The following is a 53600-nucleotide window of genomic DNA, read 5'->3' as shown; positions in this document are numbered from 1 at the left end:
GGCAATCTCGACTACCGCTATACCGCACGCAACTTCAATCCTGTCGTCGCGGCGGCCGGCCGGGTTACGGTCGCCGAAGCCGAGACGATCGTCGAACTCGGCGACCTCGCTCCCGATAGGGTGACCACCCCCGGTGTGTACGTCCAACGGGTCGTACGCGCCGCCGAGCGCGTCAAGGACATCGAACAGCGCACCGTGCAGCCCCAGCCGGCCGCCGCATCCGCGTGATCGCACTTCCTGCAGAAAGGAGCGGCATCATGCCGTGGACCCGAGACGAGATGGCCGCGCTGGCAGCCTCCGAACTCAATGACGGCGCCTACGTCAACCTGGGGATCGGGATCCCCACCTTGGTGGCCAACAATCTCCCCGAGGGACGCCGAGTGATCCTGCAGAGTGAGAACGGCCTGCTCGGCATGGGACCGTTCCCGTACGAGGGTGAGGAAGACGCCGATCTCATCAATGCCGGAAAGCAAACCGTGACGATCACGCCGGGTGGCAGCATCTTCGACTCGGCAGAGTCCTTCGGCATGATCCGCGGCGGTCACGTCGCGGTCGCCATCCTCGGCGCGATGCAGGTCTCCGCGTCCGGGGACCTCGCGAATTGGAGCATCCCCGGCAAGCTCGTCAAAGGCATGGGCAGTGCCATGGATCTCGTGGCCGGCACCCCACGAGTCATCGCCCTGACCGAGCACGTCGCCAAGGATTCCAGCCCCAAGATCGTCGAGACGTGCACGTTGCCGTTGACCGGCGTGGGCGTGGTCGATCGCATCATCAGCGACCGCTGCGTATTCGACATCGAGAACGGCGGCTTGGTGCTTCGCCGGATCGCTCCCGGCGCCACCGTCGACGAACTTCGCGAGCTCACCGGCGCGTGCTTCAGCATGGACCTCGACGAGGAGCGGGCCGCATGAGCCTGCACAACCGTTTCGGCACCGATGTGCTCATCACCGGCTGGGGGCATTCGCAGTTCGGCAAGCTCAACGACGAGACCGTGGAATCACTCATCGTCTCCGTCGCGCGGGAAGCGCTCGACAGTGCAGGTATCGAGCCCCGTCAGGTCGATGAGGTCTATCTCGGTCAATTCAATTCCGGGATGCACCCGTTGGGTTTCGCGTCCTCGCTTGCACTGCAGCTGTCCGACGATCTCGCGGGTGTTCCGGCCACGCGGGTCGAGAACGCCTGTGGATCCGGCAGCGCCGCTGTGCACCAGGGAATCCGGGCGCTGCTGGCGGGAACCGCCCGCACGGTGCTGGTGATCGGTGCGGAGAAGATGACCCATGCCGGCTCCGACGTCGTAGGGGCAGCGCTTCTCGGCGCCGACTACGAATCGGCCGGCAAGGAATCGACGACGGGTTTCGCCGGGCTGTTCGCCCGCGTCGCAGACGCGTATGCGGATCGATACGGCCCGGTCGGCGACACGCTCGCCCATATCGCTGCGAAGAATCACCGCAACGGTGTGCTCAATCCGTACGCGCAGCTGCGCAAGGATCTCGGATTCGACTTCTGCGCAACAGTGTCGGACCGGAATCCGATCGTCGCAGGACAGCTCCGCCGTACCGACTGCTCCCCCATTTCCGATGGTGCGGCAGCCCTCGTACTGACCACGGCGCCGACGACGTCCGCGCATACACGGGTCCGCATCACCGGATTCGGTCAGGCCAACGACTTCCTGCCCGCTTCCAAACGTGATCCCATCGAATTCGCCGGTAGCGTCACAGCCTGGCAACGCGCACTCGACATGGCCGGCGCCGGACTCGACGACCTCGACTTCGCCGAAGTCCACGATTGCTTCACCGTCGCCGAACTGGTCATGTACGAAGTCATGGGCCTGACCGAACGCGGCAAAGGCCGGCAGGTACTCGACGACGGAACAGTGCTCCCGGGTGGCCGATTGCCGGTCAACCTGTCGGGCGGGCTGAAGTCCAAAGGGCATCCTGTCGGCGCCACCGGGGTCTCCCAGCACGTTCTCGCCGCCATGCAACTGAGCGGCACGGCAGGACACATGCAGCTGAACTCACCGCGGCGCGGCGTGGTGCACAACATGGGCGGACTGGCGATCGCGAACTACGTCAGTGTCCTGGAATCACTCTGACTACCGTCACGAGCAATGGATCCGACCGACTTCGCAGCCCACCCACGGCCGGGCAACGAGAAGCTCTCGCACATCGAATGGCAGACGGCGAAACCACTCCGATCCGTGTGCTCGACGGGTACCACTCGATGTGACTACCCCCAAGTCAGTTCCACCAATCTGCCTGCAACCCGGAACAGTACGGCATAGGTGAACACCTCCCCGCCGCGATTGTCGGCACCCGCACACCGGATATCAGGTCATCCCCCTGAAAGAGCGGGGCCCCGTCAACCCCTGTCCGACCTGCTGTTCTGCTCGTATCCGGCCTCCGTGCGGGCAACGCTGGGTGAGGGCCCCTTCGGTCAGGACGGAGCGCCCGCAGCCCCAGTGAGGACGAACGGTCTTGACCGTGGCCCGGCCCGGCGCAGACTGGTCACGGCCCCCCGAAAACGAAGAATTCAGTTGTGGGAGTACACGGTCTCCAATGTGATGCGGGTGGTTTGGGACAGCCCGGGTTTCCTCGGCTGTCGGTCATCCCTTCGCCCGGCGGTGCGGGCATGGAGCGGTGCGCTGGCAATACGCGGGGTCATTCAGATCGGCGACCACGCCGTTGACACGGGGGTCAGACCTGATTGCGGCCGCGCGCGTGTTGCCTCCGGGGTGCTCACGCCGCCGCCGTGTGGTGGGCCAGCGCGCGGATCTGTCCGTCACGCAGCCCGTAGTAGACGAGGGTGAGCAGTTTGCGGGCCGCGGCGACCTTGGCGATATTCCTGCCACGGCGGGCCTCGATGCGTTTGCGGTCGACCGAGATCTTCGTGCCGGCCGGTTGCCGCTGGATGGCCTCCACCGCCGCCCAGCGCAGCAGTTTGGAGCCCTGCTTGGTGATGTGCCCGCGGCGCACGACGGTGTCGGACTCGCGGTGCTTGGGCGTCAGGCCCGCCCACGAACACAGGTGACTGGGGGCGGTGAACCGGTGCACGTCACCGATCTCCGCGACGAACACCGCCGCCAGGGTGGGGCCGACCCGGGCAGCTCCTGAATCGCCCGATAACCAGGATGGCCACGCAACTCGGCGGCGATCCGGTCGAAGAATCGTCCCTCGTGCGCGTCGAGGACGTCGATCAGCTCGAGCAGCGACATCACCCGCTGCGCGTACGCGACACCGAGCGGCACCTGCGTCAGACGCTCACGCCCCTCGACGCCGAACAGGTCCGACACCGGGATCAACACCCCGGCCTTGGCGAGCACCGAGTGCACCTGGGCCTTCAGTCCCGACCGCAACGCGACGAGCTTGGCTCTGTAGCGCACCAGTTCCCGCAGTTCCCGTGTCGCCGGCGGGGCAATCCACGCTTCGGGCAACCGGTTCATCCGCAACAGATCCCGGGCGTCGCGTACATCGTTCTTCACCCGCCGGTACCGGAATCCCCTGACACCCAATAGATGCGCAAGGTGCACCGTGGCACCGGCCGCCTGCAGCGTGTCGGCCGCCGAGTACCAGCCATAGGTTGCCTCGAGCACCACCTCCGGATGCTCTCCGGCCTTCTCGAGCTGCAGGGCCAGTGAAGCGGGGTCGTTGACGATTCGCGCCACCGCGAGTTGCTCACCGGAATCGGTTTGCCGGACGATCACCGAGCGTTTCCGGTGCAGATCGATCCCGACGAACTGTTTTCCGTCATACTCACTCATAGGGGCCTCCTCCGACGCGTGTGGATATGACACCCCCAGCATTCGCCGGGAATTACGAGGAGCGGGAGGCCCGCCCCTTTCATCGCATCAGACCGGTCCCATGCTCATGGCAGGCGACAGGCACTCGAGCACCTACTGCGGCGTTTCTCCCACCCACGCCGGCACACTCGACAAACGCAATCCCTGGCTGCCGCCGGGTTCGTACTTCCCGATTGACTGCCGCAGAGCGGCCCCGACGTCGACCTCGGCGGTCGCCGCGTGCGACCGACTCACGATCGCAGACCTCGTGTGCGGCGAAGCGAGTCGCTGCCGGGACGCCCACCCGCCTCGATCGGCGCCTTCAGCCCCACCCTGCAGAGATGAAGAATAGTTCTGTTTCTCGCCAAATAACTTGGTGTGCTTGCACTTCCGATCGATCTCACACCTGCGTCGTCGATGCCGGAGCTGATACCTCCCCCACATCGCCGAATGCGGCCTTTCGATATCGGCGACCACCTCCACCACAGCCTCGGGCGCCGCGGTTTCCACTCCCACCTCGGCCCACGCTAAGGAGACAACACTCGAAGCATCATCCGCCGACACCTGCATCGATCGAATCACATGCTAGCTACGCTAGCTAGCGTAGCTACTTTTTCTACCTCCGCTACCAGTTCCGGGTACTTCACCGAAGACATTCCGTCGCAGCGATATTCACCCGCTGCGGGACAACCCAGGCAGCCTTTCGTCACCGTGATGAAAAATCACGACCGAGGTAGCGGCTTTGCGCCGGCGCCAGCCATCAGTCGATGTCGACTATGGGGGCGTCCCAGTGACCCCGTACTCCTTGATGTACTCCTCACCGTCAGCAATGACGCCCACCGCAACCCCGGGGACCGCGTAGTCCCCCATCGTCTTGTCGATCTTGGCGTCGAGGTCGCTGAACGCTTCCTTCGCGTTCGCCGCGACGCTCGTCGCTGTGGTGGTCGACTCCTTCGACGAACATGCCGGCGATACGAGCACCGCCAACCCGGCGACCGCCCCGCCAAGCACCGCCCGGCGCGACAACTCAGGGCCACCGACGGCGAACACTTTCGGTGGTCATCAGCGTGGCGGGAGAATGTCGTATGCCGGCAGTGGCGTCGTGTCCGTGCAGGATGTGTCCGGCTTCTCCGGATTGTCGAAAAACGACGCGATGATCTCGGCTCCGCACGGTGGCTCCGCATACACACCGTGTGCAGCTCCGGGCACTACCGCGACGATGGATTGTGAGAGATCCTTCGCGATGTAGTCGCCCCACACCGCTCCGGTCTGCCCGTCGTAGGTACCCGACAGCACAAGCGAAGGGATGTCACTGACGGTGATGTCCCGGATCGAGTCAGGGGCCTTCGGCACGTCCCACACCTTGCAGGCGTCGCGCAGGAACGGCAGCTGTGGCGCTTGGGCCCGAACGGACTCCGGGAGTTCAGGGAATTCCTTTTCCGCCTGTTGCATGGTCTGCTCGACGGTCTCGAACGGGATCCATTCACGGCACCAAATGCTCAGGGTGAGGCCCCAATGGAGGACGCCCCTGTCCGGATGCCCCCACACCTCGGCCCACCGCGAGGCAATGGGCTGCGCGTTCCCGTGTGCGAGCTCATCGACGGTTGACGGGAACTCTGTCGGTAGATGGGTAGCCACGGGGACAAACCAGTTCAGCAGCATTCCGCCGTCGACGACAACCTTCGTCTCTCCTACACCCTCGACGTTGACCGTGGTGGTGATGGGCTTCGCTTCAAGCTCGTTGACCAGCCGGATGAACGTTGCCCCCAGGTCGGGATAGCGCTCGTTGCATGCTGGCTGGTCCTCGCACGCCTTGACCATGTTGTCGAATGCTTGACGAGCACTGGCCCAGGTCCACCCCAGGGCACCAGCCGATGGAGGCGTCACTCCGTCGAACACGATCGACTCGATAGCGTCGGCGTCGTGCCGCATGTAGATCAGCGCAAGGTCGGTACCGTACGAGTGGGAGAACACATTCCACTTCTCGAGGCCGAGTGCCTTGCGTAAATCGATCAGGTCATAGGTGCTCTCGGTCGAATTGAATGCCGAGAGGTCAACGGTGGGAGCCAGGCGGTCGTGGCAGTCCTGCACCGCGTCTACGTACGCATCCCGTGTGGACTCGGCGTTCCACGCCATGCCGATTCTGTGGGCGAAGAACTCGAAAATCTCCGGGCAGGGCAACGGCGAGCTGGACGTGATGTTGCCGCGCTGTCCCATCAGGATCAGATCGCGATCACGGTTCAGCGGCACGTCCGGGTTGACCGGGGGATCGGTGACCGCATCCTGACCGGGCCCGCCCATGAGGAAGACGATCGGAGCCTTGGCCGGCGGCTGCGTTTCCGACGGAACGATCGCCACTGCCAAGCGCAAGGATCCGCTGTCTTCTCTGGTGCGGTTCACCGGTACCACCAATTCCCCGCAGCGAGCATTCTCCAGCAGTGGGACCGGATTTGGCGTCTTCGCGCACGGACCCTCGACAAACTCCGCCGGCGGACGAGCCACAGTCGTCGGTGGCGAGCCGGGCGGCTCGGAATTGCTGCTACACGCTGAGGTGACGAGAATCGAGACAAACGCAATCGCCGTTATTTGGTTCACACACCGCATGTCAACCACCCTGAATGGCGACCGCCCGAACCTTGTGTTCGAGCTCGGCCCGAGTATCTACTCGGATAAATCCTGGCACACCCATAGCAGTGGGAGCGCCGTTACCGGCGAAGCGGCCACACAGGCCGCTGAAATCGTCCTCGATACCTCGGTGAGGACCGCCGTCGCCTTGGTGAGGGCCTCGAGTTTGCTGTCGGCGTCGGTGTCGCCGTTGTCGAACGCGCGGACCATGTACGGAAGGATGTAGACCTCCGCCCGGTCCCCGTGCGGCCGCGGTCATGGCCTCGGCGACCGGTGCGAGGATCCCGACGGGATGACGGGGACGGCGGTCTCATCGGTTTCCCCGGTCCCCGGGATCAACAGGCTGAACGTCGGCGGACAGCCGGTCACCGCGACACCACCACCAGCGACGGTTGCGCACGCACCGAGAGCCACCACGCTGCGGGCTCCCCAACATCTAGATCTAGCAGCGGCGGCGGCGGACTCGTATTCGCAGACCCCGCGGTCCGATATCCATTGGCTCACCCACTGCATCGACCAATCGGAAAGCTCTGCCTGTCATTCCTTTCAACGATGCGCCCCCGCGGGCGTGCTCTCGGCGTCACGAATGCGCCTGAGAACATGTGGAACTGAGCGTACCGACTGCCTGGGCGGGCTACTTGATGCGTGATCCGCGGACGCGGTCGGCGTTGCGCGGCGGGAAGGGGGTCCGCCATCGTTGTCTTCGCGTTCGAGAACGGCAAGGTAGCGGGCGAGGGCTTCGTCGACGAGGTCGGACCAACTGTCGGGGGCGCCGGCGATGTGGCCGATCGCGGCGACAGCATTCTTGCCGTCTTCGACCTTGGCGCGGCTGCCCATGCCCAACCGAGACATGGTCCACTTCTCGGGGAGCATCGACCTGGCCGATACCCGGTTCGGAGCCACCAAGTGGTTCCCGGAGGGAATGAGCCCGCACCTGTGGTGGCCCGACGACCACACCTGGTGCGAGGCGACCGACATCGACCTCACGACCACCTACCTGAAAACCTCCATGGAATGCGCCGACGCCGCGCTCGAAGCGCTCCCCGCGACCCCGGATCAGAAGGTCACCTGCACCAGCGACACAGCCGTAAGCCCGGGCCACGTCGAAACTCAGGGACGAGGTCAACACACAGACCCGGCTCGACCGATGCCGATCACGACCGATGCCGACATCGGCCCCGATGCTCAGAAGCACATACGAACGAGCGGCGAGGCACGATCGGAAGTATCCGAGTGTGAATAATATTCACGCGGCCGGATGTGCGGCGCCGGGCCGGTAAGGCCAATTCCGCGCCGACGCCGGAGTGGCCCGGAAACCGGCCATTTCCGAATGAACGTTCGGTTCCGGGTGGTCCCCCACCGCCCGGCTGAGACTCTCCCTTTCGTCACTGTGGCGAATTAGGGTGTCACGCTCTGCCCCGGATCGCCGCCCGGCGGTGACCATTGGCCCTAACCTCGCGCCGACGGACGGCGAACACTGGGATACAGGCACCGGCGTTCCGCGCCGGCCGGGGCGGAACGCGATTCACCGAGGAGGCGATCGTGAACAGCACAATTCCCGACGAGAACGTTGTTCGCATTGCCGTGGACCTTGCCTGCCGGGCGCCGTCGGTGCACAACAGCCAGCCGTGGCAGTGGACATACGCCGACGGTCAACTCGACCTCTACACCGAACGCGGCCGCGTGCTGGCGTCGACCGACCCGTCGGGCCGGCAGTTGGTCGTCAGTTGCGGTGCGGCGCTGAATCACCTTCAGACGGCACTGATCGCTCTCAAATGGGCCGCGGACGTCCAGCGTGTCCCGGAGGGGCCACGCTCGGGTCACCTGGCAACGATTCGGTTCCGGCACGACGCCCGGCCGCAGTCACACGACTTCGATCTGCTCGCGGCGATCCGGCACCGGCACTCCGACCGCAGGCCCTTCGGTCCGGTCAGCGCCAAGACTCCGCTGCCCGCCGCGTTGGACGACGTGGTGCGCCGCCAGGACGTCCACCTGACCGTGCTGAGGCAGGAGGCGCGCCCGGCGCTCGCGAGGGCAACCGAAACAACCGCGGCCGCACGGAAATACGACTCCGCCTATCAGGCCGAGCTGCACTGGTGGGCCGGTCATTCGACCGCGCAGGGCGGAATACCCCCCGAGGCGCTCGCCACCGCGGACAACCGGGACCGTGTCGACATCGGACGCCACTTCCCGGCCGGCCGGGACGCCGGCGCGACCACGGAGACGGACCACTCGACAGTACTGGTGCTGAGCACCGCCACCGACGGTCGCGGTGAGTGGCTCCGCGCCGGTGAGGCCCTGTCCGCGGTGCTGCTGGAGGCCACCGTCGGCGGTTTGTCGACGTGTCCGCTGACCCACATGACCGAACTCCGTCAGGGCCGGGAGATCATCCGCGAACTGCTCCCCGACCGCGGGTTCCCGCAGGCGCTGATCAGGGTGGGCACCACCGAGAAGAAGTCGGCGCCGCGGCAGACGCCGAGACGGCCGGTCGAATCGGTCTTGTCGGTCGGCCGGCGTCGTGTCCCCCGCTGACGGGTGCGCGGCGGTGAGGGCAGTTATCCCGTGAGATGCACGCGGCTGTGCGTGGCCGTTTCCACGTCGGCCGCGGTGGCCTCGATCAGTTGGTGTGCGAGGTCGGACAACGCGCGTGCGGTGGCCAATTCCTCTCCGATCTCGGGAATTTCGGTGTCGTCCGGGTTTCGGCGGGCGAGTCCGGACCCGACGAACGTGCGAGTGTCGCGGGTGCGGAGCCGGGCCTGCGCGCGGGTTCTGGAGCCGCCTTCGTCCGAGTCGTGTTCGTCGATGACGATCTCCACCAACCATGTCGTCTCGTTCATGTCCGGTGGCCTCCGTTCGGTGTGAGTGCGGGACCGAGGTGGTCCTATACCCAGTGTTCTACGGCGCCGGAGGTCAAGGAACCGTGAGAATCACGGGACGACATAGGAAAGGGCAGGGAGTCGTCCACTCCGTGCCCCTTTCAACGTATAGCGCACCGGGGGCCTTGCGGCAAGACCCGGGTCGTGCCGCAGAATCTTCCGTCGAAGCCAGAACCTGCGGAAAACGCGGAGCAGCCGGCCGAAATGCAAGCGTGTCTGAATGGGGGTTTCAATGATCGACGTGATCGTTGCCGGCGGCGGACCGACCGGCTTGATGCTGGCCGCCGAGTTGCGGCTGCACGGAGTGGACGTCCTCGTGCTGGACAAGGAACCGGAGCCGACGAAAGTGGTCCGCTCGCTCGGCCTGCACGTGCGCAGCATCGAACTGATGGATCAGCGCGGCCTGCTGGACCGCTTCCTCGCGGAGGGCACACGGTACGAGGTCGGCGGCTTCTTCGCCGGCATCGACAAACCGTGGCCCGATCGGATGAACACCGCGCACGGGTACGTCCTCGGCATCCCGCAGACCGTCACCGAGCGCCTGCTGGCCGAGCACGCCACCGAACTCGGTGTCGAGATCCGGCGCGGCTGCGAACTGGTCGGGCTGAGTCAGGACGAGGACGGGGTGAGCGTCGAGCTGGCCGAGTCCCGCAGCACCCGGCTGCGCGCCCGGTATCTCGTCGGCTGCGACGGCGGCCGCAGCACGGTCCGCAAGCTGCTCGGCGTCGGTTTCCCCGGCGAGCCGTCGAGGGCCGAAACGCTGCTGGCCGAGGTGGAGTTGACGACGCCGCCGGCGGAACTGGCCGCCGTGGTGGCCGAGGTCCGCAAGACGCAGAAGCGGTTCGGCGCCATGTCCCTCGGAGGCGGGGTGTACCGCCTCGTCGCGCCCGCCGACGCCGTCACCGAGGATCGCGCAGTCCCGCCGACCCTGGACGAGCTCAAGCGACAGGTGCGGGCTCTCGCCGGCACCGACTTCGGAGCGCACTCCGCGCGCTGGTTGTCCCGCTTCGGCGACGCCACCCGGCTGGCGGAGCGCTACCGGACCGTCCGTGCGCTACTGGCCGGCGATGCGGCGCACATCCACCCGCCGACCGGCGGTCAGGGCCTCAACCTCGGCCTCCAGGACGCGTTCAACCTCGGCTGGAAGCTGGCCGCGGAGATCGGCGGCTGGGCCCCGGACGGGCTGCTGGACAGCTATGAGACCGAACGGCGCCCGGTGGCCGCCGACGTGCTGGACAACACCCGCGCGCAGATGGAGTTGATGTCCACCGAGCCGGGTCCACAGGCGGTGCGCAGGCTGCTGTCGGAACTGATGGACTTCGAGGAGGTCAACCGGTATCTGATCGAGAAGATCACCGCGGTCGGCGTCCGCTACGACTTCGGCGCGGGGCACGAACTGCTCGGCAAGCGTCTGCGGGACGTCGCGCTGAAGCGCGGTCGCCTGTACGGGCTGATGCACGGCGGACGCGGACTGCTGCTCGACCAGACGGGCCGGCTGTCGGTGGCGGGCTGGGCGGATCGGATCGACCACGTCGTCGACGTCAGCGAGGAACTGGACGTGCCCGCGGCCTTGCTGCGCCCGGACGGCCACGTTGCGTGGGTCGGTGACGATCAGCGGGATCTGCTCGATGCTCTGCCGACGTGGTTCGGTGCCGCCGACGGCTGAGGACGGACGAGTGACCTTCGGCCCTGTCATTGTGCTCGCCGTTATCGCACCGTTGTACGAGGGCCGGCGCACGACATCGGAGCCGGTGAAGGAACGAGGACATCATGTTCGAACACTCCACCGCATCGCCGCGCGAGGATCGTCATCGGTGGGAGGACGAGCCCGGCGAATTCCTGTACGTGCATCCCGCGGGGTTCGCGCTCGCGGTGGTGGCGGGAGCGGTGACCGCGGGACTGGTGGTCCTGCTCGGCGCGTGGCTCGCAACTCCCCTCGTCGGAGTCGGCGCCGCGGCGACGCTCGTCGCCACGGTGGGGTTGGCGGCGGCGATGTTGATGCCGCACCGGCCGCGCCGGCGCGGATCCGGGCCGTTTCGTCCGGCCGCGCGCTGACCGGACCGACGCTCACCGGCGTAATCTGAATTCTCCGATGGTGACGCGGCCAGGCCTGGAGGGTGCCCATGATCAGGGTTTTCCTGGTGGACGACCACGAGGTCGTCCGACGAGGGATCGCGGATCTCCTCACCTCCGATCCCGAACTGACGGTGATCGGTGAGGCCGCGTCCTATGCGCAGGCGATGGCGCGGGTGCCTGCCCTGAAACCGGATGTCGCCGTCCTGGACGTGCGTTTGCCCGACGGCAACGGAATCGAGCTGTGCCGGGAGCTGCACTCGCTGATGCCGGAGTTGCATTGCCTCATCCTGACGTCGTTCACGGACGAGCAGGCCATGCTCGACGCGATTCTGGCCGGGGCCAGCGGATACGTCGTGAAGGACATCCGGGGCATGGAGCTTGCTCAGGCGGTCCACGATGTGGGGGCGGGCAAATCGCTGCTCGACAGTCGTGCCGCCGGCGTCCTGATGGACAAGGTTCGCGCGGACGCGGATGGGAAGGACGGAATCTTCGCGCACCTGACCAATCAGGAGCGGACCTTGCTCGCCCTGCTCGGTGAAGGGCTCACCAACCGGCAGATTGCCGCACGCATGTTCCTCGCGGAGAAGACCGTCAAGAACTACGTGTCCCGGCTGCTGACCAAACTGGGTGTGGAGCGCAGGACGCAGGCGGCGGTGCTGGCCACGAAGTTACCGTCGAAACCGTCCGGCACCTGACGGGATCTATGGTTGTTCCGGCTCGCGGTGGGGTCACCGGGTGGGACAATGCGTCGTGTGACCCGTCAACCGGACGAGCGCGACCGAGGGCCCCTGCTCGGTAGCCTGTCCGAACTGAGGCTGCGTGAGCTCCTGACCGAGGTGCAGGACCGCATCGCGCAGATCGTCGATGTGCGCGATCACGTCGACGGCCTCCTCGAGGCGATGCTGGCCGTCACGTCGGGACTCGACCTCGACAACACGCTCCGCACCATCGTGCACGCGGCGATCGACCTCGTCGACGCCCGGTACGGTGCGCTCGGGGTGCTCGCCCCGACCGAGGGGCTGAGCGAGTTCGTCTACGAAGGCATCGACGAGGAGACGCGGGAGCGGATCGGCGACCTGCCTCGTGGTCGCGGCGTCCTCGGTTTCCTCATCACGGATCCGAAGCCGGTCCGGCTGGTGGACCTGTCCCGGCACCCCGTGTCGGTGGGATTCCCTCCCGACCATCCGCCGATGAAAACCTTTCTGGGAGTTCCTATTCAGGTCCGGAACGAGGTGTTCGGGAATCTGTATCTCACCGAGAAGGCCAACGGTGCGCAGTTCACCGAGGACGACGAAGTGCTTCTCCGCGCGCTCGCGGCCGCCGCCGGTATCGCGATCGAGAACGCCCGCCTGTACGAGGAGTCCCGGACGCGGCAGGCGTGGCTGGAGGCGACACGGGAGATAGCGACCGAGTTGCTCGCCGGCAGCGAGACCGCGGAGGTGCTGCAGGTGATCGCCGACGACGCGCTTTCCCTGACCGCCGCCGACAGCGCCTTTCTCGCGGTGCCCGACGATCCGGACATCCCGTCGGACGAGGTCACCGAGCTCGTGGTCACGGCGTCGGCGGGGACGGTGTCGGATCGCATCATCGGCCGGGCGATCCCGGTCGAGAGGTCGACGTCCGGTGAGGCATTCCGGGAGAGGACCCCGCTCCGGGTCTCCGCGCTGGCATTCGATCCCGGGTTCGAGACCGGAGCCCGGTTCGGTCCGGCGCTGGCGCTCCCCCTGCGCGCCGCGCAATCGGTGTCCGGCGTGCTGGTGACGCTCCGTCATGTCGATGCGGCGCCGTTCACGGACGATCAGCTGGCATTGATGTCAGGTTTCGCGGATCAGGCGGCCGTCGCACTGCAACTGGCCAACAGCCAACGCCGGATGCGTGAGCTCGACGTCCTGTCCGATCGCGACCGGATCGCGCGTGATCTGCACGACCACGTCATCCAGCGGCTGTTCGCGGTCGGCCTGTCGTTGCAGAGCACCCTGCAGCGGGCGAAGGCTCCTGTCGTCAAGGACCGGCTCGAACAGTCGATCGACGACCTGCACGACATCGTGCGCGACATTCGCACCGCCATCTTCGACCTGCACGGCGGTTCGGGCGGGATGACTCAGTTCCGGCGGCGGCTGCACGAGATCGTCGCCGAGACGACCGCGGATTCCGGGTTGCGCACGACCGTGCACATGTCCGGTCCGCTGTCCGTCATCGACGCTTCGCTCGCCGAGCATGCCGAGGCGGTTCTGCGTGAGGCGTTGAGCAACGCGGTCCGGCACGCGGGAGCCGACACGGTGACGGTCAGTATCTCCGTGTACGACGATCTCGCGATCGAGGTAGCGGACGACGGCAAGGGGTTCGAGGAGACCGTCGTCACCAGCGGGTTGGACAATCTGGCCTCCCGGGCACGGGAAGTGAACGGGCACTGCGTCATCGACTCGACACTGGGCGGTGGAACGACGCTCCGGTGGTCCGCTCCCCTTCCGTGAGTCGGGGTGCGCGTCAACTGAGCGCTGCCCGCACCACCAGGTTGAAGGTCGGCCGCGGATCGGTGGTGTCTCCGCGGGCGATGCGATGCAGGATCAGCCCCTCCGCGCAGGCCATGAGTGCGGTGGCGGCGGTCTGCGGGTCCCGCGCCCCCAGGTGGGCGAATGCCGAGACGACCGACGCCTCCATGGCGGTGCGTCCGCGTGCCAGCGCTTCCCGGAGAACGGGGTCGCGGCCGGCCTCGAGGAACAGGACCAGTCGTGCCGCGGTGACGGTGCGGTTGGCGACGGTCGTGTAGTCGATCAGACCGCAGACCGCGTCGACGAGGTCTTCTGCGGATGCCGGTGCCAGCATGGTGACTTCGGACATTTCACGTTCCGCGATCGCGTCGACGGTCCCGGTGAGAAGCGCGGCCCGGGTGCGGAAGTAGTTGGACGTCGACCCTTTCGGGAGGCCGGCGCGGTCGTCGATCCGCGCGTGGGTGAGCGATCGCAGACCCTCGGTTCCGAGCAGGTCGATCGCGGCGTCGAGCGCTTTCGTTCTCGTGGTCGTCACCCGGCTACTATAAACATAGTGACTTCCTACTATGATCGTAGTAGCGTGAGGTCATGAGGCACGAGACCCGCGACAACGGCAGAGTGTCCGGACCGAACGGTGTGCCGGACAACACCTTTCCCCGATTGGACGGGGTTCGGCACCGTTACGTCCGGCTCCCCGGCCTGCGGATGCACGTGGCCGAGGCCGGTCACGGCGAACCGGTGGTGCTGCTCCACGGCTTCCCCCAGCACTGGTGGGAGTGGCGCGGGGTCGTCCCGGGACTGGCCGCGCACTACCGGGTGATCTGCCCGGATCTGCGCGGTGCCGGCTGGACCGACGCTCCGCCCACGGGATACACCCGCCCGCAGTTGATCGCCGACATCGAGGCGCTGCTGGACGCGCTCGAACTCCACCGGGTCTGCCTCATCGCGCACGACTGGGGCGCACTGCTCGGGTACGAGCTGTGCCTGAACGCACCCCACCGGGTCCGGAAGCAGATCAGCCTCGGTGTCCCACACCCCTTCATCCGTTTCGACCCACGGTTGCTGACGACGATCGCACGGCACGGCTGGTTCCAACCCGTCATCGCCGCGCCGTTCCTCGGTCCACAATTGCTGAGCCGCGGACGTCAACGCCTGACATACCACTTGCTGCGGGGTTTCACGACGGACCGGAACACGTGGTCGGACCGCGACGTCGAACTGTTCGCCGGACGGTTGCGCGAACCGGCGCGCGCCCACGCGGCGTCCGCTCTGTACCGCTGCTTCATCGTGCGTCAGGCGGCGCGGATCATGGCGGGCACATACCGGCACACCCGGCTCGTCACTCCCACCCGGGTGCTCGTCGGCGCCGAGGACCCCATCGTGCGCCCGGAATTCCTCGGCGGCTTCGAGGGTCACACCGACGACTTGGGTATCGAGTTCGTCGACGGTGCCTCGCATTTCCTCGTCGACGAGCGGCCGGATGTGGTGCTCGAACGCGCGCTCGCATTCTTCGCCTCGACCTGAGCGGACCGCGAATCATAGAGTCACCCAGTCAGGCAGTGCGACCATTCCCGCAGGCCGGTGTCACGACGCGGCGACGGACACCTGACGGGCAGGGTCGTTGGTCTCCGTGCGTACGTCCTCGCCGAGAGCGAAACCCACGCCCCTCACGGTGTGGACGACATACGGCGATCCGACGGCCACCAGCTTCCGCCGGAGGGAGCAGATGTAGGCGTTGAGGACGTTCGTCTTCGATTCGACGGTCACACCCCACACCATCAGCATGAGGTCGCGGCGGGTGACAACCCTGCCGATGTTCTGCGCGAGCACGGTGAAGAGGATGAATTCCGTCCTGGTCAGCGTGGTACGCAATCCGTCGTAGTCGGTGTCGTGCTGTTCCTCGCACAGGCAGAGGTCCTGGCTGTCGGCGGGCACCGGCGCGGGCACCTCGGGTTTCACACGCCGGAGGATCGCGCGGAGCCGGGCGACGAGTTCGTCCGCACCGACCGGGATCTCGAGCACGTCGTCGGCGCCGGCCTCGAGGAGATCGCTGCGACGGTTCCCGGAGCGGAAGGTGCCGATCACCACGATGGCGAGCGCGAATCGCATCGCCTTCAACCCCCGAACCGTGGTGTCGGCGTCGAGATGCGGTGATCGTGCGTCGACGATCACCACGTCGGGGGGTTCGATCCGCGAGCGCACCGGCTCCGCGTAGGTTCGCGTGACGAAGAATCCGCCGTCTCGGAGGCGTTCGACGAGGGAGCTTTCCACGTCGGCGTCGATGAGCAGGACACGCGGCCGGGCGACTGCCGGGCTCGACACAGAGTTCATGCGGATTCCTCCTGTTTTCGAGCCTCACGTCGGTGTGCCGATAGATCAACCCGGCGCCGAAGATCAAGTTCCCACGCCGCAGTTGATGACGATATCGAGCGGAACTCCCCTATCGTTACGGTGAGACCGCTGCATCACCCGATCGGGAGGTCGCTGTATGCCGGAAATGCGACACATCGCACTGCACGGGGACGACGTGGCCTACCGGCTGAGCGGTGAGGGCGAGACGCTGCTGCTCGTACACGGGATGGCCGGAAGTTCGGCGACGTGGCGTGCGGTTCTCCCCCAGTTGGCGCAGCGCTACCGGGTGCTGGCACCGGATCTGCCCGGTCACGGTGATTCCGCCAAACCGCGCGGCGATTATTCGCTCGGCGCGTTCGCCGCGTGGCTGCGCGACCTGTTGCACGAGTTGGAGATCGAACGGGTGACCGTCGTCGGGCAGTCGCTCGGCGGCGGGGTGGCGATGCAGTTCAGCTATCAGCATCCCGAACTGTGCGAGCGCCTGGTCCTCATCGGCAGCGGCGGACTGGGACCGGACGTGAACTGGACTCTGCGGTTGCTGGCGGCGCCCGGGTCCGAGTTCCTGCTTCCCCTGATGGCGCCTGCCGCGATTCGCGACGCCGGCAACAAGGTTCGCAGCTGGCTGGCGGCGATCGGGGTTCAGTCGGTTCGCGGCGACGAGATGTGGCACGCCTATTCGTCGCTGTCCGATCCGGACACCCGGCAGGCGTTCCTGCGGACGCTCCGAGCGGTCGTCGACCATCGGGGACAGGCGGTGAGCGCGCTGAGCCGGCTGTATCTGAACGCGGGTCTCCCCACCCAGCTGATCTGGGGCGATTCGGACGGCATCATCCCGGTCTCGCACGGTTACGCGGCGCACGAGGCGATGCCCGGGAGCCGGCTCGCCGTCCTCGCCGGTATCGGCCACTACCCGCACCTCGAGGATCCGGCCGCGGTGGTCGGCATCATCGACGACTTCGTGTCCACCACGCCCGCACGCATGTGAACCTGTCCGCCCACAGGAAGGTCGGGAATCATGGCTCCCACTTCGATCGACGCCACCGACGACGTCGTCACCCTGGTCAACGTGTTCACTGTGACACCGGAGACTCAGCAGCGGCTGGTGGAACTGCTCGGCCGGGCCACCGAGGAGGTGATGCGGCATCGCCCAGGTTTCGTGTCCGCCAATATTCACGCAGGTCTGGACGGCACCCGGGTCGCGAACTACGCGCAGTGGCGCAGCGTCGAGGACTTCCGGGCGGCACTGGAGGATCCGGTGGTGCGCGAGCACATAGACGAGATCACGACGTTCGCGACGGCCGACCCTCAGCTGTACCGGGTGGTGTCGACGCATCACGCCTGACGCGGGTCCCGTCTACGGTGACTCGGATCGGGCGGCGCGCAGGCGTCGTCCGGTGACGAGGATGTAGATGCTGACCAGCAGCACCCAGGCGGGGAACGCCAGCGTCGTCCACAGGCTGAAGCTGACGACCAGCAGCAGGGCCAGGGCGAGCAGGTACGTGGTCACGACGAGGAATCGCGGCATCAGTCCGGTCCGGAGCCAGATCGTTCCCAGCGAGATCATGAACACCGCCGCCATGCGCAGCGCGTAGACGTGATTGATCTGCAGCATGATCTCGCGGCCGAAGTAGACGATCTCGTCCGCGGAGCTGCCCGAGTGCCGGGCGATCGCGAGGACGCCGCCCGCCACGCCCATCGACACGAAGCCCATCGCGAGGAACAGCAGGCCACTGCCCAGGAATACCGTCGCGAAGAAACGGTCCTCGAGGTCGCCGAGACGGTCGCGGATGACGCCGATGAACCAGAGGAACGCGATGCCCGCAAAGGGGGCGAGCACGAGGGCCGTCTTGATGCGCGTCTCACCGCTTCCCACCCAGGGTGTTTCGTCGAACGGGTCGGCGGGCAGCGCTGTGTGCAGGAGGACGAGACTGGCGGAGAAGAACGCGGCGAACACGATTCCCGCGACGGCCGCCGAGCGTGGCGTTCTCAGCCGACGGATCTGTTTCTCGCGCTGCATCTCGGCCATGGGTCAATACTCGCTCGAGCGGTGACCGGGAATCACCGATTCGCGTCAACCGACCCCTTGCCCAAACGAAGAAACCGACCGCAGCGTCTGCTACGCCCGATTCGGCGGCCCGAACTGGCCTTTCCCCGGGCGCGAGTGCAGACCGGGCATGTCGGCCTCCCGCTGGGCGGAACGCCGCATGGCGTGCCGCATCCCCGAGAACTGTGATGTCAATTACACATTCGCGAGACTTCGACCACCGAATGTGACCACCCACCCCTACCGCCCGGCTAGGGCGCGCCGCACTGCCGCGGCGCCGCCACGAATTCCCGGGCAGGTATTCGAAAGGACCCGATGATGGTCACCCATGCGCCAGACGGCGGATCGGCTCGGACGCGACAGCAGGACGTCGCCGACGAGCGATGGACTCCCAGACTGATCTTCTCGCTCGCCTCGATCGTGTTGCTGCTGGAGATGCTCGCGGTCAGCTACATGATGATCTCGATCGCGTTGCCGCAGATCGTCACCCACTACCGGACGACGCAGGGTGCGTGGTTGCTCACGTCGTTCCTGCTGGTGGGGGCAGTCACCTGTCCGCTGATCGGCAAGCTCGCTGACACCCACGGCAAGCGCAAGCTGCTGCTGACGGCCGTCGGCCTGTCTGCGGTCGGGTCGCTGATCTCGGCGATCGCACCGACGTACGCGGTGCTGATCGCCGGCCGCTCCCTGACCGGGCTACTCGTGCCGTGCCTGTTCCTGAGCTATTCGCTGATCCGCGACGTCTTCCCCGCCCGGACGGTGGCGCTGGCGGTCAGCATCGCCACGAGCGGCATGGGGCTCATCGCGATCCCCGCACCGTTCTTCACCGGCTGGCTGATCGACAATTTCGGCTTCCGGAGCATTTTCTGGTTCTTCCTGGCCGGTCTCGTGGTCCTCAGCGTCCTGATCCGGGTGACGACCGACGAATCGACCGTCCGCCTGCGTTCGCGCATCGACCTGATCGGCGCCGCGCTCCTCGGCGCGGGACTCGCCGGAATCCTCGTCGGCGTGAGCTTCGGGCCGTCGTGGGGCTGGACGTCGGGGTCGACCGTCGGGTTCATCGCCGGCGGTGTCGCCCTGTTGGTGGCGTGGATCGTGTCCGCGCTCCTGCTTCCTGACCCGCTGATCGATGTCCGGTTCTTCGGTAAGCGGCCCGTGTTCCTGACGGCACTCGGCGCCGGATTCTGCTACGGCACGTCGTCAGTGTTCACGATCATGCTCCCGATGATGTGCATGACCCCGGCGATCCTGGGACTCGGCTACGGATTCGGCATCAGCGCAGAGGGATTCGCAATCTTCCAGGCGCCGCTGGGTGGTGCGGTGGTGATCGGCGGACTGATCGTCGGGACCCTGGTACCGCGGAACGTGCGGCCGCGGATCCTGATGGTCGTGGGCATGCTCGTGATGGCGGCGGCTTGCCTGCTCACGGCGACGATCCACGACGACAAGGCGCTGCTGATCGGTTTCGCCGCCCTGCTGGGGCTGGGAATGGGCATGGGGTACGCCTCCATCCCGAACCTCCTCATCGCCGCGGTGCCCCCGCAATTGCAGGCGACGACGGCGAGCATGGTGGCGGTGTTCCAGAGCATTCTGCCCGCCATCCTTCCGGTCATCGCCTTCACCGTGTTGAACTCGCACATCGCGACCGTTGTGCAGGGCGCCGTCTTCTACACGGACACCGGCATCACCATCGCGTTCGTGATCGGCGCGATCTCGGCGCTGCTGGGCGCGGTGGTGGCCGTCGCGCTGCCCCGCAGGATTTCGCAGTTGAGCGCACCCCGTGCCGAGTCCACGTCGGCGACCGACGTGGTTCTCGCCCACTGAGCGGCTGGTCATGACGTCGTCGCCGCGTCCCTACACGGGGCGCGGCGACGACCACCGGGCGGCCCGCTACGTCGAAACCGCTCCCGGCCGTCGGCCGAGTGGGAGGCTGAAGTGGGAAACAGTTCTCTGGTTCGACTCGGACGACAGGAGACCACCATGCGACTGACCACACTCGGCGACCTTCCCGGACGCATCGCGACCGGGGGCTTCATCCTCCATACGGGATTGCAGAAATGGTCGGCGGACGAGCAGACCGCCCAGGGCGTTCACGGTATGGCGGCGGGCGCGTTCCCGTTCCTGAATTCGATTCCGCCGGAACGATTCATAAAGCTGCTGTCGATCGCCGAGATAGGCACGGGCGCAGCGTTACTCGCACCGTTCGTGCCCACCGTTGTGGCGGGGGCCGCGCTCACCGGGTTCTCCGGCGGTCTCGTGGCCATGTACGCGAGGACCCCCGCTTTGCGGAACCCCGGCAGCATCTGGCCGAACGAGAACGGCACCGCCGTCGCGAAGGACACGTGGATGCTCGGGATGGGGCTCGGTTACGTGCTCACCGGGTGGTCGCGGCTCCGCAACCGCTGACCGTCCGGCGGTGACGTCGACGCTCGCGTCACTGTTCGGGGACGGCGCAGAAGTCGCTGTCGGAGAAGCCCGACGGCCGCACGCCGAGCGCCTGGTTGAGGCGTCCGCGGTGGTTCTCCCAGGCGATGGCCGCGGCGAGTTCGGTCAGCTGGGCCTCGGAGAAGGCGGCGAGGAGCGAACGCCGCAGTTCGTCGCCGATGTGGGCGGGGGTGCGTGTCATCGCGTCGGCGAACTCGAGGACCAGTTTCTCGGTGTCGTCGAACGCGGAACTCTCGCGGAATGCCGGCAGTGCGCGCAACTGGGCGTCGCTCACTCCGAGCGCACGACTGAACGCCGAGCCGATGTCGAGGCAGTACTCGCAGTTGGTCAGCGCGGCCGCCTTGATCTCGGCGAGCGCCTTCAACCGAGGGTCGACCCGGGCGCTCGCCGCCAGCGCGACCTCGTGGAATCCGACGGCCGCGAGCAGTTGCGGTCTGCGTCGCATCCAGCGGAACAGGTCTGCCCGGTTACGGCGGGCGGTGGGAAAGACGCGGCGAAACGAGTCCATCTGACCGAGGACGCTCATGCTGTCGGTCTACACCCGCGGCCGGGTCGAGACAACCCCTGGACCATTCGGCAATCGTCGTGTCCCGGCGGCGGGAGTGTTCTACGTTCGGAACTGAGGCCGACCCCGCCGCACCCCGAGGAGTCACCATGAAGGCAGTCGTCTGCACCGAGACTCGCCTGGAGTTGGGTGACGTCCCGGCTCCCGTCCCGGCCAGGGGTCAGGTGTTGATCGACGTGTCCCGGTGCGGGATCTGCGGCTCGGACCTGCACGCCCGCGTGCACGCCGACCAGATGGCGGAACTGGCGGCCGCGACCGGCTACCGCGACTTCATGCGTTCCCGCCAGCGGGTCGTGCTGGGTCACGAGTTCAGCGGCAGCGTCGCCGGCTACGGGCCCGGCTGCCGGAAGCGGTGGCCGGTGGGTACCGCGGTGGTGGCGTTGCCGATCATCCGCACCGGAGCCGGGATTCACCTGACCGGCCTGTCGGCGTCGGCACCCGGCGGCTACGCCGAACAGGTGGTGGTGCAGGAGTCGATGACGCTGCCGGTTCCGAACGGCCTGACGGCGGAGAAGGCGGCCCTGACCGAGCCGATGGCGGTGGCGTGGCACGCGGTGCGCAAGGGGGACGTCGGCAAGCGCCGGAACGCGATCGTCATCGGGTGCGGCCCGATCGGTCTGGCGGTGATCACCATGCTGAAGGCGACCGGTGTCCGGACCGTGGTGGCCGCCGACTTCTCCACCCGCCGCCGCGAACTCGCCCGGCAGTGCGGTTCCGACTTTGTCGTCGACCCGGCCGCGGCCTCGCCCTGGACGTCGTATCCGCGACGTCGGGAGACGACGTCGATCACGGACGTCCTCGGTCTCGGACTGGACACCATGGAGAAACTGCGCCGAATCCCGAGGCTGCCGTGGTGGCACGCGTTCGCCCTCGCCGACGCGGTGGGTGCGACACCGTCCGGGCCGGTCGTCTTCGAATGCGTCGGCATGCCCGGCGTCATCGACGGCATTCTGGCCGGGGCCCCGCTGCGGTCCCGCGTCGTCGTGGTCGGGGTGTGCATGGAGAACGACACGTTCCGGCCGGCGCTCGCGGTCAACAAGGAGATCGAACTGCGCTTCGCCGTCGCTTACGACCCCCGCGAATTCCGCGACACCCTGCACATGCTCGCCGACGGAAAGGTCGATCCGACACCGCTGATCACCGGCACGGTCGGCCTGCCCGGGGTCGAATCCGCGTTCGCCGCGCTCGGTAACCCCGAGGTGCACGCGAAGATCCTGATCGACCCCGAGATCAGCACCGCTTCCCTGTGATTCGCCGCCGCCCATGAATGCCCACCATCCCCGCCTCCGATGGGTCGCCCCGGCGCTTCTCCTCGCGCTGATCTACGCTGCGTCGCTCACGGTGTACGGGTTGAGCAGCCGGACCGCGGAGGACGAGGGACCGTTCGAGGGCAGCACCGACGAGGTCGTGGTTCTGGTGACGGCGAAGTCGTTGCAGCCGACGACCGACCGGGTGCAGGCCGAGGTGACGATCGCCGTCGGCGAGGAGTACCTGCACGCCAACGGCGACACGCTGAATCGGGACATCACCCTGTTGCTCTTCCCGAGCACCAGTCATGAGGAGATCGTGTTCCGTGCGGGCGCCGCACCGACGACGTTCGACACCGAGTTCATCGCCACCGGCAACGCGGCGTACTGGCCGTTCGACCGGTTCGAGGTGAACCCGATGGTGGTGGAGGCGTACGAGGGCGCGGGCGCCGACCGCGAATTGCTGCCCACGGGTCTCCTGGTGGACGGCCGAGTCGACGGGTGGAAGGCGCGGGCCGAGGCGGTGGCCGTCGACACGGACCTCTCGCGGAACGGCACCGGCGCCGCGCTGTTGTTCGCACGCACGGGCGGGAACCTGATCTACGCCGGCATCCTCCTGCTGATGATGACGATCCTCGCAGGGCTCGCCGCGTTCGTCGCGCTGCAGACATTCCGGCGCAAGCGGGCCGTCAACACCGACATGCTCGGCTGGATGGCGGCGATGCTGTTCGCGGTCGTGCCGTTGCGCGGAATCCTGCCGGGAAGCCCGCCGATCGGGTCGTGGGTGGACATCGCGCTCACGGTGTGGGTGGTTTCCACCCTCGTCGCGTCACTGGCGTTGTTCGTCTTCTGCTGGTGGCGGGACAGCGATCAGCCCGCTCGGCCCGACGTGGTTGCCACGAGCGCGACGGATTCGGAATAGTCGATGCCATGGTGCGCCGAACGGGGAGAGTGATGCCGCCGTGGTATCTCGGCCCCGTCAACAAGGTGATCGTCGGCCTGCATCGGCTGGGGGTTCCGATGCCGATGCCGGCGCTCACCGTCCCGGGCCGGAAGACGGGGGTGCTGCGGTCGACGCCGGTCTCGCCGTACGAGGTGGACGGCCGAACCTACGTCGTCGCCGGGTACGCGGAGTCGGATTGGGCGAAGAACGCCCGCGCAGGCGTTCGCGGCCGCGGCCGACCGGTGCGAGGTGTTCCGCATCGAGCCGCTGGACTGACGGGGGTCACCGAACTTCGAGCGTGCCCACCATGTTCGGGTGGTAGGTGCAGTGGAAGGCGAACGTGCCCGGCTGGCCGGGCACCGTGAGCGTCGCGGTCGCGCCCGGTTCGACCTCCACGTCGAACAGGTCGCCGGTGTCTGCGGTCACGGTGTGCTCGGCGGTGTCGTCGTTGCGGACGGTGACCTGCTCTCCCGGCGCAAATGTGCCGGGCAGCGTGTACTTGAAGTCGCTGATCACGATCTCCCGTGCACCCGCAGGCATGGACATCGGCATCGAAATCGACGGCATGTCGGTCATCATGTGGTCCCCGCCGTGCTCCGATTCGGAGGAAGCGGACGAGTCGTCGCTGTCGTTACCGCACGCAACCAGCGCGAAGGCGGCCAGCAGGATCGGCAGGACAAGTGTCAGTACGCGTTTCATGATGGTCGCCTCCGGGGTGCCGGTGGTAGCGGATGCCCGACGCCCCGCTCCTCGCGGGAGTAGTACCCGTTTTCCCGGAAGACACCCCTCGGTGTGCGTGGCGACGCGTCAGCCGCCGTTCAACGCCTCCTGCGTCTCGAGGTTCGCGACCGGGGTGCGCAGCGAGGCGACGGCGTCGGCGTAGAGGGAGGACTTGATCTCGCCGAGCGTGCGGCCACGCGTCGCGACGAGTCCTTGCGCGTGTGCGACGGCGTCGGCGAGCACCTGCTGCTCGGGGGCGACCTCGTCGACTAATCCGAGTTCCTTCGCCGCGGTGCCGCCGTACCGCCGGCCGGTCACCAGGGCGGTGTGCACCGCCCTCGCCGGCAGGCGGGCCGCGAGCAGCGCGATGCTGCCGGGCGCGTAGCTCGCCCCGATGGTGATGCCCGGCAGGCAGAAGTAGCCGCGGTCCTCCCGCATCACCCGGTGGTCGTGGGCGGCCGCGAGGATGGCGCCGCCACCGAAGGTGTGCCCGGTCAGCGCGGCCACGGTGGGCAGCGGGAAGGTGAGAATACGCGCGAACAGGGCCTGCACACGGTCGATGTAGGAATTCAGCTTGTCGGTGTTGGCGAGGACCCAGGCGGTGTCGAGACCGGTGGAGTAGAACTTCCCGACCGCGGTGGTCACCAGCGCGGCGGGGCCGTCGTGCTGCTCGACCCGATCGAGGAGACCGTCGACACTCGCGATCCAGTCCGGGTGGAAGGCGTTCTCGCTGTCCCGTTCCCCCTCCTCACCGAAATACAGGACGAACACATCACCCGAGCGTTCCAAGTACGGCATGCGGCGAGGCTACCCGCAGACCGGCGCGTTGCGCCCCTCGAGCACGCCCGGTGGGTGAAGTTTCAACTGTCGCGGGGCCGGGTATGTCGATCGACAAACAGCTGAGGGGTGGACCATGAAGAGCGGAACAGGCATTGCCGACACCCGCACCGTTCGGGACTACATCCACACGGTGGCCAGGAGCGTTCACGCCGATTCCATCGACTGGTGGGACTGCGACGGATTCGACGCCGTCCTCGTGCTGCCGTTCCGGTTGCACTACCTGCCCGGTCGCAACGCGGTGCTGGCCTGGAACCGGACCTTCGGCTGGTCGCTCGGCGTCGAAGGACTGGGCCGCCGCAGCGTCGTCGTGATCGACGGCCTCGGCCTCGGCCGGACGCCGTCGCCCGCCGTGTGCGCGGAACGTGCGGTGGAGTTGATCGACGACTACTGCCGGTCCACACCGGCAATGCCTGCCGCGCACGGTCCCGGCCCCGCCGCGCCGGCCGCCGCGGATCGCTGTCCCCGCATCGGCAACGCCGCCGCGGGTGGGGGACGGCGGGACAGAGTCGTCAAACGACCGTGACCGGTGGCGCCGGAGGCCACGACGACAATGTGGCCCAACCGCATTCCTCCGCGCAGGAGCAGCCGATCCTCGCCGCGGAGCAGGGCGCGGCGCGCATCAGCACGGCGGCGCATCCGCTCGGCAAGCCGGGTCCGCGGTTCGACCGCCGGTCCCCGTTCTTCATCGGCATGGCCGGGGCCGCCGGCGTCGCCGTCACGTACGCGCTGATCGAGGTCGTTCTCGCCGCCCGCGGGGTGCTGGTCCTCATCGCCGTCGCCGCCTTCCTCGCGATCGGTCTCGAACCGGCCGTGTCCTGGCTGGTGCGGCACGGGTTTCCCCGATGGGCGGCCGTCACAACGGTTTTCGTCATCGCGTTCGCGATACTGGCCGGATTCCTCGCCGCGGCGATCCCGCCGATGGTGACGCAGGGCAGCGCTCTCGTCCACAACGCCCCCGATTACCTGGGCCACCTCGAGCAGCGCTACCCCGTGCTGCAGGAACTGAGCACCCGCTTCCATCTGCAGGACGAACTGCGCCGGGCGCTCGATGCGGGCAATGTGCCGGTGGTGCTCGGCGGGATCGTCGGCGCGGGCAAGTTCGTGTTCAGCGCCATCAGCGGCACGGTGATCGTGGTCGTGCTCACCGCGTACTTCCTGGCCGACTTCGGGCACATCCGATCCTCCCTGTACCGCCTGGCCCCGAACTCGCGCCGACCGCGAACCATTCTGATCGGCGACGAGATCTTCGCGAAGGTCGGCGGCTACGTGCTCGGGAATCTCCTGATCTCGCTGATCACCGCCGTCCTCACGTTCGTGTGGCTCGTCGCATTCGACGTCCCCTACCCGCTGCTGCTGGCCGTCCTCGTCGCCGTCCTGGATCTGATTCCGGTGGTCGGTTCCACCCTCGCCGGTGTCGTGGTGGCCCTCGTAGCCCTGACCGTGTCGCTGCCGGTGTCCCTGGCGACCATCGTCTTCTTCATCGCCCTCCGCCTGTTCGAGGACTATCTCCTCGTTCCCCGGATCATCGGCCGCACCGTCAAGGTGCCCCCGATGGTCACCGTCGTCGCCGTCCTCATCGGCGGAGCGCTGCTGGGGATCGTCGGGGCGCTGCTCGCGATTCCGGTCGCCGCCGCCGTCCTGCTCCTCGCCCGCGAGACGGTGTTTCCGCAGCTCGACCGGCGCTGAGGAGGCGCGCCGCGAAAACGGCCCTGTGGAAGAAGTTTCCATGTTCTGCTTACCCTGGAGACGTGGGATGCGCCGGGGCATGCTCGGGGTCGTGTCCCGAGCATGAGAAAGAGGCGCTGCATGTCGGTGATGAGTCCCACCGAGGCGATGTTCGTGCTGTTCGAAACACCCTCGCATCCCATGCACATGGGTGCGCTCGAACTGTTCGAACCGCCGCGCGAATCGGGACCCGATCACGCCCGGGTCATGTATGAGGCGCTGATCTCGCAGGAAGGTGCGTCCGACACGTTCCGCCGGCGCGCCGTCCGCCCGCTGCGCGGCGCCAGTTACCCGTGGTGGTCGTTCGACGACCGCATCGACCTCGGCTACCACGTGCGGCACACGGCGGTGCCGGGGCGGGGTCGCATGGAGGACCTGCTGTCGCTGGTGTCCCAGATGCACGGCATGCCGCTCGATCCGCAACACCCGATGTGGGAGATCCATGTCATCGAGGGCCTCGCCGACGGGCGGACGGCCGTGTTCTCGAAGATCCACCTGTCGCTGATGGACGGGCCGGCAGGGCTGCGGCTCCTCCACCACGCACTGTCGACCGACCCCGACGCCCGCGACTGCCCCGCACCGTGGATGCCCGGGGTGACCGGGACGTCGCGGCGCGAATCCGCGCTGCTCGTCGCCGCGGTCCGGGCCGGGGTGCGGGCGGCCACCAGCATCGTCGGGGTGCTGCCCGCGCTTGCGAAAGTCGCGTACGACGGTGTCCGCGACCAGCATCTGACGCTGCCCTTGCAGTCACCGCCCACGATGCTCAACGTTCCCGTCGGCCGGGCCCGGAAACTGGCGGCGCGATCGTGGCCGATCCGGCGTCTGGTGTCGGTGGCCGCCGCCGCCCGCACCACCATCAACGCGGTGGTGCTCGCCATGTGCTCGGGGGCGCTGCGCCACTATCTCCTCGAGCAGTACGCGCTGCCGGAAGCGCCGTTGACGGCGATGCTGCCGGTCCCGCTCGACCTCGGCGGCACCATGATCGGGCCGCGCGGCCGCGACCACGGGGTCGGCGCGATGGTCGTCGGGCTCGCCACGGACGAATCGGATCCGGCCGCCCGCCTCGCCCGCATCAGCGAATCGGTCGAGCACACCAACCGGGTGTTCGGGGCGCTGAGCCACACCCAGTTCCAGGTGATGAGCGCGCTGGCGATCAGCCCGATCCTGCTCGAGCCTGTCCGCCGGTTCGTCGACGACACTCCCCCACCGTTCAACGTCATGATCTCGTACATGCCGGGCCCGTCGCGGCCGCGGTACTGGAACGGCGCCCGCCTGGACGCGGTGTACCCGGCGCCGACGGTCCTCGGCGGTCAGGCGCTGAGCATCACCCTCACCAGCCGGTCCGGTCAGCTCGACGTCGGGGTTGTCGGCGATCGGAACGCCGTTCCGCACCTCCAGCGGATCATCACGCATCTGGAGACGTCGCTGACCGATCTCGAGAACGCGGTCGCCGCGTCCGGCACCTGACCGCTACCCGGCCGGTTGCCGCAGGGACGTGCGATCGAGGTCCCAGCACCGGGTGACGTGGTCGCCGACCAGGTCGTCGAACGCCAGACATGCCGCGGCGCCCAGCAGCACGTCGTCGCCGACCGCGGGCCGTGCGGTGACCAGTCCGCCGGCGAGGTCCCGGCACACGATCTGCTCGTGCACGGAATCGGCCTCCACGTGCTCGTCGAAGAACAGAGTGGCCGCCTTCCCGAATCCGAGCCGACGTAGACCGGCGGCGTACTTCTTACTCGGCAACGCGGACGTGGTCTCCACCGCGCACAGGTGCCCCACCAGAGCGCCGAGACGACTGCGATGGAGGCCGAACAGGGACAGCGCGTTCAGGGATGCCAGCGTCACGGCGGGCACCGCATCGACGTAGTGCGCGTACGCGTCGGAGAGTCCGAGTTCACGCATCGTCGTCGCGAACAAGGCCGAGTGCATGCGCTCGGGTCGCCCGCCACCGTATTCGTCGGACTGCACCTCCACCAACGCCGCCTTCGGTGCGCCCGCGAGCCGCGGAATGCCGAGTGTGTGCACGTCCGCCTCGCGCAACTGGTTGAGGGAGCGGTGGATCAGCAGTTCCCGGAACTGGGTGAGATCCGCGTCGTGGGCCATGTGCCCGGACAGTCCCGGCGCCGTGCTGGGGGCGGTCATCTCCCACAGCGTCGCGACCACGTCGTCGGCGCCCGTCGGCGGGTTCGCGAGCACGCGGATCGCGGCATCGAACGGCACCTCCAGCGCCGCCCGGGCCGCGATGAGGTCGCTGTTCCACTCCCACCGGTCATCGACGCCGGCGATCCCCTGCAGGTGCAGTTCGTACAGGGCGGTCAGGCAGATCTGCGCGTCCTCGTCGAACAGGAACGCACGCGGGTCGTCGCGCTCCGCCGCGGCGAGGGTGCGCGCCGTCACCACGAACGGTTCGGTATCGGCGGTGTCTCCGCGCAGAATGGGGAACAGGAGACCGCTGACGGGACCGCGCGGCGCCGGACAGGGCATGGACGTTCCCGATTGCGGCACCGTGCCCGACGCCGACCGAGAGTGCAAGGTGGTCATATGAACTCCATTCCCACATCCGGGCCCGGCGAATCCGACGTGACCATCACCGTCTGCCCTGACGGCCCGCTCCTGGTGCGTGGTGCGGCGCGGATCCTCGACACCGAAGGTAACCCGATCGGCGGCGATCGGGCCACCGTGGCACTGTGCCGGTGCGGGCGGACGAGCATCGCCCCGTTCTGCGACAGTTCGCACAAGAAGCGGCGGCGTCGCCCGTAGAGCCGACAGTGCCCGGCGAGACGCGCAGTGGCGCAACCGAAAACGATAATGGCCGCGTATGGAGGTGATCCGAAGGCAGAAAGCCTCCTGCCGCCGTCGGCAGAATGAGGTAACGTCGGAGACCTGCACGGTTGAGCCCCCAGCCGCAATGGACGGGCACGGTTCACGCGCCTTCTTTCGTGCCGGTCTCCCTCGTCGCTCGACCGTGAGGAAACGACATGAAATCTGTTCTCAGCGCGCTGCCGACACCCAACGACCCCGCCGCGAATACGACGCTGTTCAGCTGGGCCGCTGAGACCGAACAGGGGCGGCTCTCCGTCGACAATGCGCCGGGTGCCGGCGGAATCCTCGTCGTCCGGATCTCCGGCGACATCGACGTCACCACCCTCCCGTCGTTCGGGAGTCATCTCGCGGAAGCGATCGACGAGCGGTTACCGTTCGTACTCGACCTCTCCGGCGTCCAATTCCTGTGTGCGTCGGCGCTGCCGATACTGGAGGTCATGTCCGCCCGCGCTCACCGGCTCGCCGTGCCGTGGGCGGTGACCGGGAACAACGCTCTCCGCAGGCCGTTGACCGCGATGAACATGGCCGCGGCCATCCCCTTCTGCACAAATCTCGAGGACGCGTACCGGCTGGTCGCCGCAGGAATGCAGCAGGGTGGGCGCTCGGCGTGACCGATTCCGCTCCGCACGGCACGTCCGACTTCGTGGTGGTCGCCAACCGGCTGCCCGTCGACATGGAGACTCTCGACGACGGAACGACACGCTGGAAACGCAGCCCCGGAGGCCTCGTCACAGCCCTCGAGCCGATCCTTCTCGACCGGGAACGCGGTTCCTGGGTGGGCTGGCCCGGGGTGCCGGACACGAAGGTCGAACCGATCGTCTCCGGTGGGATCGACCTGTACCCGGTGGAATTGAGTTCGGACGAGGTGTCGCGGTACTACGAGGGTTTCTCGAACGCGACTCTGTGGCCGCTGTTCCACGACGTCCTGGTGGCCCCGGTCTTCGACCGGGACTGGTGGCACACCTACTTGGAGGTGAATCGCCACTTCGCCGAGGAGACGGCGCGCACGGCGGCCCAAGGCGCCACCGTGTGGGTGCAGGACTATCAACTCCAGTTGGTGCCGCGCCTGCTCCGGGAGATGCGTCCCGATCTGACCATCGGGTTCTTCCTTCACATCCCGTTCCCGCCTGTCGAACTGTTCATGCAGCTGCCGTGGCGTAAGGAGATCGTGGAGGGGCTTCTCGGGGCCGACCTCATCGGTTTCCATCTGCCCGGGGGCGCCCACAACTTCCTGTTCCTGGCCCGCAGGCTGCTGGGACTCGACGCCACCTCGGCAGGCGTCGGGGTGCGCGGTGCGCTCGGCCGGGTGACGCTCGACGACCGTGTCGTGCAGGTCGGTGCGTTCCCCATCTCCGTCGACTCCCGGCAACTCGTCGACCAGGCCACCGACCCCGCCGTCGTCGAACGGGCCGCGGAGATCCGCCGGGAGCTCGGGAACCCCCGGAAGATCCTCCTCGGCGTCGACCGGCTCGACTACACGAAGGGCATCGACCTGCGGCTGTCGGCGCTCGGTGAACTGCTCGACGAGGGGCGTCTCGACCCGTCCGACACAGTGATGGTGCAACTCGCCACCCCGAGCCGTGAACGCGTCGAGCACTACATGAAGATGCGCAGTTCCATCGAGGAGCAGGTCAGCCGCATCAACGGCGATCACGGGCAGATCGGCCGTCCGGTGGTGCACTACCTCTACCAGCCGGTCGATCGCAGCGAGCTGATCGCACTGTTCCTCGCCGCCGACGTCATGCTCGTCACCCCGATGCGCGACGGAATGAATCTCGTGGCGAAGGAATACGTCGCCTGCCGGGCCGACCTGGGCGGTGCGCTGGTCCTCAGCGAATTCGCGGGGGCCGCCGCCGAGCTCCGGGGCGCCTACCTGGTGAACCCGCACGACCTCGACGGCGTGAAGAACACGATCGTCGCCGCACTCGACCAGGAGCGGGAACAGGGACGGCGCCGCATGTCGCGGCTGCACCGGCAGGTGCTCGACCACGACGTGCACCGGTGGGCGCAGTCCTTCCTCGGCGCGCTGGCCCCTGCCACCACCGACTGATCACCGTCCCGCCGGGCCTCACTCCTGATTCGTCGTCACCGATTCGACGATGCGGCGCGCCACCTCCGCCAACTTCACGTGCTCCTGCTGCGACTGTGCGACGAGTATCTCGAACGCCCGATCCGCGGACACACCCCGCAGTGCCATCACGATCCCCTTGGCCTGCTCGATGACCGCGCGGCTCTTCATGGCCCGCGTGAGGCCCGTCACCTCGTTCCTGGCCAACTCCACATTGCGCGCGCTCCTGAGCAACCCCTCGATCGCTGTGGTGTAGACGAGGAGCACCACGGCGTCGAGTTCACTGAAACCGTGATCGCCCTGCCCGTAGATATTGAGGGTCCCGGCGAGGGCCTCGTCGACGGCCAGCGGCGCAGACAGGAAACTGCGCATGCCCGCCTGGTCCAGGTTGTCGGCGAGGGACGGCCACCGCGTCGCGGCCTCCCCGAGTCTTGCCTTGACGACCTTCCGTGTGCCCGCGACACCGAAGTAGTCGCCGTCGATGGCCTGGAAGTTCTCGATGTCGATCTGCCGGACCGCCTCGTCCGTGAAGGCGACGGTCTCGACGCGTCCGTCGCGCAGCAACGAAACTCCGGCCATGTCGGCGCCGGCGAGCGCGTCCACCACCTGCTCGCAGACCCGTTGCAGCAGCAGACCCATCTCCACCTGTGAACCGGAGTTCCGATTGAACTCGTCCAACGCGGTTGCCAAGGAGCCCAATTGGGCAGCGATCGTTGCCCCGTCCAGTTCGGGGAACATCGACTCAGGGCGCTCACCCGCAGTCTCGGCCATTCTCGGATACACCTCGGATTCCGGGTGTAACCGACAGGACACCCACTGAACGAACGCAGCAGTTGTCTCTACCGTCGAGAAGACTTTACTCGACCCGGGAACCGACTTCGTCCACCGATCCCGTCGCCGGGCGCGACCGGGTTCACCGGACGCGGTTCGAACGAGCCGATCCGGTCCGCTCAGCCGCCGCCCAACTGCTCCCGCAGCCCGGACAGGGTGCGTGCCAGGATCCGCGAGACCTGCATCTGTGAGACGCCCACGCGCTGCGCAATTTCCGTCTGCGTCATCGATCCGAAGAAGCGCAACATCAGCACTCGGCGTTCGAGCGGCGGAAGTTTCTCCAGCGCCGGCCGCACCGAGGCGTGACTCTCCACGTTCGCGAGCTCCGGGTCCTCCTCGCCGAGTGTCTCGGCGAGGGGAAGGTCGTCGGGGTCATCTCCCATGGCCGCATCCATCGACAAAGTTTGGTAGGCATTCTTCGCGAGCAGGCCCTCGGACACTTCCCGGACGTCGAGTTCGAGTTCGGCGGCGATCTCACTCGCCGACGGCGACCGCCCCAGTTCCTGCGACAACTCGTCGACGGCCTTGGCGATCAACGCGTGGAGTTCCTGCATGCGCCGGGGCACCCGCATCGACCACCCGGTGTCCCGGAAGTACCGGCGAACCTCACCCATGATCGTGGGCACCGCGTAGGACACGAAATCGAAGCCGCGGTCCGGGTCGAAGCGGTCGACCGCCTTCACCAGCCCGAGCCGCGCGACCTGAAGCAGGTCCTCGTGTGCCTCGCCGCGACCGCCGAACCGGCGGGCGATGTGATCGGCCAGCGGGAGACAACGGGTGATGATCTCGTCGCGCAGCGCGGACGCCTCCCCGGACGACTCCTCCAGGGTGCGCAGGCGCGCCACCGCGGGCGCCACGTCCTTGTAGTCGTCTCTGCCGGGACGGTGCCGTTCGCTGCGTTCCGAAACCGGTGACACTAGTTGGTGCCCCGGTATTTGACCAGTTCCACCGCCACGGTCCGTTCGACGGACCCGTTGCCGACGGGCCCCTCCGACACCGACACCGCATTCATCAACGTCTCGAGCACGTGCCACCCGAAACTCTCCCGGTTGGGCACTCCGCGTCGGCTGAGGGGTGCACTGATCGTCACGTGCAACCCGGTTTCCGTCACGGCGAAGGAGCACGTCAGTTCGGCACTTCCCGGCGTAGCCGCGATCAGTTCCGAACACACCTCGTCCACGGCGAGTTTGATATCGGCGACGTCGTCGAGCGTGAAGTCTCCCAGAACGGCGAGAGTTTCCGCCACGGCGCGCACCACAGGCAATTGTTCGAACTCCGCCGCCACACGAAGTTCCACGGGCACACCGGATCTCGTTTTCATTCGTCTAACCTCGTCGACCTCGGCCATCTGCACTCCACGTCTGTGTCGTCGGTTTCTGCGACTCTCGGCAGCGTACCCAGCTGCCGCGGCCCTCAACCCGCCGGCGAACGAAAGTGCGAACGTGTCCCGAATGTGTCTCTGAAGTGAGGTTCGACGAACCCGATCCGGTGGGTCTCAGGCGATCCGGACGTCGCGTGCCTGGTTGCCGGTGTCGGTGCGGCAGACGGTGAAGCTGACGCGCTGCCCGTCGACGAGGATGCGGTGACCGTCTCCGGCAATTTCGGAGACGTGGACGAAGACGTCGTCGGATCCGTCGGCCGGGGCGAGGAACCCGAAACCCTGGTCGGCGTTGAACCATCGCACCGTGCCGGTCAGCAGAGCCGTCGACGGGCGGGCGGGCAGTGTGTCGCCGGCGCTCATCGTGCCGCCCTCCGATCGGCCAGGCCTCGGAGCGCGGCGCCGCCCCCCAGGCTCGCAACGAGCAGAACCACAAGCAGAGCCACGTTGAGCATTGCTCCTCCTCGGCATGCGCACTGTCGACCCGCTGGTCGAATCAACCCGAAAATAGTGCGTCTGTTCCAGGTCCGGGGCGGTTCGGGCCGAGCGTTTGCAGAATCGAGATCTGGCGGACACAACGCATCCACGTCTCTCGCCACAGAAGATCTGATTTGCTGGACATAGATTTTGTAGTACGGTCGAAGCGACGGAACTTCAGCGATCGAGTCGAGAACGCTGGGCGACACGATTACAGAAGTTGCCGGCGACGTAGGGGCCCGTGATTCGACACCTTCGGACACGGGTACGCGGTGAGTTCACCAGGCGCCGCCCCGACACGCAGGCGACCGAACGGGGCATCCACGCCTCGGAGTTCCGCAGGCAGTCAGTAAGCGAAAGAGAGGACCGAGAATGTCGAAGTTCACCGTGCCAGGTCTTTCCGACGAGCAGGGAGCGCGAGTCGCCGACATCCTGCAGAAGCGGCTCAGCGCCTACAACGATCTGCATCTGACGCTCAAGCACGTTCACTGGAATGTGGTGGGTCCGAACTTCATCGGCGTACACGAGATGATCGACCCTCAGGTCGAGTTGGTGCGCGGCTACGCAGACGCGGTTGCCGAACGCATCGCCGCCCTGGGGAAGTCGCCCGACGGCACACCGGCCGCCATCACACGCGACCGCACGTGGGACGACTACTCGGTGAACCGCGACACGGCGCAGGCGCACCTCGGTGCCCTCGACCTCGTGTACAGCGGCGTCGTCGAGGACAACCGCAAGGCGATCGCCGAAACCGGCGACCTCGACCCGATCACCGAGGACCTCCTCATCGGCCAGACCGGCGAACTAGAGAAGTTCCAGTGGTTCGTGCGCGCCCACCTCGAGAACTCCGGCGGCAGCCTCTCCACCAATGGCGCGCACTCCGAGAAGCAGGCCGCCTCGCAAGCGCGCTGAGCACGGATCGACCTTCCCCCACTACCGAAAGGTGACGAACATGGCCGAGAACAACAGCGGACCGGCAGAGGCCGTCAAGGGCGTCGTCGAAGACGTCAAGGGCAAAGCGAAGGAAGCCGCGGGCGCGGTGACCGGTCAGGACGACCTCACCCGCGAGGGCAAAGCGCAGCAGGACAAAGCCGCCGCCCAGCGCGAGGCCGCCGCGAAGGAAGCCGAAGCGGAGAAGGCCCGCGGCAAGGCCGAGGCGCAGGAAGCACGCCAGCGCGCCGAACAGTGACACGCTGCGGGCCGCGACCCGGCCCGCACCGGGCGTCTCCGCTCCGAGTGACACCGGCGACCACCGGTGTCACTCTCCCCTGAAAGGACTGATACGTGCTAGGACTGGGAATTCTGGGCTGGATCATCATCGGCGGTCTCGCCGGATGGATCGGCAGCAAGATCATGAAGACCGACGCCCAGATGGGGATCATCCTCAACATCGTCGTCGGAATCGTCGGCGGACTCCTCGGCGGCTTCATCCTCAGCCTCTTCGGCACCGACGTCGAAGGCGGCGGTCTCTGGTTCAGCTTCTTCACCTGCCTCCTCGGCGCGGTGATACTCCTGTTCCTGGTCAAGCTCGTGACCGGGCGACGTTAGACGTTTGCCTTCCGCAACCGAGCCTGCCCATCACACGATGGGCAGGCTCGGTTTGTTCGTCATCCGGCCCGGTCATCGCCCCAGCAACCGGATCACCGCCCTCTCCACCACTTCCCGCTCGGCGTCCTCCGACGACGCCCGCCGGGCTCGTCGCAACGCCGACGCGATGGTGTGCCCCGAGTCGAACGCGGTGATCACCCGCGGATCGACGTAGGACGTCCGCGCGACCTGCGGGGTATTGCCCAACACGCCCGCGACCTCGCGCATCACCTCGGTTTCCGCGGAACTGCGGGCCCGCTTCGACGAGGCCGCACCGATGTCCGCGAACGCCACCGCGGCTATCACGGTCGCGTGCCAGGTCCGAAGATCCTTGACCGTGTACTCGTCCCCCGCCACGTCCTTGAACCGGGCATTGACGTCGTCGGCATGTACCTCGAAACACGCGCCGCCCCTGCGATAGACGAGAAGCCGATCGCTCGGCGGCGCGTCCGCACGCAATAGCGAACGCAGGGCGGTCGCGAGGGCGGCGTCTTCGAACGCCAGAGTCCGCTGAACCCCGCTCTTGGCCGGGAAGTCGAGTTGCACTTCGTCGGCCCGCACGGTGACGTGTTCGCGCAGCAGTGTCGCGACACCCCGTGAACCGTGCTCCTCGGCGTACTCCTCGCCGCCGATCCGCAGGACACCGCGATCGAGCATCCGCAGCGCGACCGCCTCGACGCGGTACCTCCCTCTGCCTCGGCGCCGCAGCGCTTCCCCCACGTGCTCCCGCCATTCCGGCAGGCGCGCGGCGAGCGACAGCACCCGGTCGTATTTCTCCTCGTCGCGTTCCTGCCGCCACCGTTCGTGGTACAGGTACTGGCGGCGTCCCGCGGCATCCACACCGACCGCCTGAATATGACCGTTCGCGTGCGGGCATATCCACACCTTCCGCCAGGCAGGCGGGATGACCAGAGCGTCGATCCGAGCCCTGTCGTCATCCGACACCGTGGACGACCCGTCGGGCGTCTCGTACGAGAAGCCCCGGCCCCGCCGTCGCCGGCGAATGCCCTGCGAGGACGGATCGCTGTGGCGCAATCGCATCTGGGCCCCTCCCCTCTGTCCGCGTCGGATCGTGCAAGGTCTCCGGATCTCGTGATACCCACGTAGCCACAACGCCACGCGATCCGCGGATTTCGAGCGAACCAGTGGTCTCGCACCTGCAATGGGGTATTCGTTAGGGATGGACAGTGGAGGACCGGAGCGCGACGACGCGGACTGGAATTACCGCGCCCGCCACGAGACGGAGACTCAGCGGCTCGACCGGAACTGGAGCGGGCTTCTCCAGGAACTACGGGTCGTGCAGACCGGTGTGCAACTCCTCACCGGCTTCCTGCTGACGCTGCCATTCCAGCAACGTTTCGAGGACCTCTCGGACAGCGAGGTCGCCATCTATCTGGCGACGGTCGCCCTCTCGGTGACGTCGACCATGCTGCTGGTCGCGCCCGTCGGTCTGCACCGCATGCTCTTCCGCAGGCACGCACTCCCGGAACTCGTCGCAGCCTCGCATCGGCTCGCGATCTGCGGCATCGCCACCCTGGGCCTTGCACTGATCGGTGTGGTGGCGTTGATCTTCAGCTTCGTGATCTCCCCTCTCGCCGGAGGCGTCGCCGCCGCAGCGGCACTGGTCATGTTCTGCGGACTCTGGGGTTTCGCCGCGGTCCTGCAGTCGCGGCATCGGTGAGCCCGCGTTTTGGTCTCACGGCTTCCGGGTAGGCGAAGCCGGGGGCAACGGAAGGAAACGGTGATCGTGTCCGAGAGCACGCACGACGACAAGGACGAACCGAAAGGCGGCCGCCCGGGCCCAGCTGATCACGGCAAGGACGGCGGCATGGCCACGAGAGAGAACGCGCCCGAGTTGACGGAGGACTCCGCCGACACCGAGACCGATTGACCAACCCAGAATTGCCGCTCGACCACAGGAGGAATGGTGTGACGTATCAGCCCGACAACGGACCCAGCCGTGAGTTGAACTCCGAATTCCGTCCACAGGACGATGCCCACACCATGCGCAATCGCGTCGGTGAAGCGATCGCCGACGGCCGGAACTGGCCCGGGTACATCCTGATCGCCGCCGGAATCGCCGTGCTCGGGTTGACCCTGGTCGCGGCAGGCTACGGGTTCGAAGGCTGGGCGCTGATCGGCGAAATCGCCTGCGTCCTGTGCCTCGTGCTCGGCACCGTCCTCGTTCTCCTCGAACGGCGGCGCGTCAAAGCACTGGAAGGCGGGACACTGACGGATCAGGAAGGGCATTGACCGATCCGAAGGCGGACCTCCACGACTATCTCCAGGCCGCACGGGATGCCCTGCTCTGGAAGCTGGACGGGTTGTCCGAGTATGACATCCGCCGACCGATGACCGCGACCGGCACGAACCTGCTGGGGCTGGTCAAACACCTGACCGGAGTAGAGATCGGCTACTTCGGGGCGCCCTTCGGCCGAGCCGTGGAATTCCCGCCGTGGGTGACCGACGACGCCGAAAACAATGTGGACATGTGGGCGACCGCCGACGAGTCCCGCGACCACGTCCTCGGCCTGTATCGCAAGGTATGGAAGCACACGGACGCCACCATCCGCGCGCTGCCACTCGACGCGCCCGGCCGGATACCGCACTGGCCGGAAGACCGCCGCGACGTCACGCTCCATCGGATTCTCGTGCACGTGATCGCCGAGACTCACCGGCACGCGGGGCACGCCGACATCGTCCGGGAACTCGTCGACGGGACTGTCGGACTGAGAGCGGACAACGACAACTTGCCTACAGCAGATCGCACGTGGTGGGAGAACTACCGGGCCCGCCTCGAACGGACGGCGCGGGAAGCCGGCCAGGGCTGACCGCGTTCACCCGGCCGCCGGTTGCACAGTCGTCGTGGTGACGACCACCGTGGTCGTCGTCACCGACTCCGCTGCCGTGGTCGTCGTGGGTTCCGCCGTGGTGGTGGCCACCGCGGAGGGTTCCGAAACGGCCTGCGGTGCAGACGGCGACGTCGTGGTTGCGGCGGCCACCTCCACGGCTGTCGTGGGTTCCGGCGACGTCGTGGATGCGACCGTCGTGGGTGCCGGTGTACTGGTGGTCGTCGTGGTTGCACTGACCGACTTGCTGACCGGATTGCTCGCCAACTCGGGCTTCTTCGCGTCGGCGGTGGTGGTGGGTGCGACCTTCGCTGCTTCCGCGTCCTTCGTCGAGGCGGCGGCGAGTTTCGCGGTCGGCTGCTCCGTCGCCGCCGTGCGCGCCTCGCCCTTCTCCGCTTCCTGCGCGAGGTGCGTCAGCCAGGCCGCTGCGTACTGCGCAGACGTCAGCGGTTTCCCGTTCCCTGCGTTCGCGTCACGCCAGTAGTCGAAGTGGTGGCCAGTCCCCTCCCCCAGCGTCTGCTGGTACGGATCGCTCATCGCCACCTGGATCGTGTTCTGGTTGTCCGCGATGAACCCGATGATCTCGTTCCGCACCTTCGCGGGCAGGTAGACGAGGTCTACCGCCTGATTGGACGAGATCGGACCGGCCTGCGTGTTCGATTGCGTCGCAGCGGAATCGGCGGGCTTGTATGCCGGATCCGACACCTTGACCAACACGTCGAGGAACGTCTCGTCGGACTGCATCCAATTGTCCTGCGACTGGATGTCCGCGAACGCGGCGAGGGCGATCTGCCCGAGTACCACCGCTAGATCCTGTCCTGTCGCCGGTGTCAGACCCTCCTTCTGCAGCGCGTCGACGTTCAACTGCCGTCCCGCGTTGATGGCGAGTTGTAGCAGCGCAATGTTCTCGGGTGCGGAGCAGGTCAGATCGCCTTCCGAGCAGAACGATGCCACCTTCCCGTCCAACGCGCCGAAACTGCCGGACGTCCCGGGCAGGGCACCGCGTCCGGCGGTGCCGGTCTGACCCGACTGGTAGGCGAGATCGAAACCGTCGGGATTGCGGAATTCGTTCTCGGCGCCCGGAAATGCTCCTTCGCCGAGATTGCGGCCGGCGTCCGCCAGGATGACGACACCGACAACGGAAGCGGGATCGAGGATTTCGTACGAACCGTCCTGACCGTCCTGGTTCCCGACTTCCATCGCAACCCGACGCGCTACGTCGGCGCCTTCGCTGTAGCCGACGATCGAGAATTTGGTGTCCGGGCACGACGCATGAATGGAACGCATGACCGTTTCGGCGTTGTCGACGCCGGCGTTCACGGCGTCCTCGTAAGAGTTCATGTTCGCCGGATACTCGACGTACACCGCGGCGTAGGACCCTCCGCCGACGGACTGTTGCGGCGCGTTCACCACCTCATCGATCCAGGGACTGGCGTAGTTGCTGGAGTACGACGCGGGAAGCGGCGTGCCGTCGGGTGCCACGAGCATCTGGTGGGTCCCCGGCCTCGGGCTGTCACCGCGGCCGGCCACAGCGATGCTGACCATGTCGTAGCACGCGTTCGAGGCCGCCGCGGTCAAGGCTGTCGCCGTCGTGGCGGGTGAGCCCGGGTTCGACCACGGTGTCACGAGCAGCGCCGCCAGTCCCAGTGCGCCAGGGGCGACCAGAGTGCCTGCGATCCTTCGTCGATGCGCGACCTTGCGTGCTGAAACGCGACGTTTCATGGTCTACCCCATCCATTCGTGGCGCGTGCCGAACACCCGAGTAGGTGTCAACGCGTTAACAGACAAGTCGCGCAACGCCGCAGCGGTGTTACACGGTGCCCGGCAGACGTCGCGTCAGGATGCTCGGAAATGCACGGTGACGGTCGGCCTCCGGTCGGTCACCGTCGACGCGATCCACCGGTGGTTGTCGCCGTTCTGGCAGAATTGGGCGGACGTCGCTCGAACTGCGGCGCCCGGTTTACGCCGCGTTGTCGCACCTCGGGAGGCGAGTCATGCCGAATGGACCTTCGGAGTCGGGACGAATGGGAGGCGACAGTCCCAGTGCCGTCTTCGCGAAGCTGGCCGAGATGGTGTACAACGGCGACGACTTCGACCACGTCTACCAGGCCATCTGCGATGCCGCGGCGGCCCTGGTTCCTGGGTGTGCGCATGCCAGCCTCATGCTGAAGCAGAATGATCGCCATATCACCGTGGCGGCGAGCGACGAGGTCGCAGCGCACGTCGATGCACTCGAGCGAGCAGAGCAGGAAGGCCCCTGCCTCGACGCGATCGAGAACGACGCACCGCAGGTCGAGACCGAACTCGCTCGTTCGACGCAGTGGCCTCGGCTCGCTCGGCGCACAGTTGCCGAGACGCCCGTCCGAGGCGCCGCCGGGTTCCGGCTCGTGATCCGCGGACGCAAGGTCGGCGCACTCAATTTGTTCGCGGACAACCCCGGAGAGTTCACCGACGAGTCGATCGATCAGGCGATTCTGATCACGGCGTTCGCGGCGGTGACGCTGACAGCGCTCCACGAACACGAGGAAGCACAGACGCTACGTGAGGGCCTGGCGAGCAACCGCGAGATCGGGAAAGCCATCGGACTGATGATGGCCTTCCACGACATCTCCGAGGACAGGGCTTTCGACCTGTTGCGCAAGACGTCGCAGGACATGAACATCAAGCTCACCGGCGTCGCACGGGAAGTCATCGCGCATCACAACTCGAAGTTCGACTGACGTCGGGCGGTCTGGACAATCGGTTGATGCGCACCTGGTGGCGACGTAGTGTTGATCGCGCGTGGTTGAGAACACAGCCGCAGTTTGTTTGGAGGCCGCAGCAGTGCGCGGTGGACGGATTTGCGCGCACTTCCATGCCGCTGTGACCCTCCTGCCGGTGCGCTCTTTCCGCCGATAGTGCACCGAGACCGACAGGTTGCACGCGATCGGAGGGGTCATGAAATTATTACGCAGGTCGTTCCACCGTGCTCCCCCAACCGTGTCACCTGCCGCCCACTGCACACGGGATACGCTCCACGACCGCGGTCTGCGCATGACCGTCGAATTCGCACCGTTCGCCGACGCCACCGTCGGGCGGATCTCGGGCGACATCGATGTACTCGCTGCACCGTCCTTCGCGCTTGCGCTTGCACATCTGACCGACGGGGGCTCCTTCTCACGCATCATCGTCGACATGACGGCAGTCGACTTCGTCGGAACGTCGGGATTGTCGATTCTTTCCGAGTTCGCGGAATCGGCTAGGCGGCAACATATTACGTGGGCTCTCGCGGGTAATCGTGCGGTATTGCGCCCCATCGAGGCCATCGGACTGAGCGCGACGATTCCGACCTGCAGCACGGTTCACGACGCATTCGACAGGGTGGAGAAGATCGCGCACAGCTGATCGGAGTCGGCGAAGAGTGCGGCGGCGACCTTCCTGCCGTTGGCTCGCGTGTGCCTGGCGAAAGTTCGTAAGAACCGACGTCGGCCCTACTCTGGCCGAACTGCAATCGATTCGCGCTCGTCGTCCTCGCGGAACATCGCTTCGATGCGGTTCTTGATCTCCACCGTGCTCATCGAGCCACGGGAAGGGGCGAAACCACGATTGCGAGCGGAGACGGGAGTGAAGGTGTTCATTGCCAGTGCTTTCTGTCTTCCGCGTCGGCGAGAGCCGCGGGGTGGTCGAGGGGTGTGTCCGCAATACGGACGACGGTCAGATCAAGAGCGCGGCGAGTGCAACGGCAGCGAGCACTGACAGGGAAGTGGCCACCGCGACGAGAACGGACCCCGTGACGACGATGGCGGGCGCGGTCGCGGTCGCGGCCGAGACGGAAGCGATGTACACGGTCGGACGCAGCGTATGCCGGGGTGCCGGCTCCTCGGTGCAGGACGGCGACGTCGTGCGCTGATCGTGCTGTTCCACCGTGGTGTGGGTCATGTGCTGGCGTACCCCGCAGTAGCGATTGAGTGACCTGAGTCACAAACTTACGAGTACGTTGTACATCACAACATGCCCCTCGCGCCAGTGGCTGCCGTCCCCAATCGCCTCGAGGACACCTTCCCGGTCGCCGGCGCCCCCCTTCCGGCCACGCAACCGATCCGCGCGACGGGACGTCGATTCAGGCGCGATTGAAACGGCCAGCCACCTGAGATGTGCGCTCCCGCCCGTGGCTGGTGGCCGGATGTGGAGGTGATGTGGACCTCGAGCAACGGTCCTACCCCGTCAAGCGCCGATGTCGTCGGGAGCGGTGTCCTCGCAGAGGTGGGGGTCGGCATCGAATCTCATCGCTTTTCCGGCGTCGCCGTAGGTGGGCCAGCCGGGATCTCCATGGGTCGCGAAGTCGAGCCAGGTTCGATGCATCGCGTGGGTGAGGGCGTCGGGTGCGTCGGCGCCGATGAAGCCGCGGCATGCATCTGTGGTGTCGAAGACGAAGGGGACGTCGAGGCCGTGTGCGGCACCGTGCAGTGGTGATCGCCATGCGAATTCGTAGACGTAGGCAGGGCCTGGGTGACGGCGCGCGGTGCGGCGGCTCGGTGATCGGAACATCAGGTCCGTGTACGCGGCTGTGAGTGCTTGCGCGGGGGTGACGGCCGGGTCGTGGAGACGGTGTCGTTCGAGGAGCGCTTCGGCACCGGGGTAGGTGGCGGCCAGCTCGGCTACGGCGTCGTGCGCGTCGAAGGCGGCGAACTCGTCGGCACCGAAACCGAGGTTGGCTTCCTCCAGCGTCGTGCCGATCAACAGGTCGACGCCGCGCGAGTGGGTGCTCGAAACTCCGACCGGGTTGGGGAGGACGTCGTCACCCGTGGCAGGGAGGAACAGTGCACGACCGTGGCCCGGGTCGAAACCGTTGTCGTTGCGCAAATCTGGCCGGGGTGCGTTTCTGAGCAGGGCACCCTGCGCGCGCAGCAGATCGACGGCGGAGCATGCTCGGAACGCTCCGATTACCGGGGAGGTTCCGAGCCGGGCGGCGAGTGCTTTCGTGAGTCCTTCGGTGAGCTCGAGCGGGCGGGCCATCTCGTCGTGGCCGCTCTGGACGATCGCTCGCCGGAACAGTCCGGCGGCCGGCGGAGAATGCAGCAGGAACGCGACCGAGGTGCCGCCGGCCGATTCGCCGAAGACGGTGACGTTGTCCGGGTTCCCACCGAATCCTCCGATGTTGTCACGAACCCAGTGCAGTGCTGCGATCTGGTCGCGCAATCCGATGTTCGTGGCCTCCCCGGGCAGCGCGAGGAAGCCCTCCGCCCCGAGTCGGTAGTTGACGGTGACCAGGACGACGCCGTCGCGCGCGAACGACGTGCCGTCGAAAGCCGGGGCCGCACCCGAGCCGATCATGAACCCGCCGCCATGGAGGTAGACCATCACTGGAAGCCCACTCGTGCCGTGGTCGGGTGTCCAGACGTTGAGATTGAGGTAATTGCCGTCGCCGGTTACCCATCCGGGCCCAACCAGCGGCGCCAGAGACGCCTGAGTGGGGTGCAATGGCGGCTGGGGTGCGGTCGCGCCGTAACCGGTGGCGTCCCTGGTTCCTGCCCATCGTTCGGGAGGGCCCGGGGGTGCGAATCGGCGTTCGCCCGCCGGCGCTGCCGCGTACGGGATTCCCAGGAAGCGAGCGACCCCGTCGGTGTGGTCACCGGAGAGTCGTCCTGCCTCGGTGTTCACGGTTCGGACGGTCATCAGCGGCGTCCCCTTTCGTATGTGCGCGTCACGCCGATGGCCGGGCCGAGGGTGGTCGAGCGAATCGGTACTCCCCCAGCCCAAGCCTGCCACGGCGCTTCGGTGACGACAGGATTGCGGTCCACACGAGCGAGGAAAGCGGATCACACTTCGCGTCAGAACCAGCCTTTGCGCTTCGCCCAGACGAGGAGAGCCCCGGACATTGCGAGCATGACGAGCACGATCACGGCGACGGAGAGCCACTGCGTCCGTTCGTTCACGATCACGTTCATCCCGATGATCGACGACAGGGCGGTGATCGGCAGCGTGACGGCCGCGATGACGGCGAGTCGCTCGGCGGCGACGGTCATCTTGGTGTTGGTGCGCGCCTGATAGAACTCGATCGTGCCCTGCAGGTAATCCTTCTGCCCCCTGGCCATCACGGTCAGATGCTGGAACTGATCGACCGCATCGAGCAGGAGGTCCCGGCCCTTACCGGTACCGAATGCCTCGATGGTGACCATCCTGCCGTACACCTCCCCGCTCAACGCGGCCATGGTGCCGACCGTGAGCAGACCGTGCCGGACCCGGAACATCTCGTCGAGAAAGGTCTCCGGATCACCGAGGTGCCCGCCGGTGACCTGCTGCTCGAGCTTCCACACATCCTTGGTCAGTTCGGCGGTGTAGGCCCGCATCCGTGCCGTCAACGCGGCGAGAAGCGCGAACGACAACTCGTATGCCGTGCCGGGCCGCAACTTGCCCGACTCCAGCCTGCCGAGCACCACCTTCACCTCGACCATCGCCGTCGAGGGATCGATCGCCGGATTCACGGGGCCATGCACTGTCACCAGGTAGCGGGCACCGATGAACTGGTCCAGTTCGACGTAGTGCACATGCCCGTGGGCTCCCGACTGCGGCGCGTGCAGAACCACGAAGAAGTGGTCCACATACCGGTGCACCTTCGGCACCTGATTGCGGTTCATCGAATCCCCGACGGCGAGGGGATGAAAACCGAAAACGGTCGTCAACGTCTCGTGCGCCTGATCGTCCCAGGTCGGGATGTCCACCCAGACCAGTCCGTCGGGCCGGTCGAGCAACTCTGTCAATTCGGTCGCCGCACACGAACGCACACCGTCGTCGGAGATGAAGCGGACGTCCATTTCGGCCTCCTCGCCATGACGCACCGTCACCACTGTCATAGCACCCACAGCTGCCCGGAAAAGGCAAACTGTGGAGGTGACCGACGACGGGACTGCGCTGATCGTGGTGGATGCGGCGAACGTCGTCGGTTCGCGGCCCGACGGCTGGTGGCGTGATCGGGCCGGTGCGGCGCGCCGATTGCTCGTTCAACTGGGCGCCCTGGAACAGCATCTGGACCGGCCGGCCGAGGTGGTGGTCGTGATCGAGGGTGCGGCGAAGGCCGCGGTCGCCGGGGAGCCGGATCCGGAATTCGACGGTCTGCGGGTGGTGGCGGCACACGGTTCGGGCGACGACGCGATCGTCGACGTGGTTGCCGCGGCGGCCGAAGACAGCGACCGGCCGATCACCGTCGTCACCGCGGACCGTGGGCTCCGGGCCCGAGTCGAGGCGCTGGGGGCTCGGACGGTCGGTCCGCGGTGGCTCTTTGCGCGCATCGACGCCGAGCATTCCTGACCGTCAGCGGTGTCGCGGCGATCGCTGTGCGTCGGGGGTGGCCACGAGGTCGAGGATGCGACCACGGACCTTCTTCCGCGCCCATCCCCACCGTCCCTGGTCGGCCAGGGCCGCGTGGGCTGCGTTGTACCCGCACATCCCGTGGACACCGCCGCCCGGATGGGTTGCGGAACTGGCCAGGTACAGCCGGTCGATCGAGGTGTAGGGCCCGGACGAACCAGGGGTCGGACGGAAGACGAGTTGCTGATACAACTGGGCGGTGCCGCCGTTGACGGCACCGCCGTGCAGGTTCGCGTTGCTCGCCTCGAGGTCGCCGGGGCGCTGCACGTTGCGGCCGACCACGCGCTCCGCGAAGCCGGGCGCGTGCGATTCGAGCACCGCATCCACTCGGTGCGCCAGCAACTCCGCAGATTCGTCGTCGGTGATCCCCCGCGGCAGATGTGTATAGGCCCAGGCGCTTTCGGTTCCTTCCGGGGAGCGACTGCGATCCGACGTCGTCATCTGGCCGAACAGCAGGAACGGGCGTTCCGGGACGACCCCCGTCGTCAGATCTGCCATCCAGCGGACCAGCCCGTCGTCGTCGGCGCCCAGATGCACCGTTCCGGCGGATTCGAGGTTCCGGGACCTCCACGGAATCTTGCGGTCGAGTGCGTAGTTCACCTTCACGACGGGGGTGTCCCATTCGAACTTCTCGAGGTCGGCGCGCACACCTGCGGGCACCACCGAGGAATCCAGCAGCCGTCCGTACAGTGCCGGCGCCGACACGTCGGCGAGCACGGCGCGTCGGGCCAGGTAGCGGTCACCGCCCGCCGTCCGAACGTGGGTGGCCGCTCCCCCACCGACCTCGATCGAGGTCACCTCCTCGCCGCAGCGGACCTGTGCGCCGTCTCGTCTCGCCCGCTCCGCCATCGCGGCCGAGAGTGCGCCGGCGCCACCGACCGGGACGACGTATCCGTCGTCCTGCGCGAGCATGGTCAGGAGATATCCCATGACGCCGCTTCCCGGCGCGTCGACGGGAGTGTCGGCGTGCATTGCGTTACCCAGCAACAACACTCGCGCAGCGTCGCCGTCGAACAATTCGTGCGTCATCCGGCGCGCCGGCAGCATGAGGAAGCGCACGAACCGCAGGGCCTCCGCGGTGCCGAGCTGGGACAGCAGGCGTCGGGGTCCCCGAATGGGCGGGAACGGACGGAACAGCGTGTCGAGGAACGGTTCCTTGACGTCCTTCCACTGCTCGAAGAGCCGGAGCCACGCCTGCCCGTCCCCCGGTTGCCTGCGCTCGAGGTCGGCCGCGGTGTCGGCCGGATCCCGGCGGATCATCGGGGCGTCGTCGTCGTCCGGGTGCCGGGGGTGCCCGACTGAGGCGGGGGCCTGACTCCATCGCAGTCCCACTCCCCCGAGGTCGAGGTGCCGGATCGCGGGAGACACCGCCGCGAGTGGATAGAACGCGCTGAACAGGTCGGTGCGGAAACCCGGGAAGAGTTCCGCCGACCGCACCGCGCCACCCGGCTCGGGTTGCTGTTCGAGGAGCACGACGTCCCAGCCGGCCGCGGCGAGGGTGGCCGTCGCGGCCAGCCCGTTGGGCCCGGCCCCGATGACGACGGCGTCGACTGTCTGCACGGTCACGATGTCAGGGTTTCGTGTTTCGCTCGGCGAGGAACGAAAGCCGGCGCAGGCATTCGAGATTGCGCGGGAGCACCGCGAGGTCCTGTGCCATCCGCGGAACCCAGGTCAACGGAGCGGAGGCCGCCACCTCCGACATCTGGAGGTGGCAACCGGATCCACGCGGCTCCAGCCGAAGACGCACAATCGCTTTGGTGGGGGTCACCTGAGCCAGCAGCCGGAGTTCACGGTTCTCCTCGGAGAAAAGCACCTCGGTGGAATCGTCGATGAGTGCGGGCCAGGCGCCGACGGAATGGTGCAGACGGCTTCCCACCGCCGGCCAGTCGGCGGACACGGCACGCATCCGTGACGCCCCGACCACCCACGACGGGTACAGCCACCCGTTGGCGAGAACGGACCACACATCCGAAGCCGAAGCCGACGTGTCGCGATGTGCCTCGATGACGACCACTCCCTCGAATCGGTACCTGACGACTCTCCGCGCTTACCCTCCCCGACCGCATCGAAACCGCGATCCGCATCGCGGTGGCCACCGACCCCGGGTAGGTGACGCGGTATGGGACGCGGAGGCTGCGTCCCGGGCCGGTGTCACATTCGTCGGTGTCCTCAGTGGCGGCATCTCCCGCGCCGAATTGACGGCAGCCGGCGCGGTGGCCGTGTTCGAGGACGCACAGGATCTACTGGACCACCTCGAGTCCAGTCCGTTGTCGGAGCTCGTGGGGAACTAGGCGCCGCGCGCGGACCACGCCTGCGCGATGTCGGGATACGCCTCGGCGATCTCGTCGACACGGTCGTCGCTCGCGTTGTCGATCTCGGCCCGATGGCGCTGCGCTGTCACCAGCGGCCCCTCCGAACCCGAACCGCCGGCCGGCGCGTTTGCCTCCCATTCGTGGATCACCTCGTCGAGGCGGAGGGCCACGAACTCCTTCTTGGTGTCACTCATCATCTGTTCCTTTCCGACAATTCAGGTCTGCGCTCCGATTTCCGCACCAACTTCGAATCGTGATTCCGAATCGGTGACCAGCCCGATCGACACGAGTGGGCGCGGGAAGATCAGGTCGGTGAGGTAGGCGAGCGCGACCGCCCAGCGATTGGCGGCGTTCGGCATGGCATAGAGGTGATATGCCCGGGTGACCACCTTCGCGAGGAACCCCGACAGCCGGATGCCGAAGGGGTTCGCAACCGCGAAGCCCGGGCCCAGATCTACGACGAGACCCATGTCGCGATGGGTGTACGGTTTCGCGTCTCCGACGCCGAGGCTCGCCGCCACGTTGCGGGCGAGGGCCTGCCCCTGCCGGACGGCGTGCTGTGCGGTGGGCGGGGTGATCGATCCGCTGTTCTTCGGATCGGGAACGGCCGCGGCGTCGCCACCCGCGAACACGTCGGGATGCCCGTCGACCGAGAGGTCGGGGCGCACCGTCAATCTGCCCTTCTCGGTGGGTAATCCGAGGGTGTCGACGAGGGGGCTTGCGGTCACCCCCGTCACCCAGGCGACCGTGCGGGTGGGAATCACGGTTCCGTCGTCGAGGGTGACGTGTTCGGGTCCGAGTTCCGTCAGGGTGGTCTCAAGTCGCACGTCGATGCCGCGGGAGCGCAGCACCTCGAGCACCTTGTCACCCAGTTTCTCCCCCACCTCGGGCATCACCTTGTCGGCGGCATCGAGCAGCAGGAACCGGATCTTCGCGGGATCGAGGTTGCGGCGGGAGGCTGCTTCATCGGCCAGGGCGCGGAGTTGGGCCGTGAGTTCCGTGCCCGCGTAGGACGCACCGACCACGACGACCGTCCGGCGGGCGTCGGCGACCCGGGGGTCGGTGTCCCGCTCGGCGAGTTCGATCTGGGTAAGCAACTGGTCGCGGAAGTACAGCGCCTCGGCAGGCGTCTTCAGTCCCCTGGCATGCTCGGCGAGTCCGGGAATGTCGAAGAGCCGGGTCACCGATCCGGGGGTGAGCACCACCCGGTCCCAGGCCACCTGCTCGACACCCTGCTCGCAGTCGGTGACGTGCACGGTGCGGGCCTCGAAGTCGACGGCGTCGACCCTGCCCGTCACCAGTTCGACGCCCGGGAGCGCGTCGGACAGTGGCACGGTGACGAACCGGGCGTCCAGGATTCCGCCCGCCACCTCCGGCAGGAGCGGTGTGTAGAGCATGTAGTCGTGGGGCGAGATCATGATGACGCGGGCATCGGTCCCCCGGAGGCGCCGCGCCAGAGCGCGGGCGCATTCGAATCCGGCGAAGCCGCTGCCCACGACGACGATGCGAGTCGGCTCTCCAGCTGATTCGTGGGTCATACGGAACGCTTTCCCCAGCTACGCGTCGAACGAAACAATCCCCCGGTCACGACCGCGGCGGTGTGAGGACGCGCGAATCCGGGTACTCGACCAGCGGAGGACGATCGACGGGATCGAATGCGAAGGGCGGGAACATGAGCGCCGCATCGAAGGCGATGTACAAACCGTTGGCGCTTGCTGCGAGTGTCGCCGGTGGGCTGGCGGCGAGTGCCGTGTTCGGTCAGGTGTGGAAGCGTGTCGCAGGCGAATCCGAGGCTCCCGACCCCAAGGATCTGTCCCGCAGCACCCGCGAGGTGCTGATCGCGGCCGCCGTGCAGGGCATCGTCTTCGGCCTGGTCAAGGCGGCGGTCGACCGGGCGGGTGCCCAGGGGTACCGGAAGCTGGCCCACGCCGACCCCAGGTAGAGCGAGGCACTTGTCCCAGAACACCCCTAGGCTGAGCCGATGCGTACTCGATTCGCGGAGAATCTCGACAGTCTGTCCGGCGATCTCGCCGCGATGTGCCGGCTGTCCGTCACCGCGATGTCGGAGGCGAGCGACGCACTGCTGCAGGCAGACCTCGAGCTCGCCGAGCACGTCATCGACGTGAGCGGCGAGCTCGACGATGCCGCGGCGCACTGGGAGAAACGCGCGTTCGCGCTCCTGGCGCTGCAGGCGCCGGTAGCCCACGATCTCCGATTCATGGTCGGCGGTCTCCACATCTCCGCGGATCTGCACAGGATGGGCGGCCTCGCGGTCCACATCGCGAAGATCGCCCGCCGGCGGCACCCCGACCACGTCGTCCCCGACGAGGTCCGGAACGTGTTCACCGAGATGGGCACCGTCGCCGTCGCGCAGGCGAGGGAGACCGAGCAGGTGCTGCAGCACCGCGACCCCGAGCGCGCTCGCGGATTGCTGACGGCGGACGAGGCAATGGACGACCTGCACCGCAGCCTGTTCACGATCACCCAGGCGGAGGACTGGCCGCACGGTGTCCAGTCGGCCGTCGACATCACCCTGCTCGGTCGCTTCTACGAGCGGTTCTGCGACCACACGGTGGAGATCGGCAGGCGTGTCATCTTCCTGGAGACCGGCAGTCTGCCCGAACAGTGAAAGCGCTGACCGGTCAGCTCAGCCCTTCCGCCGCCGCGACCGACGGCGTCGCACCCCGGGTGTAGACGTCGAGATGGAAGTCCGCATCGCGGTACGACCCGACGCGCTGGAGACCATCGAGCGCCGCGACCGAATCATGCACCGCCCGGCCGGTCTGCGGATATTCGGGCACGGGATGCTGCCAGTGGACGGCCACAAGGGTGCCGCCCTCCTCCAGCGAGTCGACGGCCCGCGTCAGTACGGTGCCCAGGTCTGCGGGCGTCAGGTAGTACAGCACCTCGCTGAGCACGACGAGGTCGAAGGTGCCTGCGGGCCACGGGGCGAGTAGCGATGCCTGTCCCAGGTCTACGCGGTCGGCCAGTCCCTCACGCTGCATGCGGTCCCGTGCGCTCGCCAGGGCACGCGGCACCACGTCCGTTGCGACGAGCCTGTCGCACCGTCGCGCCAACTGCGCCGTCAATACCCCGATCGAGCATCCCGGTTCGAACGCCCGCCGATAGTGCGGACGGGGCAGCGCGGCGAGCGTGAGCGCGTACTTGCGGCGCTCGTACCACCGTTCGTCGAATCCCCACGGGTCCACCGATTCCGCGTACATCGACTCGAAGTAGCCGGGATCCATCGCGCTCACCACAGCACCCGTTCCGTAGTCCGCATCAGTCGCGCCAGCACCCATGGCGGGAGGATCGCGGCGTCCCGCGGGTCCTCGGACAGTGGGCAGATCTGGGTGCGGAATTCGTCGACGGCCCGGCGTTTGCGCGCCAATATGTCGGGCGTCGGTGCCAGTGCACGCATCCGCTTCCACGGCACCGATGCATCGGCCGGCCGGGCCCAGTGCCACATCCAGACGGGGTACTCCACCAGACGGTGGCCGGTGATCGAACATGCCTGCGCCGCAGCCCTTCCGGTGGCTTCGTGATCAGGATGACCGTCGCCCCGCCAAGTGGCGAGGACCCACACCGGCTCCCCGGCCCGGGAGGTCGCGGTGAGAACGTCGACGAGGCGGGTGGTGAGTTCCCGTTCGTGCGCGCTCACACCGCCGTCCGGCAATCCGAGTCGGAGTGGCTCGCCGACGCCCAACAGTGCTGTCGCGCGTTTTGATTCGGCGATCCGCGCGGCCGCCAGCGTAGCGGGCGACAGGGTCGGCGACTGCGGATGCGACGCCGCGCCGTCGGTGACCGCGACGACCTGGACGGGAACGCCGGCGGTCACTGCGGTGGCCATCAGCGCGCCCACCCCGAGTACCTCGTCGTCGGGGTGCGGCGCGACGACGACCATGTGGTCGCATTCCGCGAGCGGTATGGGCGGACACCGGACGGAGGCCAGCCACGGCTGCCACACGTCCTCCGGGGTGCCCCGGCCGGCCACGGGTGTCTCCCGGAATCTGGTGGCGGTGTCCACGGTCAGTCCTCCCCTGCGACGAGGTCGCCGAGTGTCGCGAGATCGCGCTCGGCGTGGGACTGCCGGATGTAGACGAGCAGGTCCGCGACGTTGCGGGCGTGGTCCGCGTCGCTCGCGAGCGGCGCGGCGCCCAGTGCGCGGCCGACGCGGTCGATCACCTCGCTCGCGGTGCGCTCGACGAGGCCCCTCACCCGGAACGCCCGCACCTGGGCGGACCTTCGATCGAGCGGACCCGAGTCCACCTCCGTGGCCGCGGAGGCGAGTGCCCATCGAGTCGCGCTGACGGCGACGTCGATCGCACCGAGGTGCGCGAGTTGGTGACTGTCCGCCCGGCCGCCGCGTGCGCGTGCCCGCAGCGGTTCCGCGGCGGCGAGCGCGCCGCCGAACCAGCACGCCGCCACCCCGATGCCGCCGTGCCAGAACCCCGCTCGGTCGAGGTACCGGTCCGCGGCGCCGACAACTCGCGCGGGAACGCCGTCGAACGTCACCGCCTCGGTGTCGGTCGCCGCCATCCCCGGGTTGCGCCAGCCCCCGCGTCCCGGCGTGACCCCGGGTTCCCGCAGATCGACGGCAAACAGCCGGGGTTGCCCGTCGACGCGCGCCGTGACCAGGGCGTGCGTGCACATCGACGCCCCGGAGCACCACGCCTTCGTTCCCCGAAGACGCCATCCACTCGCGTCGTGGGCAGCGTCCAGGATCGGGTGCGGTGGCTCGCTGGCCCAGACTCCCCACCACTCGTCCCGGCCTGCGCGGGTGCCGTCGATCTCGGCGAGGATCGCGTCCGCGTCGGCGTGTGCCTCGAGCAGCCGGCCGACCGAGAGGTCGCGGCGGCACCATTCCGTGAGTTGCGCCCACCGGGCCGCGGTGGACCCGCCGCCGGGCAGCGGCAGTTCCGCGTCGCCCGAGCGGATGATCGCCCGCACGGCGGCGTGGGTGGGGCTGCTGTCGTGGCTGACGTCGGTGCTCATCGGTCCTGCAGTCCCTCCAGGTAGGTGGCGAAGCCCTGCGGCGCGCGGGCGTCGGACCGCGCCGACGTCTCCACCGGCGCGTCGATGCTCCACACCACGTGCGCTCCGTGGTCGACCATCCGCTGCACGAGGTCCGCGTCCTCGTGCGCGGGCAGGGCGGCGAACCCGCCCACCGCCCGATACAGATCCGCGGAGAATCCGAGGGACG

General features: G+C 67.4%; 63 protein-coding genes and 3 pseudogenes (2 of these 66 running past the window's edge). 35 read left to right on the top strand and 31 right to left on the bottom strand.

Annotated elements, in window-relative coordinates; genetic code table 11:
* The 3 genes in view from JWS13_RS45085 to JWS13_RS45075 are tightly spaced (at most 29 nt apart) and all read left to right on the top strand, a layout consistent with a single transcriptional unit that may run on beyond the window.
* A protein-coding gene (locus tag JWS13_RS45085; RefSeq protein WP_206004863.1) for a CoA transferase subunit A crosses the window boundary here: on the top strand, positions 1–228 show its final stretch. It extends 489 nt beyond the left edge of the window; only the last 228 of its 717 coding nucleotides appear in the window; its start codon lies off the left edge, out of view; it ends in the stop codon at positions 226–228.
* Positions 229–257: 29 nt separating this feature from the next.
* Positions 258–911, top strand: coding sequence for a CoA transferase subunit B (locus JWS13_RS45080; RefSeq protein WP_206011498.1), 654 nt, complete (start codon positions 258–260; stop codon positions 909–911).
* Positions 908–2092: an acetyl-CoA acetyltransferase gene (locus JWS13_RS45075; RefSeq protein ID WP_206011497.1), complete on the top strand. Its 1185-nt coding sequence runs from the start codon at positions 908–910 to the stop codon at positions 2090–2092. Before JWS13_RS45080 ends, JWS13_RS45075 begins: the two co-directional genes overlap by 4 nt.
* A gap of 643 nt (positions 2093–2735) precedes the next feature.
* Here the strand turns inward: JWS13_RS45075 and JWS13_RS45070 are convergent.
* The 5 genes and pseudogenes from JWS13_RS45070 to JWS13_RS45050 all read right to left on the bottom strand — a co-directional run.
* Positions 2736–3757, bottom strand: a pseudogene (locus JWS13_RS45070) (IS110 family RNA-guided transposase).
* 132 nt (positions 3758–3889) lie between these two features.
* The gene (locus JWS13_RS45065) at positions 3890–4030 is read right to left on the bottom strand and encodes a hypothetical protein (protein WP_206011496.1); all 141 of its coding nucleotides are present in this window, start codon (positions 4028–4030) and stop codon (positions 3890–3892) included.
* 519 nt (positions 4031–4549) lie between these two features.
* Positions 4550–4825, bottom strand: coding sequence for a hypothetical protein (locus JWS13_RS45060; RefSeq protein ID WP_420855040.1), 276 nt, complete (start codon positions 4823–4825; stop codon positions 4550–4552).
* A gap of 12 nt (positions 4826–4837) precedes the next feature.
* Positions 4838–6379: an alpha/beta hydrolase gene (locus JWS13_RS45055; protein ID WP_420855039.1), complete on the bottom strand. Its 1542-nt coding sequence runs from the start codon at positions 6377–6379 to the stop codon at positions 4838–4840.
* Between the two features lie 141 nt (positions 6380–6520).
* Positions 6521–6817 (bottom strand): annotated as a pseudogene (locus JWS13_RS45050) (cutinase family protein); the annotation flags it as partial.
* A 418-nt stretch (positions 6818–7235) separates the two neighbouring features.
* On the opposite strand from JWS13_RS45050, the gene JWS13_RS45845 reads away from it, so the two are divergent.
* On the top strand, positions 7236–7643 hold the full coding sequence (locus JWS13_RS45845) for a hypothetical protein (protein WP_241032567.1): 408 nt from the start codon (positions 7236–7238) through the stop codon (positions 7641–7643).
* A gap of 299 nt (positions 7644–7942) precedes the next feature.
* Positions 7943–8932 carry an Acg family FMN-binding oxidoreductase gene (locus tag JWS13_RS45040; RefSeq protein ID WP_206011494.1) on the top strand — a complete coding sequence of 330 codons (990 nt, stop codon included), beginning with the start codon at positions 7943–7945 and terminating at the stop codon, positions 8930–8932.
* A 23-nt stretch (positions 8933–8955) separates the two neighbouring features.
* Here the strand turns inward: JWS13_RS45040 and JWS13_RS45035 are convergent, their stop codons facing one another.
* Positions 8956–9237: a DUF1876 domain-containing protein gene (locus tag JWS13_RS45035; RefSeq protein WP_072951674.1), complete on the bottom strand. Its 282-nt coding sequence runs from the start codon at positions 9235–9237 to the stop codon at positions 8956–8958.
* Between the two features lie 271 nt (positions 9238–9508).
* Here JWS13_RS45035 and rox point away from each other — a divergent pair, with 271 nt between their 5' ends.
* The 4 genes from rox (at position 9509) to JWS13_RS45015 (ending at position 13826) form a co-directional block, all read left to right on the top strand.
* Positions 9509–10942: a rifampin monooxygenase gene (gene rox, locus JWS13_RS45030; protein WP_206011961.1), complete on the top strand. Its 1434-nt coding sequence runs from the start codon at positions 9509–9511 to the stop codon at positions 10940–10942.
* A gap of 104 nt (positions 10943–11046) precedes the next feature.
* Positions 11047–11331, top strand: a complete 285-nt coding sequence (locus tag JWS13_RS45025; protein ID WP_192581939.1) for a hypothetical protein — start codon at positions 11047–11049, stop codon at positions 11329–11331.
* 68 nt (positions 11332–11399) lie between these two features.
* The gene (locus JWS13_RS45020) at positions 11400–12047 is read left to right on the top strand and encodes a response regulator transcription factor (protein ID WP_206011493.1); all 648 of its coding nucleotides are present in this window, start codon (positions 11400–11402) and stop codon (positions 12045–12047) included.
* Positions 12048–12095: 48 nt separating this feature from the next.
* Entirely contained in the window at positions 12096–13826 is a 1731-nt protein-coding gene (locus JWS13_RS45015) for a sensor histidine kinase (RefSeq protein ID WP_206011492.1), read from the top strand.
* 13 nt (positions 13827–13839) lie between these two features.
* Here the strand turns inward: JWS13_RS45015 and JWS13_RS45010 are convergent, their stop codons facing one another.
* Positions 13840–14379 (bottom strand): TetR/AcrR family transcriptional regulator, encoded by a 540-nt coding sequence (locus JWS13_RS45010; RefSeq protein WP_206011491.1) that lies wholly within the window; start codon positions 14377–14379, stop codon positions 13840–13842.
* A 53-nt stretch (positions 14380–14432) separates the two neighbouring features.
* Here JWS13_RS45010 and JWS13_RS45005 point away from each other — a divergent pair, with 53 nt between their 5' ends.
* Positions 14433–15368 carry an alpha/beta fold hydrolase gene (locus JWS13_RS45005; protein ID WP_206011490.1) on the top strand — a complete coding sequence of 312 codons (936 nt, stop codon included), beginning with the start codon at positions 14433–14435 and terminating at the stop codon, positions 15366–15368.
* A gap of 60 nt (positions 15369–15428) precedes the next feature.
* Here JWS13_RS45005 and JWS13_RS45000 read toward each other — a convergent pair whose 3' ends face one another.
* Positions 15429–16175, bottom strand: coding sequence for a response regulator transcription factor (locus tag JWS13_RS45000; RefSeq protein ID WP_206011489.1), 747 nt, complete (start codon positions 16173–16175; stop codon positions 15429–15431).
* 157 nt (positions 16176–16332) lie between these two features.
* Between JWS13_RS45000 and JWS13_RS44995 the strand changes: the two genes are divergently transcribed.
* On the top strand, positions 16333–17181 hold the full coding sequence (locus tag JWS13_RS44995; RefSeq protein WP_206011488.1) for an alpha/beta fold hydrolase: 849 nt from the start codon (positions 16333–16335) through the stop codon (positions 17179–17181).
* Between the two features lie 30 nt (positions 17182–17211).
* Positions 17212–17538, top strand: coding sequence for an antibiotic biosynthesis monooxygenase family protein (locus tag JWS13_RS44990; RefSeq protein WP_206011487.1), 327 nt, complete (start codon positions 17212–17214; stop codon positions 17536–17538).
* A 12-nt stretch (positions 17539–17550) separates the two neighbouring features.
* Here JWS13_RS44990 and JWS13_RS44985 read toward each other — a convergent pair whose 3' ends face one another.
* Positions 17551–18222: a hypothetical protein gene (locus JWS13_RS44985; RefSeq protein ID WP_206011486.1), complete on the bottom strand. Its 672-nt coding sequence runs from the start codon at positions 18220–18222 to the stop codon at positions 17551–17553.
* A gap of 333 nt (positions 18223–18555) precedes the next feature.
* Between JWS13_RS44985 and JWS13_RS44980 the strand changes: the two genes are divergently transcribed.
* Positions 18556–20064 (top strand): MFS transporter, encoded by a 1509-nt coding sequence (locus JWS13_RS44980; protein WP_374229547.1) that lies wholly within the window; start codon positions 18556–18558, stop codon positions 20062–20064.
* A 156-nt stretch (positions 20065–20220) separates the two neighbouring features.
* A complete protein-coding gene (locus tag JWS13_RS44975; protein ID WP_206011485.1) occupies positions 20221–20646 on the top strand; it encodes a hypothetical protein in 426 nt (141 codons plus the stop codon).
* A 28-nt stretch (positions 20647–20674) separates the two neighbouring features.
* On the opposite strand, the gene JWS13_RS44970 is transcribed toward JWS13_RS44975, so the two are convergent.
* On the bottom strand, positions 20675–21211 hold the full coding sequence (locus tag JWS13_RS44970; protein WP_206011484.1) for a carboxymuconolactone decarboxylase family protein: 537 nt from the start codon (positions 21209–21211) through the stop codon (positions 20675–20677).
* A 128-nt stretch (positions 21212–21339) separates the two neighbouring features.
* Between JWS13_RS44970 and JWS13_RS44965 the strand changes: the two genes are divergently transcribed.
* Complete coding sequence (locus JWS13_RS44965; protein ID WP_206011483.1) at positions 21340–22500, top strand: zinc-binding dehydrogenase; 1161 nt, start codon at positions 21340–21342, stop codon at positions 22498–22500.
* Between the two features lie 13 nt (positions 22501–22513).
* The gene (locus JWS13_RS44960; protein WP_206011482.1) at positions 22514–23419 is read left to right on the top strand and encodes a DUF4436 family protein; all 906 of its coding nucleotides are present in this window, start codon (positions 22514–22516) and stop codon (positions 23417–23419) included.
* 303 nt (positions 23420–23722) lie between these two features.
* On the opposite strand, the gene JWS13_RS44955 is transcribed toward JWS13_RS44960, so the two are convergent.
* Both JWS13_RS44955 and JWS13_RS44950 read right to left on the bottom strand, forming a co-directional pair.
* The gene (locus JWS13_RS44955) at positions 23723–24139 is read right to left on the bottom strand and encodes a cupredoxin domain-containing protein (protein WP_206011481.1); all 417 of its coding nucleotides are present in this window, start codon (positions 24137–24139) and stop codon (positions 23723–23725) included.
* 108 nt (positions 24140–24247) lie between these two features.
* The gene (locus tag JWS13_RS44950) at positions 24248–24958 is read right to left on the bottom strand and encodes an enoyl-CoA hydratase/isomerase family protein (protein WP_206011480.1); all 711 of its coding nucleotides are present in this window, start codon (positions 24956–24958) and stop codon (positions 24248–24250) included.
* Positions 24959–25073: 115 nt separating this feature from the next.
* Between JWS13_RS44950 and JWS13_RS44945 the strand changes: the two genes are divergently transcribed.
* From JWS13_RS44945 to JWS13_RS44935, 3 genes are all read left to right on the top strand, one after another.
* Entirely contained in the window at positions 25074–25523 is a 450-nt protein-coding gene (locus JWS13_RS44945; RefSeq protein ID WP_206011479.1) for a DUF6292 family protein, read from the top strand.
* On the top strand, positions 25520–26686 hold the full coding sequence (locus JWS13_RS44940; RefSeq protein WP_124393426.1) for an AI-2E family transporter: 1167 nt from the start codon (positions 25520–25522) through the stop codon (positions 26684–26686). The genes JWS13_RS44945 and JWS13_RS44940 overlap by 4 nt, the downstream gene beginning before the upstream one ends.
* Before the next feature lie 120 nt (positions 26687–26806).
* The gene (locus tag JWS13_RS44935) at positions 26807–28192 is read left to right on the top strand and encodes a WS/DGAT/MGAT family O-acyltransferase (RefSeq protein WP_206011478.1); all 1386 of its coding nucleotides are present in this window, start codon (positions 26807–26809) and stop codon (positions 28190–28192) included.
* A gap of 3 nt (positions 28193–28195) precedes the next feature.
* On the opposite strand, the gene JWS13_RS44930 is transcribed toward JWS13_RS44935, so the two are convergent.
* Entirely contained in the window at positions 28196–29266 is a 1071-nt protein-coding gene (locus tag JWS13_RS44930) for an iron-containing redox enzyme family protein (RefSeq protein ID WP_206011477.1), read from the bottom strand.
* On the opposite strand from JWS13_RS44930, the gene JWS13_RS44925 reads away from it, so the two are divergent.
* The 3 genes from JWS13_RS44925 (at position 29267) to JWS13_RS44915 (ending at position 31598) form a co-directional block, all read left to right on the top strand.
* Positions 29267–29485 carry a CDGSH iron-sulfur domain-containing protein gene (locus tag JWS13_RS44925; protein WP_206011476.1) on the top strand — a complete coding sequence of 73 codons (219 nt, stop codon included), beginning with the start codon at positions 29267–29269 and terminating at the stop codon, positions 29483–29485. It begins immediately after the preceding gene.
* A 218-nt stretch (positions 29486–29703) separates the two neighbouring features.
* Positions 29704–30159 carry an STAS domain-containing protein gene (locus tag JWS13_RS44920; RefSeq protein WP_206011475.1) on the top strand — a complete coding sequence of 152 codons (456 nt, stop codon included), beginning with the start codon at positions 29704–29706 and terminating at the stop codon, positions 30157–30159.
* Positions 30156–31598, top strand: a complete 1443-nt coding sequence (locus JWS13_RS44915; RefSeq protein WP_206011474.1) for an alpha,alpha-trehalose-phosphate synthase (UDP-forming) — start codon at positions 30156–30158, stop codon at positions 31596–31598. The genes JWS13_RS44920 and JWS13_RS44915 overlap by 4 nt, the downstream gene beginning before the upstream one ends.
* Positions 31599–31616: 18 nt before the next feature.
* Here JWS13_RS44915 and JWS13_RS44910 read toward each other — a convergent pair whose 3' ends face one another.
* From JWS13_RS44910 to JWS13_RS44895, 4 genes are all read right to left on the bottom strand, one after another.
* Entirely contained in the window at positions 31617–32387 is a 771-nt protein-coding gene (locus JWS13_RS44910) for a GAF and ANTAR domain-containing protein (protein WP_206011473.1), read from the bottom strand.
* Between the two features lie 179 nt (positions 32388–32566).
* Complete coding sequence (locus tag JWS13_RS44905; RefSeq protein ID WP_206011472.1) at positions 32567–33364, bottom strand: SigB/SigF/SigG family RNA polymerase sigma factor; 798 nt, start codon at positions 33362–33364, stop codon at positions 32567–32569.
* Positions 33364–33795: an ATP-binding protein gene (locus JWS13_RS44900; protein ID WP_087557404.1), complete on the bottom strand. Its 432-nt coding sequence runs from the start codon at positions 33793–33795 to the stop codon at positions 33364–33366. Before JWS13_RS44900 ends, JWS13_RS44905 begins: the two co-directional genes overlap by 1 nt.
* A gap of 147 nt (positions 33796–33942) precedes the next feature.
* Positions 33943–34188 (bottom strand): cold-shock protein, encoded by a 246-nt coding sequence (locus JWS13_RS44895; RefSeq protein WP_374229548.1) that lies wholly within the window; start codon positions 34186–34188, stop codon positions 33943–33945.
* 486 nt (positions 34189–34674) lie between these two features.
* Between JWS13_RS44895 and JWS13_RS44890 the strand changes: the two genes are divergently transcribed.
* From JWS13_RS44890 to JWS13_RS44880, 3 genes are all read left to right on the top strand, one after another.
* Entirely contained in the window at positions 34675–35214 is a 540-nt protein-coding gene (locus JWS13_RS44890; RefSeq protein WP_206011471.1) for a Dps family protein, read from the top strand.
* Positions 35215–35254: 40 nt separating this feature from the next.
* The gene (gene mbp1 / locus JWS13_RS44885; protein WP_124393437.1) at positions 35255–35491 is read left to right on the top strand and encodes a microaggregate-binding protein 1; all 237 of its coding nucleotides are present in this window, start codon (positions 35255–35257) and stop codon (positions 35489–35491) included.
* A gap of 95 nt (positions 35492–35586) precedes the next feature.
* Entirely contained in the window at positions 35587–35850 is a 264-nt protein-coding gene (locus JWS13_RS44880; RefSeq protein ID WP_206011470.1) for a GlsB/YeaQ/YmgE family stress response membrane protein, read from the top strand.
* Between the two features lie 72 nt (positions 35851–35922).
* Here JWS13_RS44880 and JWS13_RS44875 read toward each other — a convergent pair whose 3' ends face one another.
* The gene (locus tag JWS13_RS44875) at positions 35923–36930 is read right to left on the bottom strand and encodes a DNA topoisomerase IB (protein ID WP_206011469.1); all 1008 of its coding nucleotides are present in this window, start codon (positions 36928–36930) and stop codon (positions 35923–35925) included.
* A 139-nt stretch (positions 36931–37069) separates the two neighbouring features.
* Between JWS13_RS44875 and JWS13_RS44870 the strand changes: the two genes are divergently transcribed.
* From JWS13_RS44870 to JWS13_RS44855, 4 genes are all read left to right on the top strand, one after another.
* Positions 37070–37570 (top strand): DUF6328 family protein, encoded by a 501-nt coding sequence (locus JWS13_RS44870; protein ID WP_206011468.1) that lies wholly within the window; start codon positions 37070–37072, stop codon positions 37568–37570.
* 66 nt (positions 37571–37636) lie between these two features.
* Positions 37637–37780, top strand: coding sequence for a hypothetical protein (locus JWS13_RS44865; RefSeq protein WP_206011977.1), 144 nt, complete (start codon positions 37637–37639; stop codon positions 37778–37780).
* Positions 37781–37818: 38 nt separating this feature from the next.
* On the top strand, positions 37819–38142 hold the full coding sequence (locus JWS13_RS44860; protein WP_206011467.1) for a hypothetical protein: 324 nt from the start codon (positions 37819–37821) through the stop codon (positions 38140–38142).
* Positions 38139–38720, top strand: a complete 582-nt coding sequence (locus JWS13_RS44855; protein WP_206011466.1) for a DinB family protein — start codon at positions 38139–38141, stop codon at positions 38718–38720. The genes JWS13_RS44860 and JWS13_RS44855 overlap by 4 nt, the downstream gene beginning before the upstream one ends.
* A gap of 6 nt (positions 38721–38726) precedes the next feature.
* Here JWS13_RS44855 and JWS13_RS44850 read toward each other — a convergent pair whose 3' ends face one another.
* Complete coding sequence (locus tag JWS13_RS44850; protein ID WP_206011465.1) at positions 38727–40460, bottom strand: cutinase family protein; 1734 nt, start codon at positions 40458–40460, stop codon at positions 38727–38729.
* 272 nt (positions 40461–40732) lie between these two features.
* Between JWS13_RS44850 and JWS13_RS44845 the strand changes: the two genes are divergently transcribed.
* Complete coding sequence (locus tag JWS13_RS44845; RefSeq protein ID WP_206011464.1) at positions 40733–41458, top strand: GAF and ANTAR domain-containing protein; 726 nt, start codon at positions 40733–40735, stop codon at positions 41456–41458.
* Between the two features lie 313 nt (positions 41459–41771).
* The gene (locus JWS13_RS44840; RefSeq protein ID WP_206011463.1) at positions 41772–42122 is read left to right on the top strand and encodes an STAS domain-containing protein; all 351 of its coding nucleotides are present in this window, start codon (positions 41772–41774) and stop codon (positions 42120–42122) included.
* An 86-nt stretch (positions 42123–42208) separates the two neighbouring features.
* On the opposite strand, the gene JWS13_RS44835 is transcribed toward JWS13_RS44840, so the two are convergent.
* The 4 genes from JWS13_RS44835 to JWS13_RS44820 all read right to left on the bottom strand — a co-directional run bounded on the left by JWS13_RS44835 (position 42209) and on the right by JWS13_RS44820 (position 45532).
* On the bottom strand, positions 42209–42355 hold the full coding sequence (locus JWS13_RS44835; RefSeq protein WP_192581940.1) for a hypothetical protein: 147 nt from the start codon (positions 42353–42355) through the stop codon (positions 42209–42211).
* A gap of 76 nt (positions 42356–42431) precedes the next feature.
* Positions 42432–42656, bottom strand: a complete 225-nt coding sequence (locus JWS13_RS44830; protein ID WP_206011462.1) for a hypothetical protein — start codon at positions 42654–42656, stop codon at positions 42432–42434.
* Positions 42657–42941: 285 nt separating this feature from the next.
* On the bottom strand, positions 42942–44393 hold the full coding sequence (locus tag JWS13_RS44825; protein WP_206011461.1) for a carboxylesterase/lipase family protein: 1452 nt from the start codon (positions 44391–44393) through the stop codon (positions 42942–42944).
* Positions 44394–44548: 155 nt separating this feature from the next.
* Entirely contained in the window at positions 44549–45532 is a 984-nt protein-coding gene (locus tag JWS13_RS44820; RefSeq protein ID WP_206011460.1) for a magnesium transporter CorA family protein, read from the bottom strand.
* A gap of 76 nt (positions 45533–45608) precedes the next feature.
* Here JWS13_RS44820 and JWS13_RS44815 point away from each other — a divergent pair, with 76 nt between their 5' ends.
* Positions 45609–46025, top strand: a complete 417-nt coding sequence (locus JWS13_RS44815) for an NYN domain-containing protein (protein ID WP_206011459.1) — start codon at positions 45609–45611, stop codon at positions 46023–46025.
* Between the two features lie 3 nt (positions 46026–46028).
* Here the strand turns inward: JWS13_RS44815 and JWS13_RS44810 are convergent, their stop codons facing one another.
* Positions 46029–47651: a phytoene desaturase family protein gene (locus JWS13_RS44810; protein WP_206011458.1), complete on the bottom strand. Its 1623-nt coding sequence runs from the start codon at positions 47649–47651 to the stop codon at positions 46029–46031.
* Positions 47652–47655: 4 nt separating this feature from the next.
* On the bottom strand, positions 47656–48099 hold the full coding sequence (locus JWS13_RS44805; protein ID WP_206011457.1) for an SRPBCC family protein: 444 nt from the start codon (positions 48097–48099) through the stop codon (positions 47656–47658).
* 91 nt (positions 48100–48190) lie between these two features.
* Here JWS13_RS44805 and JWS13_RS45840 point away from each other — a divergent pair.
* Positions 48191–48376 (top strand): annotated as a pseudogene (locus JWS13_RS45840) (HAD family hydrolase); the annotation flags it as partial.
* Here the strand turns inward: JWS13_RS45840 and JWS13_RS44800 are convergent.
* Positions 48373–48591: a hypothetical protein gene (locus tag JWS13_RS44800; protein ID WP_206011456.1), complete on the bottom strand. Its 219-nt coding sequence runs from the start codon at positions 48589–48591 to the stop codon at positions 48373–48375. The pseudogene JWS13_RS45840 and the gene JWS13_RS44800 overlap by 4 nt on opposite strands.
* A gap of 21 nt (positions 48592–48612) precedes the next feature.
* The gene (locus tag JWS13_RS44795; protein ID WP_206011455.1) at positions 48613–49935 is read right to left on the bottom strand and encodes an NAD(P)/FAD-dependent oxidoreductase; all 1323 of its coding nucleotides are present in this window, start codon (positions 49933–49935) and stop codon (positions 48613–48615) included.
* Between the two features lie 134 nt (positions 49936–50069).
* Here JWS13_RS44795 and JWS13_RS44790 point away from each other — a divergent pair, with 134 nt between their 5' ends.
* Positions 50070–50339: a DUF4235 domain-containing protein gene (locus JWS13_RS44790; protein ID WP_206011454.1), complete on the top strand. Its 270-nt coding sequence runs from the start codon at positions 50070–50072 to the stop codon at positions 50337–50339.
* A gap of 39 nt (positions 50340–50378) precedes the next feature.
* On the top strand, positions 50379–51026 hold the full coding sequence (gene phoU / locus JWS13_RS44785; protein WP_206011453.1) for a phosphate signaling complex protein PhoU: 648 nt from the start codon (positions 50379–50381) through the stop codon (positions 51024–51026).
* Between the two features lie 13 nt (positions 51027–51039).
* Here the strand turns inward: phoU and JWS13_RS44780 are convergent, their stop codons facing one another.
* The 4 genes in view from JWS13_RS44780 to JWS13_RS44765 are tightly spaced (at most 2 nt apart) and all read right to left on the bottom strand, a layout consistent with a single transcriptional unit that may run on beyond the window.
* A complete protein-coding gene (locus tag JWS13_RS44780; protein WP_206011452.1) occupies positions 51040–51657 on the bottom strand; it encodes a class I SAM-dependent DNA methyltransferase in 618 nt (205 codons plus the stop codon).
* Positions 51651–52424: a PIG-L deacetylase family protein gene (locus tag JWS13_RS44775; protein ID WP_206011451.1), complete on the bottom strand. Its 774-nt coding sequence runs from the start codon at positions 52422–52424 to the stop codon at positions 51651–51653. Before JWS13_RS44775 ends, JWS13_RS44780 begins: the two co-directional genes overlap by 7 nt.
* Before the next feature lie 2 nt (positions 52425–52426).
* Positions 52427–53392, bottom strand: coding sequence for an acyl-CoA dehydrogenase family protein (locus JWS13_RS44770; protein ID WP_206011450.1), 966 nt, complete (start codon positions 53390–53392; stop codon positions 52427–52429).
* Positions 53389–53600, bottom strand: partial view of a glycosyltransferase family 2 protein gene (locus JWS13_RS44765; protein ID WP_206011449.1) — the end only. Its footprint extends 454 nt past the window's final position; only the last 212 of its 666 coding nucleotides appear in the window; its start codon lies beyond the right edge, outside the window; its stop codon occupies positions 53389–53391. Before JWS13_RS44765 ends, JWS13_RS44770 begins: the two co-directional genes overlap by 4 nt.

The organism is Rhodococcus pseudokoreensis, from assembly GCF_017068395.1.
Taxonomy (GTDB): domain Bacteria; phylum Actinomycetota; class Actinomycetes; order Mycobacteriales; family Mycobacteriaceae; genus Rhodococcus_F; species Rhodococcus_F pseudokoreensis.
This window is presented reverse-complemented; position numbering and strand designations above follow the sequence as displayed.

What these genes read in the sequence shown, in the direction of transcription:
- JWS13_RS44965 (WP_206011483.1), top strand. Translation starts at nt 21,340, where the DNA reads ATGAAGGCAGTCGTCTGCACCGAGACTCGCCTGGAGTTGGGTGACGTC.
- JWS13_RS44830 (WP_206011462.1), bottom strand. Translation starts at nt 42,656, where the DNA reads ATGACCCACACCACGGTGGAACAGCACGATCAGCGCACGACGTCGCCG.
- JWS13_RS45005 (WP_206011490.1), top strand. Translation starts at nt 14,433, where the DNA reads ATGAGGCACGAGACCCGCGACAACGGCAGAGTGTCCGGACCGAACGGT.
- JWS13_RS44850 (WP_206011465.1), bottom strand. Translation starts at nt 40,460, where the DNA reads ATGAAACGTCGCGTTTCAGCACGCAAGGTCGCGCATCGACGAAGGATC.
- JWS13_RS44950 (WP_206011480.1), bottom strand. Translation starts at nt 24,958, where the DNA reads ATGCCGTACTTGGAACGCTCGGGTGATGTGTTCGTCCTGTATTTCGGT.
- JWS13_RS44925 (WP_206011476.1), top strand. Translation starts at nt 29,267, where the DNA reads ATGAACTCCATTCCCACATCCGGGCCCGGCGAATCCGACGTGACCATC.
- JWS13_RS44995 (WP_206011488.1), top strand. Translation starts at nt 16,333, where the DNA reads ATGCCGGAAATGCGACACATCGCACTGCACGGGGACGACGTGGCCTAC.
- JWS13_RS45080 (WP_206011498.1), top strand. Translation starts at nt 258, where the DNA reads ATGCCGTGGACCCGAGACGAGATGGCCGCGCTGGCAGCCTCCGAACTC.
- JWS13_RS44820 (WP_206011460.1), bottom strand. Translation starts at nt 45,532, where the DNA reads ATGGACGTCCGCTTCATCTCCGACGACGGTGTGCGTTCGTGTGCGGCG.
- JWS13_RS45020 (WP_206011493.1), top strand. Translation starts at nt 11,400, where the DNA reads ATGATCAGGGTTTTCCTGGTGGACGACCACGAGGTCGTCCGACGAGGG.
- JWS13_RS44900 (WP_087557404.1), bottom strand. Translation starts at nt 33,795, where the DNA reads ATGGCCGAGGTCGACGAGGTTAGACGAATGAAAACGAGATCCGGTGTG.
- JWS13_RS44795 (WP_206011455.1), bottom strand. Translation starts at nt 49,935, where the DNA reads ATGACCCACGAATCAGCTGGAGAGCCGACTCGCATCGTCGTCGTGGGC.
- JWS13_RS45075 (WP_206011497.1), top strand. Translation starts at nt 908, where the DNA reads ATGAGCCTGCACAACCGTTTCGGCACCGATGTGCTCATCACCGGCTGG.
- JWS13_RS44870 (WP_206011468.1), top strand. Translation starts at nt 37,070, where the DNA reads ATGGACAGTGGAGGACCGGAGCGCGACGACGCGGACTGGAATTACCGC.
- JWS13_RS44935 (WP_206011478.1), top strand. Translation starts at nt 26,807, where the DNA reads ATGTCGGTGATGAGTCCCACCGAGGCGATGTTCGTGCTGTTCGAAACA.
- JWS13_RS44990 (WP_206011487.1), top strand. Translation starts at nt 17,212, where the DNA reads ATGGCTCCCACTTCGATCGACGCCACCGACGACGTCGTCACCCTGGTC.
- JWS13_RS44985 (WP_206011486.1), bottom strand. Translation starts at nt 18,222, where the DNA reads ATGGCCGAGATGCAGCGCGAGAAACAGATCCGTCGGCTGAGAACGCCA.
- JWS13_RS44930 (WP_206011477.1), bottom strand. Translation starts at nt 29,266, where the DNA reads ATGACCACCTTGCACTCTCGGTCGGCGTCGGGCACGGTGCCGCAATCG.
- JWS13_RS44895 (WP_374229548.1), bottom strand. Translation starts at nt 34,188, where the DNA reads ATGAGCGCCGGCGACACACTGCCCGCCCGCCCGTCGACGGCTCTGCTG.
- rox (WP_206011961.1), top strand. Translation starts at nt 9,509, where the DNA reads ATGATCGACGTGATCGTTGCCGGCGGCGGACCGACCGGCTTGATGCTG.
- JWS13_RS44890 (WP_206011471.1), top strand. Translation starts at nt 34,675, where the DNA reads ATGTCGAAGTTCACCGTGCCAGGTCTTTCCGACGAGCAGGGAGCGCGA.
- JWS13_RS45000 (WP_206011489.1), bottom strand. Translation starts at nt 16,175, where the DNA reads ATGAACTCTGTGTCGAGCCCGGCAGTCGCCCGGCCGCGTGTCCTGCTC.
- JWS13_RS44970 (WP_206011484.1), bottom strand. Translation starts at nt 21,211, where the DNA reads ATGAGCGTCCTCGGTCAGATGGACTCGTTTCGCCGCGTCTTTCCCACC.
- JWS13_RS44955 (WP_206011481.1), bottom strand. Translation starts at nt 24,139, where the DNA reads ATGAAACGCGTACTGACACTTGTCCTGCCGATCCTGCTGGCCGCCTTC.
- JWS13_RS44800 (WP_206011456.1), bottom strand. Translation starts at nt 48,591, where the DNA reads ATGAGTGACACCAAGAAGGAGTTCGTGGCCCTCCGCCTCGACGAGGTG.
- JWS13_RS45025 (WP_192581939.1), top strand. Translation starts at nt 11,047, where the DNA reads ATGTTCGAACACTCCACCGCATCGCCGCGCGAGGATCGTCATCGGTGG.
- JWS13_RS44825 (WP_206011461.1), bottom strand. Translation starts at nt 44,393, where the DNA reads ATGACCGTCCGAACCGTGAACACCGAGGCAGGACGACTCTCCGGTGAC.
- JWS13_RS44835 (WP_192581940.1), bottom strand. Translation starts at nt 42,355, where the DNA reads ATGAACACCTTCACTCCCGTCTCCGCTCGCAATCGTGGTTTCGCCCCT.
- JWS13_RS44975 (WP_206011485.1), top strand. Translation starts at nt 20,221, where the DNA reads ATGCGACTGACCACACTCGGCGACCTTCCCGGACGCATCGCGACCGGG.
- JWS13_RS44790 (WP_206011454.1), top strand. Translation starts at nt 50,070, where the DNA reads ATGAGCGCCGCATCGAAGGCGATGTACAAACCGTTGGCGCTTGCTGCG.
- JWS13_RS45015 (WP_206011492.1), top strand. Translation starts at nt 12,096, where the DNA reads ATGCGTCGTGTGACCCGTCAACCGGACGAGCGCGACCGAGGGCCCCTG.
- JWS13_RS45035 (WP_072951674.1), bottom strand. Translation starts at nt 9,237, where the DNA reads ATGAACGAGACGACATGGTTGGTGGAGATCGTCATCGACGAACACGAC.
- JWS13_RS44840 (WP_206011463.1), top strand. Translation starts at nt 41,772, where the DNA reads ATGACCGTCGAATTCGCACCGTTCGCCGACGCCACCGTCGGGCGGATC.
- JWS13_RS44875 (WP_206011469.1), bottom strand. Translation starts at nt 36,930, where the DNA reads ATGCGATTGCGCCACAGCGATCCGTCCTCGCAGGGCATTCGCCGGCGA.
- JWS13_RS44845 (WP_206011464.1), top strand. Translation starts at nt 40,733, where the DNA reads ATGCCGAATGGACCTTCGGAGTCGGGACGAATGGGAGGCGACAGTCCC.
- JWS13_RS44770 (WP_206011450.1), bottom strand. Translation starts at nt 53,392, where the DNA reads ATGAGCACCGACGTCAGCCACGACAGCAGCCCCACCCACGCCGCCGTG.
- JWS13_RS44910 (WP_206011473.1), bottom strand. Translation starts at nt 32,387, where the DNA reads ATGGCCGAGACTGCGGGTGAGCGCCCTGAGTCGATGTTCCCCGAACTG.
- JWS13_RS44980 (WP_374229547.1), top strand. Translation starts at nt 18,556, where the DNA reads ATGATGGTCACCCATGCGCCAGACGGCGGATCGGCTCGGACGCGACAG.
- JWS13_RS44945 (WP_206011479.1), top strand. Translation starts at nt 25,074, where the DNA reads ATGAAGAGCGGAACAGGCATTGCCGACACCCGCACCGTTCGGGACTAC.
- JWS13_RS45055 (WP_420855039.1), bottom strand. Translation starts at nt 6,379, where the DNA reads ATGCGGTGTGTGAACCAAATAACGGCGATTGCGTTTGTCTCGATTCTC.
- JWS13_RS45845 (WP_241032567.1), top strand. Translation starts at nt 7,236, where the DNA reads ATGCCCAACCGAGACATGGTCCACTTCTCGGGGAGCATCGACCTGGCC.
- phoU (WP_206011453.1), top strand. Translation starts at nt 50,379, where the DNA reads ATGCGTACTCGATTCGCGGAGAATCTCGACAGTCTGTCCGGCGATCTC.
- mbp1 (WP_124393437.1), top strand. Translation starts at nt 35,255, where the DNA reads ATGGCCGAGAACAACAGCGGACCGGCAGAGGCCGTCAAGGGCGTCGTC.
- JWS13_RS44920 (WP_206011475.1), top strand. Translation starts at nt 29,704, where the DNA reads ATGAAATCTGTTCTCAGCGCGCTGCCGACACCCAACGACCCCGCCGCG.
- JWS13_RS44960 (WP_206011482.1), top strand. Translation starts at nt 22,514, where the DNA reads ATGAATGCCCACCATCCCCGCCTCCGATGGGTCGCCCCGGCGCTTCTC.